The following is a 54,435-nucleotide window of genomic DNA, read 5'->3' on the forward strand; positions in this document are numbered from 1 at the left end:
CGTCTACGGGACCACCGCCGAGGCGGAGGCTGCCGGCTCCCGGCTGCGCCGGCTGCACGACCGGCTGCGGGCCACCGACTCCCTCACCGGCGAGGAGTTCCGGATCGACGAGCCGGACCTGCTGCGCTGGGTGCACGTCACCGAGGTCGAGTCGTTCCTCAGCACGGCCCGGCGGGCGGGGCTGCCGCTCACCGACGACGAGGTGGACGCCTACTACACCGAGCAGCGCCGGTCCGCCGAGCTGGTCGGCCTGGACCCGGCCACCGTTCCGGGCACCGCGGCGGAGGTCGCGGAGTACTACCGCGCCGTGCGGCCGGAGCTGCGGATGACGCGGGAGGCCGCCGAGACGGCGATCTTCCTGACCGCGCCGCCCCTGCCGTGGAAGCTCAGCCTGCCGGCCCGGTTGGGGCTCACCCTCGGCCCGCCGCGCTGGGCGTACCTGGGGATCGCCGGCACGGCGTTCGGGCTGCTGCCGGGCTGGGCGCATCGGATGTACGGCGGGCTCGGCCTACCCACCACCGCCCTGTCGGCGGATCTGACCGTGCGGGCCCTGCGGCTCGCGTTCGCTGCCGTGCCCCGTCGCTATCTGGAGGGGCCGTTGATCCAGGCCGCCAAGGAGCGGGCCGCCCGTCACGCTGCCGCCACGCCGGCCGGCTGACCCGGCGTCGGTCGGCGGACCCGGCGTCGGTCGGCGGACCCGGCGTCGGTCGGCGGACCCGGCGTCGGTCGGCGGACCCGGCGTCGGTCGGCGGACCCGGCGTTGGTCGGCGGAGGTCAGCTGTCGGTGTGCCGGTCCACGGCCGCCCACGGTTCCTTGCCCGGCACCTGCGCGCCCGTCGGGCAGTGTCGCCGGAAGTCACACCAGCCGCAGCGCGGGCCGGGTGCGACCGGGAACGCCTCGTCCGCGTCGGCGCCGTCCGCGACCGCCCGTTCGGCGGTCATGATGTCGTGGGCCGTCTCCTCCGCGCGGGTCAACTGCCGGGCCAGCGACTCGACGGTGTGGTCGTGGCCGGCGACCGTGCCGGTCGGCAGGTGGTGCAGCTCCACCCGACGGCACGGACGGCGGAACACCCGCTCGGCCGCGTACGCGTAGAGCGCCAGTGCCTGCGAACCCCGCGCGTCGTCGGAGTCCAGCCCGCTGCGACCGGTCTTGTAGTCGACGATGACCAGCTCCGGGCCCTCTGGCCCGGGCCGGGAGTCGATGCGGTCGGCGCGGCCGTTGAACGCCAGCACGGCGGTCTTGACCGCGACCACCCGCTCCACGCCGAGTGGATCGGAGTCGGCCTCCAACGTCTCGACGTACGCCTCCAACCAGCCCAACGCCCGCCGGTAGGCGGCCCGCTCCTGCTCGTCGTCGCGGTAGCCCTCGCGGACCCAGGTGCCCTTGAGCAGGGTGGCCAACGCCTCGGGGCGACGCCGGTCGGCGGGCAGCGCATACCAGTTCTTCAGGGCGGTGTGCACGCTGGCGCCGAGCGAGTTGTGGGCCCACGGCGCGCCCTTCGGCGGTGTGGGCCGGTCGACGTAGGAGTAGCGGTAACGGCGCGGGCAGTCCGCGAACGCGCCGAGTTTGCTCGGGGTGCAAACGAAGAGGCGCTCCGGCATGCCCTCGAAGCCGAGCTGCTCGGCACCACCGGCGCGTTGTCGGGAAGCCCGGCCACCGGCCGCCGGCCGTCCCGCTGAGGAGGATCGTCGCACGCCTGCGATCCTGCCATCCACCCCCGACACCGCGCGTGTGCCGGTCAGGTCATGTTGACGTACTGCGTGACGAAGGCGAACACCGCGTCGGCGATGAGCTGCACGGCGATCGCGGCCAGCAGCAGGCCGGCGATCCTGGTCAGCACCTCGATCCCGCCCGGACGCAGGATCTTCACGATGCCGCCGGAGAAGCGCAGGACGATCCAGACCGCGAGCATCACGGCGAGGATCGCCACGGCGATGGCGGTGAAGTCGGCCAGCCCGTCGGCCTGTTGGACGAAGAGCATGGTGGCCACGATGGCACCCGGGCCGGCCAGCAGCGGGGTGCCCAACGGCACCAGGGCGATGTTCGAGGTGGCGTCCGAGCTGGGGCCGTCGGTCTTGCCGGTCAGCAACTCCAGGGCGACGAGTACGAGCAGCAGCCCGCCGGCCGCCTGCAACGCCGGCAGGTCAACGTGCAGGTAGTCCAGCAGCGTCTGCCCCGCCACCGCGAAGACCACGATCACGCCCAACGCCAGCGTGACGGCCTGCCAGGCGGCCCGGTTGCGGTCGCGGGCGGGCAGCGGGCCGGTCAACGCCAGGAAGATCGGCATCATGCCCGGCGGGTCGGTGATCACCAGCAGGGTCACGAAAACCTCGCCGAACAGCTTCAGATCCACGTGATCAACCTAGCCGCGCCGAGATTCCCCGAAATGGGGATCAGCCGGAAGCGACCTCGGTCACGCCTTCGGCGACGATCCGCTCGTACGCCTCGACGCTGGTGCTGAACTCGCCGAGCTGGACGGTCTTGTGCGTGCCGTGGAAATCGGAGGAGCCGGTGACGAAGAGGCCCAGGTCGGCGGCGAGCGCCCGCACGTGCGCACGCTCGGCAGGGCTGTGGTCCTCGTGGTCGGCTTCCAGCCCGGCCAACCCGGCGGCGGCCAGCTCGGCGATCAACTCGTCGGGCACCACCCGGCCGCGCCGGGTTGCCCGGGGATGGGCGAAGACCGGCACGCCGCCGGCCGACCGCACCAGCCGGATCGCCCGGAACACGTCGATGTCGTCCTTGGGCAGCCGGTACCGCTCGCCCAGCCAGTCCGGGCCGAACGCCTCCCGGGTGCTGCCGACCAGGCCGACCCGGATCAGCGCCTGGGCGATGTGCGGCCGGCCCACCGTGCCGCCGGCCGCGCCGGCCAGGATGTCCGGCCAGCTCACGTCGATGCCGTCGGCGCGCAACAGCGCGACGATCCGTTCGCCGCGATCCTCCCGGGCGGCCCGCACCCGGGCCAGCTCGGTCACCAGTTCCGGGTGGTCCGGGTCGAACAGGTACGCCAGCAGGTGCAGCGGCACCGCCGGCTCGGTGCCGGACCAGCGGCAGGACAACTCCGCGCCGCGGACCAGGCATAGTCCCGGCGGCAGCGCGCCGAGTGCCGGCGCCCAGCCGGCGGTGGTGTCGTGGTCGGTGATCGCCAGCACGTCCAGCCCGGCCTGGGCGGCCGCGCGGACCAGCTCCGCCGGGGTGAGCGTGCCGTCGCTGGCCGTCGAGTGGGTGTGCAGGTCGATCCGCGGGGCGGCGCCGGTACGCGAGGTCACCGCCCGACGCTACCCAGAGATATCCGAGCCCGCCTCGCGAAGGTCATCCCGTCGGGTCAGAAGCTGTTCACCAGGACCGGCCGCTCCCCGGCGGGCAGGCCGGTCACCGGCTCGGGGATGGCGGGCTCTCCGGCCCGTACCCGGGCGGGGTCGACCCGGACCAGCGCGCCGGCCTGGTCGAGGTAGGAGGCGTGTGAGTCGTTGTTCCAGACGATCGTGCCGGTCATCGGCGGCCCGGCCGGAACGGCGGTCGCGCCCGGCCCGAGTTGCCGCAGGTCGATCAGCAGGGCCCGGTTGGCCTTGCCCATCCGTCCGTTCACCAGCAGCCATCGCCCGTCGGCGGAGGTTCCGCCGACGCCGTCCCGGCTGAGGTCCGGCCCGCAGCCGGAGGCCACCGGGGTCAGGTGGCGCGTCGGGTCGAGCACGGCCAGGCAGGTTCTGCCCGGGTTGGTCGCGGCGATCTGGCCGACGAGCCGGCCGTCGGGCAGCGCCCCAAAGACGTTGAGGGTCTGCCGGTCGACGGTCTCGGGCAGCGGCCCGGCGCCGGGCCGCCAGAGGGTGTGGCCGGCGCTGGCGGGGTCGAGCCGGACCAGCACGCTGTCGCCGACGAACCGGACGGGCTCCGCGTCGGCGGGTACCGGCGTGCGTACCGCGCCGATGAGCTGGGTGCCGACCACGCCCGCCACCAGCAGGTCGCCGCCGTCCCGCCAGGCGACCTGGCGGCTGTCCGGTGCCAGGACGATGGGGCCTGCCCCGGCCAACAGGACCTGCACCAGGCCGTCGTTCTGCACCACCCAGAGGGAACGGCCGGCGGTGGTCGTCGTGCCGACCACCAACCAACCGGTGCCGCCGGGCAGGGGCTGGGCGTGTTCGGCCGGCCCGACGTCGGGCAGCACCAGCCGCTTACCGTCGGCGCTGACCAGCGTTTCGCTCACCACCAGGGTCGCGGACGTCCCCGGCGAGGGACCGGGGCCCGGGGCACTGACTGTCGGGACCGGCCGGTTGGACGGGTCCGGATCACCGATCACCACGATGGGCGCGCCGTCCCGCCTGGTCTCGGCACCGAGCTGGGCCATTCCGGCGCTGAGCAGCACGGTGACAGCCGCCGCGAGGGCAAGGCCGGTTGCGGTGCGTCGGCGGCGGATCCGGTTCGCGCGGCGGATCGCCTGGCCCGCCGGGTCGGCAGCCAGGGGGCGGGCAAGGGCGACCTGGTGCGAGAGGGTCTCCCGCACCGCACCTTCCAGCTCGTCAGGCCGCACCTGGTTAGAACGCCGCGGGCCGTCCGTCAGGTTGTCGGACCGGCCCGGGATTCCGCTCACTGCTGCTCCCCGGAGCCCGTGCCGACGGGCACGGCCGCCGGGGCGGTGGGCAGCACGGTTGCCGGAGCGGTGGGCAGCACGACCGGCGGGCCGATCGGACGCGGAGCGGCCGGGCGGGGAACGGCTCGACCGTCCGTCTGCCGAGGTCGGCGTGTCGCGGCGGCGGCGGTGGTCGGGTGCTGACCGGCCGGGGCACCCTGGCCCGCACGTCGGGAGGCGCCGGCAGCGGCCGGACGACCCTCGGCAGTCGGTGGCGCTGGCCGGCCGGCGATGCCGGCAGCGGCGGCCAGCTCCGCTGCGTCGGCTCCCATCCGTCGGCGCAGCGTGGCCAGGGCCCGCGACGCCTGGCTCTTCACGGTGCCCGGTGAGATGTCCAGCATCGCGGCGGTCTGCGCCTCCGACATGTCCTCGTAGTAGCGCAGCACAAGCACCGCCCGCTGCCGGTTCGGCAACGCCCGGAGGTGCCGCCAGAGCAGGTCGCGGTCGAGCTGCTGCTCGATCTCGTCGACACCGGCGCGTTCGGGCAGCACCTCGGTCGGGCGTTCACCGTGCCAGCGCCGCCGCCACCAGCTCGTCGACGTGTTGACCATCACGCGCCGGGCGTACGGCTCGACGGCCTCGATCCCACCGAGCCGCTTCCACGCGAGGTAGGTCTTGGTCAGCGCCGTCTGGAGCAGGTCCTCGGCCGTGGCCCAGTCTCCGGTGAGGAGATAGGCGGTGCGAAGGAGCGCGGCGGAGCGGGCCGCGACGAACTCGCGGAACTGCTCCTCCAACGAGTCCCTGCTCGCCACCGCCCACCTCCACACCCCAGTCGTCCTGGCAGAGTGCCACGTCAGAGGCGTTCCGGTCCATGACGAAAGGTGCGCACTTACTCCGATGTTCGGTCGAAAACCTTCACGCCCCGTCGTCGGCCTTGGCCTCGTCGGCCTCCTTGCCGAGGCGCGCCTCGACCGCCTGCGGCTCGTACATCTCCTCGACGACGCGCAGGTAGAGCTCGTTCGGGTTGGGCAGGTTCTTGATCTCGCGGAGCGCCTGCTCCTGGCCGGCGGACTCCAGCACGAAGGTGCCGTAGTTGAGCGCTCGCCCGGTGGGAGTCTGCTCGTACTTCATGTCGGTGACCCGGACCAGCGGCATCATGGCCACCTTGCGGGTGACGATGCCGTTGACCACCATGACCCGCTTGTTGGTCAGGATGAAGCGGTCATACCACCAGTCCGCGACCTTCCACGCCACCCAGCCCATCACCGCGAACCAGAGCAGCACGGCGATGGTGGTCAGCGCCCCGACGTCCTGCCCGGCGAGGAAGCCGGAGAGGTAGCCGAGCACGAAGGTCGCCGCGACGCCGATCAACAGCGGGTTGGTGAGGTGGATCCAGTGTCGCTTCCACTCACCCCGGTAGCGCTCGGTGGGGAAGAGGTAGCGGGCCACCAGCGAACTGGGCTCGTCTTCCAGTGGCAGCACCCGCCGGGGAGTCGCACCGGTCGCGTCGGCGCGCAACCCGGCCAGCTCGTCCTCGGAGATCTGCGGCGGCTGGTAGCTGGCCTCCGGATCACGGATCCACCCTCGACCGGATCGCCCCTGACCGGCGTAGCCGGGCCCGTCGCCATAGCCGACGTCGTCCGAAAGGGACGGACCGTCGGACAGGCCGGGACCGGCCCCGTAGCCCGGGCCGTCATCGGGCCCGATCCTCGGGATCGGCTCGGTGTCGCGCTCGCGGCGTTCCCGGTCGGGGTCGTCCGGGTCGAAGGGTGGACCGGAGGGGCTACCCATCGGCGGCTAGGCGACGAGACTGGTGAAGAAGTCGCCGAAGCCCTGGGCGATGTCCATGACGCCGCCACCGAGAGACTTGAACACATCCGCCGCAGAGTTTGGCCGGTAGGCGACGAAGAAGATCAAGAATGCGATTCCGGCCCAGGTGAGGACCTTCTTGACCATGGCGGGCCATCCTCTCGCGCGGCGCCGGGTCCCATTACCGCAGCGGCACCCAGAGTATCAGTGTGGCGTCGTACAGTGAATATCTGCGTCCGTTCTCCGTCAAACCGGGAGACTTGTCAGGCTCTCCCAGGTAGGTACGGGGACGGTGCGCCATACACGAGCTCGGGGGGAGTCCACTCGGTCAGGTCGTGTAGCACGACATCTTCCGCGAGCAGGTGCCCCGCACTCGCCGGCCAGGCTATCGCATGGAGCCACATTCCCCGAGCTTCGCCGGCGTACGCGCTTCGATCCGTCGAAGAATTAACCAACCACAGTGGAGTCGGATGCCCGGCGACCCTGATCCTGGCCTGCCCGACGTGGTCGGGATGGCCCGGCCCCGGGTCGGTCAACGCGTCCTCCAGCTCCGGTCCCGGGTCCGGCCCGGCCAGCCCGGCGAGTCGCGTGCCCAGGCCGACACCCGGTTCCTCGGCAACGAAGACCAGGTCGGCCGGGCCACCACCAAGGGGTGCCGGCCCCGCGCAGGCCACCGCGGTCGCCCGCACTCCCGTCCGCTCGTCCCCGGCGTACGCCACGCCGGTGAGGGTCCAGCCGAGCGGTAACGGCCACGGGCACCACAACGGCGTTCCCGGCGGACCGGCGGTCGCGGTGATCCGTTCCACCACGCTCGCCACGATCTCCGCTCCGATGTGCTCGGGCACGTGCAGGGGCGGCACCGGGCCGCAGCGCAGACACCTCGAGTCGGTGTGCATCAGATCCGGCGCCCGTACCGGGCCCCCGCATCTCGGACAACTCACCGCGACACTCACATCCCCACCGTTCTCCGGTACCGCCGGCACGTCAAGCCGTAACGTCCGATTCGGCACCCGGGCGTGGGTCAGTCCGGCGGCGGGCCGGCGTGGGCACGGATCCAGGCGTGCATCGCGATACCGCTGGCCACGCCCGCGTTGATCGACCTGGTCGAGCCGTACTGGGCGATGGAGTAGAGCTGGTCGCACGCGGCGCGGGCCGGCGCGGAGAGCCCGGGTCCCTCCTGGCCGAACAGCAGCACGCAGTCCCGGGGAAGGGTGCCGGTCTCCAACGGGCGTGATCCCGGCAGGTTGTCGATGCCGAACACCGGCAGCCGGCGCTCGCCCGCCCAGGCCACGAACTCCTCGATCGTCTCGTGGTGCCGCACGTGCTGATAGCGATCGGTCACCATCGCACCGCGCCGGTTCCACCGTCGCCGTCCGACGATGTGCACCTCGGCGGCGTTGAAGGCGTTGGCGTTGCGGACCACCGTGCCGATGTTGAAGTCGTGCTGCCAGTTCTCGATCGCGACGTGGAAGCCGTGCCGGTGCCGGTCCAGGTCCGCGACGATCGCCTCGTGCCGCCAGTAGCGGTAGCGGTCGACGACGTTGCGCCGGTCCCCCTCCGCCAGCAGCTGCGGGTCGTAACGGGGGTCCTCCGGTGGGGTTCCCGGCCAGGGGCCCACACCCACCTCAAGCTGGTCGTCGGTCACGGTCATCAGAGGGTACGGACCACGTCTGCGCCCGGCGCGACGACCTGCCGATCAGCCCAGCCCGAGCGCGGCACCGAGCCGGTCCAGGAAGCGCCGGTCCGCCGGGCTGATCGGGTGCTCTGCCCGTCGTTCGCCGGGGCTGGGCACCGCGCGGCAGACGCGCGCCGCGACCGACTGCACCCACTGGCGGTACGCGGCCGAGTCGGCGGGGTCGGCGCGCCGCCCCAGCACCCGGCTCGCCGCTCGGCAGGCCGCCAGCAGGTCCACCAGGTCGGTGAGCCGCTCGACGGGATGCGGGGCACCGTCGTGACGGGCGTAGATCGCGGCGACCACCGCACGGACCAGATCGCTGTCGGAGGCTCGGCCCGCGGCTACGGCATCCAGGCCGGCCAGCCCCGCCATGACACCGCCTTCCGTGCGGCCCGGGCCCGGAGCCACCGCGGCCACGAGAACCCGACCGGGCAGGCTGGTGAGCAGGTCCCACTCGGCAGCGGAATAGACAGCCGTGGTCAAGGGTGCGGCTCGGCGGCCGGCAGAGGGCGGCTCTCCGGCGACGGAGTGGCTCATCGGAACCTCCGTCGCCAGCATATGCCCCGCGACGGAAACCGGGCCCCTTCCCTGGCAGAACGCTCTGCGGGGAAGGGGCCCGAAGTCTGGCGGCAGCCGACTGAGCGGCGATGCTCAGCGCGGCTCGGGGAAGCTGGGCCGCTCCGGGTCCACTCCCTCGGGCACGGCGCTGGCCGCGTACTCCCGTTTGGGGACCATGACCTTGCGCCGGAAGACGCAGACCATCGTGCCGTCCTGGTTGTAGCCCCGGGTCTCCACCGACACCACGCCCCGGTCGGGCTTGGAACCGGACTCACGCTTGTCCAACACCGTGGTCTCGCCGTAGATGGTGTCGCCGTGGAAGGTCGGTGCGACGTGCCGCAGCGACTCGACCTCCAGGTTGGCGATCGCCTTCCCACTCACGTCGGGCACCGACATGCCGAGCAGCAGCGAGTAGATGTAGTTGCCGACCACCACGTTGCGCTTGAACTGGCTGGCCGTCTCGGCGTAGTGCGCGTCCATGTGCAGCGGGTGGTGGTTCATGGTGAGCAGGCAGAAGAGGTGGTCGTCGTACTCGGTGACGGTCTTGCCCGGCCAGTGCCGGTAGACCGCGCCGACCTCGAACTCCTCGTAGTAGCGGCCGAACTGCATCCTGGTCCCTTCGACGGGCGGCGATGGAGTTCGGCACAGCATGCCTTACCGGTGGTTAAGGCGATCCCCCGGACGCGACGGCGGCGGAAATGTCACACCGGTCACTCGAAACGGGGGGAGACGCAATGAGCGGCGGGGCCCTCCCCGGCACCCGCCGCCCACGCTCTGATGCCGTGAAGTCTGCCCTACGACAGCGTAGGTTCAACAGAGATCGGCGTCACATTTATCTTTTTGTAACACTACTCTCCGTGACGATCCGGAGGTTGATCAGCGATCTCTGCAGGCCGGATACCTGCTTGTCAAGGCTCAAGTTACCGATTCGTACTGCTCAATCGGGTGGATCTCCCTGGAAACGCTCCCATCACCGCTGGTCACGCAAGTGCGTCATGCATTTGCGTTCCGCAGGTCGGGACAGACAGACGCGGGTCGATGACCACCGGGCCCCCTGGCAGGACGGAGACGTTTCGTGCCGCACCGCCCGGGAATTCGATACGGTCAGCCCTGGTTCTACGGGACGTAGACAAACCGCGGTGATCGGAGAGTGCAATGGCAACCGTTGAGCTGACCTCGACGAACTTCGACGAGGTGACCGGCAACGACGGCATCGTCCTGGTCGACTTCTGGGCCGACTGGTGTGGTCCGTGCAAGCGGTTCGCCCCGGTCTACGAGCGCTCCTCGGAAAAGCACCAGAACATCGTGTTCGGCAAGGTCGACACGGAGGCCCAGCAGGAGCTGGGCGCCAAGTTCGACATCCGGTCGATCCCGACGATCATGGCGATCCGCGACGGCGTCATCGTCTTCGCCCAGCCGGGCGCCCTTCCCGAGTCCGCCCTGGAAAACCTGATCGAGCAGGTCGAGGCGCTGGACATGGACGACGTCCGCAAGCAGCTGGCCGAGCACAACCACTGAGTCGCCCGTAGGCGGCACGCGAGGCCGGGCCCGGTTCGGGCCCGGCCTTCGTCGTACCCGGGAGCGGGCGCATGATCCCCTTCCTGGGCAGGCCGAACTGACCGTCGGTGGGACCCAGGGCAGCCGGTACATCCCGTATCGTCACGACCCGATGGAGACCCTGACCACCCGCGGGCGCGTGACCCGGCTCGGCGCGACCGCACTCGGCCTCGCCCTGCTGCTCGTCGGCACCGTCTGGGGCAGCGACGACGACTTCCCGTTCGGCCCGTTCCGGATGTACTCCACCTCGAACCCGCCGAACGCGCCCGCCCCGGACACCCGCGTCGAGGGGGTGAACAGCTCCGGGGCCGTGATCGACCTCGACCAGGACGCGACCGGCATCCGCCGCGCCGAGATCGAGGGTCAGCAGGCCCGCTACGCCGCCGACCCGACGCTGCTCACCGAGGTCGCCGACGCGTACGCCGAACGCCACCCCGACGCCCCCGCGCTGGTCGAGGTCCGCATCGTCATCCGCTGGCACGGCATCCGCGCCGGTCGACCGACCGGGCAACACACCGACCAGACCGTCGTCCGTTGGCAGGCAACCCGATGACCCGCTGGTTGACCGAGGCCGTGCCCCGGGGCCGGGTGGCCGCGTTCCGGACCGTGATCTACCTCTTCGTCGCCGCCGACCTGGTGATCTTCACTCCCTGGGTGCGCACCCGGGTCAGCGTGCCCGGCGACCTCTACCGGCCCCTGCTGATCGGCCGCCTGCTCCCCCTGCCGACGCCGACCGAGACACTGGTGACGGTGATCTTCTGGGCGTTGCTGGCGCTCGCACTCCTCGCCGCGACCGGACGGGCACCCCGCCTGCTCGGCTGGGCGGTCTGCGCGCTGTACCTGGAGTGGATGATCATCGCGATGAGCTACGGAAAGGTCGACCACGACCGGTTCGGGCTGCTCGTCGCGCTGGCCGTGCTACCCACCGCCGGCCGCGCCCGGCACGGCGACACCACCCGCACCGAGGCCGGCGGCTGGGCCCTCCGAGTCACCCAGATCGCGGTCATCTGCACGTACTTCCTGGCCGCCTGGGCCAAGCTGCGCTTCGGCGGCCTGGACTGGCTGACCGGCTCGGTCCTCGCCCGCGCGATCATCCGGCGCGGCACCGACCTCGCGGACCTGATCGCCCAGGTGCCGTACCTGCTGATCGTCGCCCAGTTCGGCATCGTGGCCTTCGAGCTGCTGAGCCCGGTGGTCTTCTTCCTGCCGGCCCGCTGGCGACACGCCATGGTCGGCTTCTTCTACTCGTTCCACGTGGTCACCATCGCGACCATCACGATCTCGTTCGCGCCGCACCTGGCCGCGATGACCAGCTTCCTGCCGCTGGAGCGGGTACGCCCGTTGGTCTGGGCCCGCCGGGTCATCGGCCGTGGCACGCCCGCGCCGACCTCGGTGGACGTCGACACACTGCCCGAGCAGGACCGCGCCCGCGCCGGCGCGGAACCAGCGCCGCGCGGCGATCAGGCCCCGGTCGTCGGGCGTCCCGCCGGGCCGTAGAGCCGCTCACGGGCCTCCTGCGGTAGTGCGCAGGCCGCCGTGCCGCCCGGCAGGCGGTGCCGGTTGCGCGCCACCCAGCGGTACACCGGCCAGGCCCCGGCGCGCACCGGCGGAAAGCGCAGGCCCGCACCGGCGACCCGCCAGACCGGCCCACTGTCGCTGAGCAGCTTCGCGATGGCATCCGGGCCGGCGGCACGTGCCCCGTCCGCCCCGACCCACTGCACGGCCTCCTCGCACTCGGCCACGGTCAGGCCGAGCACGTCCAGGTCGGTGAACTGCCAGGGCACCACCCGCGCACCCGTGGGGATCCGGCGCGCGATGAACTCGGCACACTGCGTGCAGAACGCGCAGTCCCCGTCGTAGACGAAGGTCGACGTCTCCATGGTGTCCATCCTCCCCTCTCCGACCACCCGAACGACCACCGGTGTACGGCGGGTCACTTGCACTCCACTCGTACGCGTGTTCGAATAGTGCCCATGCGCTGGGACAACCTCACCGCTCCCCCGGTCGAGGGAGACCCCGAGCGGGCAGCGCCAGCGACGCCACCCCTGCCGCTGGCGCTGCCCGGCGCCGTCGCCCGCACCTTCGACACTCCCGAGTTCGCCGGGATGACCTTCTACGAGGTGCAGGCCAAATCCATCCTCAACCGCGTGCCCGGGCAGTCCCGCGTCCCCTTCGAGTGGACCATCAACCCGTACCGTGGCTGTTCTCATGCTTGCGTTTACTGTTTCGCGAGAAATACTCACACCTACCTGGATCTCGACGCCGGTGCGGACTTCGACCGGAAGGTGATCGTCAAGGTCAACGCCGGTGAGCTGGTCCGGCGCGAGTTGGCCGCGCCGAAGTGGCGGGGCGCGCACGTGGCGATGGGCACCAACGTCGACTGCTACCAGCGGGCCGAGGGGCGCTACCGGCTCATGCCACAGATCATCGCGGCCCTGCGGGACTTCGCCAACCCGTTCTCGATCCTCACCAAGGGCACGCTGATCCTGCGCGACCTGCCCCTGCTGCGGCAGGCCGCCGAGGTCACCACCGTGGGCATCTCCTTCTCGGTGGGGTTCGTCGACGAGCAGCTCTGGCGTTCCGTCGAGCCGGGCACGCCGCATCCACACCGCCGACTGGACGCGGTCCGGGCGCTCACCGACGCCGGTTTCTCCGTCGGGGTGCTGATGGCCCCGATCCTGCCCGGCCTCAGCGACAGCGACGAGTCGATCGACGCCACCGTGTCGGCCATCGCCGCAGCGGGCGCGACCAGCGTGACCGCACTGCCCCTGCACCTGCGCTCCGGCGCGCGGGAGTGGTACGCGCACTGGCTCGCCCGGGAGCACCCGCACCTCGTGCCCCGCTATCGCGAGCTTTACCGGGCCGGTGCGTACGCCCCGCAGGCGTACCAGCGGGAGTTGACCGCCCGGGTGCGGATCGCGGCACGCCGGCACGGGCTGCACCGCGGCGAGCGGGGCGACAACCGCAACCTGCCCGAGCCCCCGCCACCGTCGACGGCGGAGCAGTTGACTCTGCTCTAGTGCCCGTTCCACAAAGCCTGGCCGGCCTGCGGCGGGCCCGAACGACGACCGGCGGCGTTGCGGGATCGCCGCCGGGACTCCGCCTCGGCTCGACCGCCCTGATGAAACAGGCCCTGGTCGGGCTCGGAGCTACAGTCGGCGGGTGCGTACCGCTTCGAAGATCCTCGCTGACTCCGCCGTGATCGCCGTCGTGGGCGCGTCCCGCGACCCGTTGAAGGCCGCGCACGGCGTGCCGTTGCAGATGCAGCGGTACGGCTGGCGCATCATCCCGGTCAACCCGACCGTCGACGAACTGTTCGGGGAACGGGCGTACAAGTCGCTGGCCGACATCCCGCACCCGGTCGATCTCGTGGACGTGTTCCGGCCGGCGGCCGACGCCGTGCAGGTGGTCCGGGACGCGGCGGCGATCGGTGCCCCGGCGGTCTGGCTGCAACTGGGCATCGTCTCGGCCGAGGCGCGGCGGATCGCCGAAGAAGCCGGCATGGACTACGTCGAAGACCGGTGCCTCATCGTCGAACGCGCCGCCGCCAACCTGACCCGCCTCCCCTAACCCCTCACCCCCACCCCACGCCCGCCCCACCCCCGCTCCGTCGATCATGGAGTTGTGGTGCCGGCTTCGTAGTAATTTGCCGCTTACATCCCCCACCACAACTCCTTGATCGGTCCGGGCGAGCGGGGCGAGCGGGGCGAGCCGGGGGCTGGATTTGGCGGCTTGGGGTCGTACCGTGAGGTTGTGTCTTCTTCGCTGCGCCGCGTGCCTTTGCGGTACGACGGGCTCTGGCCTCGCCGGTTCCTTGCGTTGACGGTCGCGGCGCTGGTCGCGGGGTTGATGGCCGGTGGGTTGCTCCGGGTGCCGCAGGTGGACTCCGCCGCGGTGAGCGTGGCTGTCTGGCTGAGCATCGGCGTTCGCTGGCTGACCGGACGGTGGTGGCCACGGCGGGACGGCCAGTTGCACTGGCGGGAGCGGGTCAGCGGCCTGGGCACTGTCGAACCCGGCCTGGTGGCACGCCGGTCGCTCGCCGGCTGGGTCGATCTGGCGGCAGAGTGGGTCACCCTGACCGTGATCGGCGCGGCCCTGCTGGCCACCTTGCCCGAGCAGGGCCTCTGGGTCGACATCGCCCGCCCGGTGGTCGCCGTCGGCGTCGCGGCGTGGCTGGGCCGGAGGGCGTACGCGCAGGTGCGGTTCACGGGTCAGCTCGCACTGACCCCCAGCGCCATCCGGCACGGCCGGCACGTCCTCGACTGGACGAACATCGACCAGGTCAGCCCGCACCGGCGCGACGGCCGGCTCAACGGGGTACGGCTGCGGCCCGCGGTCTGGCGGTCGCTGCAACCCGCCCCGGTGGTCGGCGGCAGGGACACGGCGGTGCCGGAGGATCGGCTGGTCGCCGCGATCGAGGAGTATCGGTTCCGGCCGCAGGACCTGGCCAAAAAGCCGGCGAGCACCAGAGACGAGGCGTGCGTCGGCGCGGGCGACATCGGTGGGGAGCGTGATGCCTCTGAGTCATCGTGATGCCGCACCGTCATCACGCTCTTGACCGACGACGCGGACGGACCGACCGACCGGGCGACAGGCGACGGGCGACGGGCGACGGGGCACAGACGACAGACGGCCGATCAGCAGACGCGGATCAGAGCTTGTACTCCTTGAGTAGACCCCGGGAGATGATGGTCTTCTGGATCTCCGAGGTGCCCTCGCCGATGAGCAGGAACGGGGCCTCCCGCATCAGCCGCTCGATCTCGTACTCCTTGGAGTAGCCGTAGCCGCCGTGGATGCGGAACGCCTCCTGGACGACCTCGGCGCAGTATTCGGAGGCCAGCAGCTTGGCCATCCCGGCCTCGACGTCGTTGCGCTGGCCAGCGTCCTTGAGGCGGGCGGCGTTGACCATGAGGGCGTGCGCGGCCTCGATCTTCGTACCCATCTCGGCGAGCTTGAAGGCGATGGCCTGGTGCTTGGCGAGCGGCTGGCCGAACGTCTTGCGCTGCTGGGCGTAGCTGACCGCCAGCTCGAAGGCGCGGATGGAGATGCCGCAGGCGCGGGCGGCCACGTTGACCCGGCCCACCTCGATGCCGTCCATCATCTGGTAGAAGCCGCGGCCCACCTTGTCGGCGCCACCGAGGATCGCGGAGTCGGGCACGGTCACCCCGTCGAGGACCATCTCGGTGGTCTCGACGCCCTTGTAGCCCATCTTTTCGATCTTGCCGGGGATGGTGAGGCCGGGGGCGGTCTCGCCGAAGCCCGGTTCCTTCTCCAGCAGGAAGGTGCTCATGTTGCCGTACACCGACTCGGCGCCGGTGTCGGTCTTCACCAGGGTGGCCACCACGGAGGAGTACGCCCCGTTGGTCAGCCACATCTTCTGTCCGTTGAGCACGTAGTTGTCGCCGTCGCGGACGGCTCGGGACTTGATCGCCGAGACGTCGGAGCCGGTCTCGGGCTCGGACATGGAGAACGCGCCGCGCACCTCGCCGGTGGCCATCCTCGGCAGGAGGCGGGCCTTCTGCTCGGCGGAGCCGTGCTGGGAGATCAGGTACGCCACGATGAAGTGGGTGTTGACGATGCCGGAGATCGACATCCAACCCCGGGACAGTTGCTCGACCACCAGCGCGTAGGTCAGCAGCGACTCACCCAGACCGCCGAACTCCTCGTCGATGGTGAGGCCGAACAGGCCCATCTCGCGCATCCCGTCGAGGATGTCGGTGGGGTACTCGTCGGCGTGCTCCAGCCGCTGGGCGTGCGGAATGATCTCCTTGTCGGCGAAGTCCCGAACGGTCTCCAGGATCGACTGTTGCACATCGGTCAGGCCGGGCGTCTGGGCGAGTCGAGCCATCTCAGCCTCCGGGGATCCGCGCACTACTCGTGGGTAACTGAACGCTGGGTCAGTATCGGTCTCCGGGGCCAGCGAGGCCAAGGTGACCAGTCCACACAACCGCTGTGAAAAGGTTCACCGCTGCGGGTAGCGTCCGGCAAGAGGGACTTTTCCGGCACCGGCAGGAGGAGGACAGCTTGAGCTACCCACCGCCGTCGGGGCCACCATCAGACGAGCAACCACCGTCACCCTACGAGCCACCCCGGGACCAGTCGCCGTACGCGCCGCCGCCGGCCGGCCAGCCGCCGTACGCGCCACAGCCGGACCAGCCAGCGTTCGAGCTGCCGGCGGAACGCTCACCGTACGGGCCACCTGCCGACGATCCGTCGCCGTACACGCAGCAGGGGCCGCACCAGTCGGGGCAGTGGAGTCAGCAGCCGCCGTACCCCCCGCAGGGTCCCTACGGTCAGTACGGCCCGCCGCCCTCCGGCCCGGGTCGGGGCACCAACGTGCTCGCGATCCTGTCGCTGGTGTTCGCCTTCGCCTTTCCGCCGGCCGGTGCCGTCCTCGGACACGTCGCCAAGCGGCAGATCCGGACCAGCGGCGAGGAGGGCGACCAGCTCGCCACCTGGGGGCTGATCCTCGGCTACGTCTTCACCGGGCTCGCCCTGCTGGCGTGCTGCGGCTGGCTGGCCCTCGTGGCCCTGGGCAACACCGGCGACAACAGCGGCTACTGACCGCCGGCCACAGTCAGGTCGCCGGTCAACGGAACCGGGCCTCGCGGACGCTGTTGCCGCCGTCCACCACCAGCATCTGGCCGGTGATGTACGAGGCGGCCGGCGAGCAGAGGAAGCTGATCGCCGCGGCGACCTCGTCCGGGGTGCCCGGTCGACCCACCGGCGTGCCCAGCCCCTGCTTGATCTCGGCCATGGTGGACGCGGCGGTGTAGATGGTGCCGGGAGCCACCGCGTTGACGGTCACGCCGTCGGCGATCATCTCCATGGCCAGCGCCCGGGTGAGCCCGACGACGCCGGCCTTCGCCGCGGCGTAGGCGGCCTCGGTGGGCAGGGCGTTGACCGGGCCGGCGGTGGCCGACAGGTTGACGATCCGGCCCCAGCCCCGCTCGGCCATCCCGCCGATGAACGCGCGACTGCACAGGAACGCGGTGGACAGGTTGCGGTCGATCTCGCCGCGCCACTCGTCATAGGTCAGCTGGGCGACCGGGCGCAGCACGCCCTGGCTGGCCCGGCTGGCCAGGCCGGCGTTGTTGACCAGCACCTCGACGTCGCCCAACTGCTCGGCGACCGCGTCGGCCAGCGCGCCGACCTCCGACTCGTCGGTCAGGTCCGCGACGAAGCCGGTCACGCCCAGCTCACCAGCGCGTTCGTGGATGCGCCGGGTGGTGGAGACGATGGCCACCCGGGCGCCCAGGTCGGCGAGTCGTCGAGCGGTGGCGTACCCGATGCCGTCCGGGCTGCCCGCACCCGTCACCAGGGCGACCCGCCCGTCGAGGCGCATGGTCACCGGGTCGGCCAGCGCGACGGGCTCGTCGGGGCCGGGGCTGCCGGCCGGCGTGGCCGCGCGGGCACGTCGGCCCCCGCCCGGGCGGCTGACGTCCCGTCTGGGTCGGCTGCCGGAGCGGTCCGCGGCGCGCGCGTCGAATGCCATGCCAGGATCCTGCCCGGTACGACGGGCCCGAAGCAACGCGGCACCCGGGAGCGGGGGCAACGGTTTTGGTCACCCCTGGCTACCCTGACGGCGCACCCGACCTGACGGAGAGATCGCATGACCAACCCCCCGCCCTCTGGCGGCTGGCACGACCCGGCGTGGTCGGGACAGCAACCCGTTGACCCCACCCTCCCGGTGAGCAGTCAACCGGCGCCCACCCAGCCGATCGCCACGAACCCGTACGCGCCGACCGACCCGTACGCGCCGACCAGTCCGTACGCGGGCGGCGCGCCGCAGATCCCGGCCCAGCCCGGCCCGTACGCGGCCACGCCCGGTTACCCTCCGCCGCCCGGTTACCCGGGTTACGGATACCCGCCCGCCCAGAAGCAGAACGGGCTGGCCATCGCCGCGATGGTCGTCTCGATCATCGGCGCCCTCGGTCTCTGCGGCTACGGCCTCGGTGGCTACATCGGCGCGATCGGCGCGATCCTCGGCCACGTGTCCCGCAAGCAGATCAGGCAGCGCGGCGAGAGCGGCGAGGGCTTCGCCACCGCCGGCATCATCGTCGGCTGGATCGCCACGGCACTGGCCGTGCTGGCCACCATCGTCATCGTGATCGCCATCGTCTGGGCGGCGAACCAGGACACGTCCGCCTACGAGAGCGGCACCTACTGAGTGCGGCGAGCCGCCCCCGGATCCGACCCGGGGGCGGCTCGGCCGGTCACTCCGCCGGTGGGGTGAACGACGACGTACGGCTCATCCCGGCGGCCCGGCCCTTCGCGGCGACCACGAGCGCCATCTTGCGGGACGCCTCGTCGATCATCTCGTCGCCGAGCATCACCGCGCCCAGCTTGCCGCCGGCCTCCGAGGTGTAGTGCTCGTACGCGTCGAGGATCAGCTCGGCGTGGTCGTAGTCGGCCTGCGCCGGCTGGTAGACCTCGTTGGCGGCGTCGATCTGGCCGGGGTGCAGCACCCACTTGCCGTCGAAGCCCAGCGCCGCCGAGCGCTTGGCCACCTCGCGGAACGCGTCGACGTCGCGGATCTGCAGGAACGGGCCGTCGATGGCCTGCTTGTCGTGCATCCGGGCGGCCATCAGGATCCGCATGAGGATGTAGTGATACGGGTCGCCCGGGTAGTCCGGGATCAGGCCGCCCACCACCATCGACTTCATGTTGATCGACGCCATGAAGTCGGCCGGGCCGAAGATGATGGTCTCCACGCGCGGTGAGGCTGCGGCGATCGCGTCCACGTTGACCAGACCGGCGGCGTTCTCGATCTGCGCCTCGATGCCGATCCGACCGACCTCCAGGCCGAGCGTCTTCTCGATCTGGGTGAGCGTCAGGTCCAGCCACTGCACCTGGGCGGCGGTCTGCACCTTCGGCAGCATGATGCAGTCCAGGTTGGCGCCGGCGCCCTCCACGACCTCGATGACGTCCCGGTAGGTCCACGGGGTGGTCAGGTCGTTGACGCGGACCACCCGGGTCTTGCCGGCCCAGTCCCCCTCGTTGAGGGCGGCCACGATGTTCTTGCGCGCGTCCGGCTTGGCCAGCGGCGCGACGGCGTCCTCCAGGTCGAGGAAGACCTGGTCGGCCGGAAGGCCCTGCGCCTTGCCGAGCATCTTGACGCTGGAACCCGGCACGGCGAGGCAGGACCTGCGGGGGCGACCGACTGCGGCCATGGATGCGCTCCTTCCAGCGTCCGGCGGGCACGCCGACGCCACCTGACGACAGATCCGTGAACTTAACGATCCCAAAGGGCGTTGTGACGCCACGGTAACCTCGCGCCATGACCGGGGTGAATGGACCTGTGGAAGATCTCACTGGGCGTCGACGACTGGTGGTGGTGACCGGGGCCAGCTCCGGCATCGGGTTGGCCGCCGCCGTACATCTGGCCTGCCGCGGCGACCAGGTTGCGCTGGTCGGGCGGGACCCGGCGCGCCTCCAGGCCGCCGCCGAGCGGGTCCGGGAGAACTCGGGCGAGCGTCCCGAGTTGTTCCGAGCCGACTTCGCGGTCCTGGACGACGTGCGCCGGCTCGCCGAGCAGTTACGGTCCGCGTACGACCGGATCGACGTGCTGGCCAACAACGCCGGTGCCATCGCGCTGCAACCGCTCACCACCGTCGACGGCTTCGAGATGTCGATCCAGGCCAACCACCTGGCCCCGTTCCTGCTGACCAACCTGCTGGCCGACCGGGTGGAACGGATCGTGGTGACCGCCTCCGGTGCGCACCGCTTCGGCGCGCTCGATCCGGACGACCTGAACGCGCCGCTGCGCGGCTACCGGTCGACCGGCGCGTACGGCACGAGCAAGCAGGCGAACATCCTGTTCACCGCCGAGGCGGCCCGACGCTGGCCGGAGATGTCCGCGTACAGCTTCCACCCGGGGGTGGTGCGCACCCGGTTCGGCAACGACAGCAGGCTGGTCGCATTCGGCATGCGGATCCTGCCGTTCCGCAGCCCGGAGAAGGGCGCCGAGACCCTGGTGTGGCTGGCCAACCAGGACCACTCCCGGTTGGCCAACGGCGGTTACTACGCCGACCGTCGCCCGCGTCGGCCGTACCGCAAGGCCAGCGACCCGCGGCTCGCCGCCCGACTCTGGGAGGCGAGCGCGAAGGCCGTCGGCATCGCTGGGTAGCGTGGCCACCATGCTCACCCTCGTCGCGCTGGTCGAGTACGCATCCGGGGCCGAGGCCGCCGGGCAACGCTACGAGGACGCCGTGCTGGCCTTTCTCGGCCGACACGGCGGCCAGCTGGAACGGCGGCTGCGGGGCACCGACGGGCAGACCGAGGTGCACGTGATCCGGTTCGACGCCCGAGCCGGATACGAGTCGTTCCTCGTCGACCCGGAACGGGCCGCGCTGCGCGCCGCTCTCGGCGAGACCGCACCAACCACCCGGGTCATCGAGGTCCACGAGGTCTAGCCATCCCGCGGTCGCCGGTACAGCCATCGACCTCGCCAGCGTCGCAGCAGCGACACCACCGGCAGGGCGACCAGCACCGCCAGGACGAACCCCACCGCGAGCGCCCAGAACGGCAGCGGCCCGTAGTCCGGGCGGCCGGACTCGCGTACCGCCCCGTCGATCGCGAGGTCGGCGGCGACCGACAACTCGGTGATGCCCTGCGGGGTGCGGAAGAGCACCTCCGGCGCGGGGGCGCCCCGGCGCAGCACCACGAGTTCCACCGCCTCCGTGCCCGGCTCGTGGTAGGGCCCCCAGGAGACGTCGTGGTCCTCGGGCTGGTCCACCGCCGCCGGGCCCGGCACGCCGACCAACGCGACCGCCTCGTCCGCCGAACGCCAGCCGAGCAGTTGCACGTACGAACGGGAGGGCACCGGTGGGAACGCCGCCCCGGCCAGCGTTCCACCGTCGACGGTGGAACGCAGAGCCAGCGTCCAGGTGCGCCGATAGTCGGGCACCGGGCAGTCGGTGCAGGTGGACCGGTCCAACACGGCCACCGAACGCCCGTCGGGCAGCCAGGACCCGGCGCCGGCGAGGCGTCCGCCGGCCAGCGGCAGCTTCCGGTACGGCTCGCCGACACGATCGGCGCCCGCGTCGGCCACCCGGGTCAGCCAGACCTCGTCCCGGACCTGGAGGGCGAGGTCGCCGCCGTCCGGCGACAGCGCGGCCGTTCGTCCCGGCGGGATCCAGGCGGTGCCGACCCGTACCCGCAGCACGTCCGCCCCGCGTTCCCGGTCGTAGACCCCGACGTACGGGGTGCTGTAGGTGTTCGGCGGCGTGAACGTGGTCTCGTCGTCGGCGTAGACGAGACGTTTCCCGTTCGGCGCGAAGGCGAGCGGGTAGCCGCCCGGGCGATCCGGGGTGAACCTCCCGGTCCTCAGGTCGAGCAGTGCCGAGCCGGCCCACACGTACCGGCCGTCCGGGGACAGCGACGCCTCGAACCCCGCGACGACGTGGCCGCCGTCGAGCACCCGGTAACGGTCACCGTCGGCGGCCACCACGCCCATCCGGGTCTCGAACCAGTCGGTGCGCACGGCGGGACCACCGAAGAGCATCGCCGCAGCGCCAGGTGCGGAGTCCCGTACCGAAGCGGTCCGCAGTGGTGGCTCGACGAGGCGGGTGGGCAGGCCGGGACCATCCTGCCGCGGGCCCGCGGGCGGTGGCAGGGTCACCGGGTGCAGCGCGTACCCCGTTCCGAGGAGCAGGACCAGGACGGCGAGCGCGCCGGCGACGGCGGCCCGGCGACGACGGTGCCGGGCCCGCGCCGCGTCGAAGAGCCCATCCGGTACGCGTGCCGGTGGCACGTCGTCGGCGAGGCGACGCAGCGCCTCGGAGAGTCGGGCGGTCACCGGGTCACCTCCTGCGGGCTACGGCCGACGAGTTCGGCCAACTCGGGCGCGAGCACCCGCAGCCGGCCGAGGGCGTGGCGGGTCTGACTCTTCACCGTGCCGACCCGGCAGCCGAGCAGCGCGGCCGTCTCGGTCTCGGTGCGGTCCTCGTAGTAGCGCAGCACGAGAACCGCGCGCTGCCGCACGGTCAGCCGGGCCAGCGCCGCCCACAGCACCAGCCGCACATCGGTGTCGTCACCCGGGCCGGCTCGTTCCGGCAGCGCCCCGCCGAGGCGCTCCGGCGGGCGGGCCCGTCGCCACCGCCACCAACTGGCCGCCTGGGTGCAGAGCACCCGACGCATGTAGGCGTGGGGGTCGGCGACCCCCTCCCAGCGCACCGCGACCCGTGCCAGCGCCACCTGCACCAGGTCCTCGGCGTGGTGCCGATCGCCGGTCAACAGGTAGGCGAACCGGGTCAGCCCGGCGGCCTCGGCCCGGACGAAGTCGGCGAAGCCGTCCCGGGTGCGGTCCTCAGTCGTCAACGATCGCCCTCCTCACCCGGAAAGACGCCGGACGGGCCCGCCGTGGAGGGAACCCGCGCACGGGTTTCTCAGGTCGCCCCGCCGCCGTCGTGTCGTCAGTCGTCCAACGGGGTGGGGTCGGCCGGCAGTGCGGTCGGTGCGGCCCGACGCCCGCCGAGCACCACCACCGCCACCCCGGCCAGCAGCAGCGCCATCCCCAGCAGCGCGTACGGGCGGGGAACCTGACCCAGCCAGGCCCAACCGAGCAGCGCCGCGCCGGGCGCCTCCAGCAGGATCAGCACGCTCACCGTGGTCGCCGGGATCTTCTTGAGGGCGTAGTTGAACATCGAGTGCCCGAGCAGTTGTGCGCCCACCACCAGGGCGAGGATGGCCAGCCAGGTGTTCCCGTCGAACCCGGTCAGCCGTACCCCGCCGATCAGGCACATGACCAGCAGGAGCAGCGCGCAGATCCCGTAGCAGATGGTGGTGTAGGTGGTGGTGCTGATGCTGGTCCGGGCCCGCTCACCGAAGGCGGTGTAGACGGCGGCGAACATGCCGCCGGTCAACGCCAGCACGTCGCCGAGGACGGCCCTGCCGGAGACGCCCACGTCCACACCGGTGGCGATCGCTGCGCCGCCGACCGCCACCGCGATGCCGATCCACACGATCCGGGGCAGCCCACGCCCCTGGGCGCGCGCGATCAGCCCCTGCCAGACCGGCTGGGTGGCGACCAGGGCGGTGGACGTGGCGACCGAGGTGAGCTGGGCGCTCGGCACCCAGGTGGCGAAGTGACCGGCCAGCGCGACCCCGGACAGGATGCAGAACAGTCCCTCCCGCCGACCCACGCCGGTGGTCAGCCTGCGGAACTCGGCCCGACGCCGGGCCAGCGCGAAGGGGCTCAGCACGGCCACCGCCAGCAGGTTGCGCCAGAACGCGATGGCCAGCGCGGGTGCGGCGGCGTACGCGATCAGTGGCGCGGACGACGACACGGCGACGACGGCCAGGCCGACCGCGCCGGTGGTCAGCGGATCGAGGGACGGCCGAGGTGAAGGTGGGGACACGGGACGTAATCCTCACACGTATGACGGACAGCACGGAGGGTCATCACTCCGTTACGATCACGCACGTCCGCGCCGCCGACCCCGACCGCCCGGAGGCGCTCCCCCATGCCCACCTACCAGGCGGTGCTGTTCGACTTCTTCGGCACCCTGACCCGTTCGGTGCAGCGCGGTGTCGCGCACGCCGGCACCGCCGAACTGCTCGGGTGTGACACCGCAACGTTGACCGAGGTGCTGGATCGCACGTACTACGAGCGGGCCACCGGTCGACTCGGCAACGCGGAGGCGACCCTTCGGTGGGTGTGCGCCCAGGCCGGCGTACACCCCAGCGACACCGCGGTGCGAGCGGCCGTGGCGTCCCGGCACCGCGCGGTCCGCGCGGACACCTGGCTCCGGGCCGACGCCGTCCCGGTGCTGGCGGCCCTGCGCCAGCGCGGCCTGCGCACCGGCGTGATCAGCGACTGTACGCACGAGCTGCCGGCCTTCCTGCCACAGCTCGCGGTCGCCCGGCTGCTCGACGTGCAGGTCTTCTCGGTGCAGGTCGGACGCTGCAAGCCGGACCCGGCGCTCTACCTGACCGCCTGTCAGCGGCTCGGGCTCGCCCCGCGCGACTGCCTGTACGTCGGTGACGGCGGCAGCCAGGAGTTGACCGGTGCCGAGCGGGCCGGGATGACCGCCGTCCGGCTCGCCGCGCCGGACCTGGCCACGCACATGGTGTTCAACGCCGACCTGGACTGGCGCGGCCCCACACTGAGCACCCTGCGCGAGGTGCTCGCCCTCGTCGACGTCGACGCCGAGGTGGTGGGTGCCGGCGGCCGGGCGGGTTGACGCGCCGATCAGCGGCGACGCACCCGGTGCAGGCGGAACGGCTTGCGGGTGGCCCGGACGGCCGGCGTGGGCCGAGGCGGCTCGGCCTGCGCGTCGGCCGGCAGGTCCGCGCCCGCCAACGGCGTTCCGGCCGGGGCGAGCCTGTTCACCGCGCATCCGTCGGCAGCCCAGCGGGCCACCAGGTCGGCGGTCGGGCCGGGCGCGTTGAGACGCTTCGCCGCCACCAGCGGGGCGGTGGTGTCCCACGCCTCGGTGCCCGGCTGCACCCGGCTCACCTGCGCCGACCAGGTGACGATCCGACCACCGTGGTCGCCGCGCAGGGAGACCTGCGCCTCGGTGGCGTCCGCCAGACCCGGCGCTGCCTGCTCACCCGGCCCGCTGACCACCAGCAGCGCGCCCTCCAGCGGGGCGCACCAGAGCGCGAGCGCCGGCCCGCCGGCAACGCTGACCCAGGCCACGGCGGCCTTCTTCATCGCCTCGTCGACCAGCGGCGTCGACCCACGCGCGTCGTCAGTCACCCTCGCATCCTGCCGCACCTCGGGCGCTGACGCGTAGGCCGCCGGTCAAGAAGGGGCGCTTTTCCAGCGCAGCCTTCCGTCGGTCAGCCCACGAACGGCGGCACGGCGATCTCGCCGCGCGCCACCGGCATCACCTGACCGGCGACGGTCGCGCCGACCGCCACGCCGTTCGCCGCGGTGACCGTGCAGGTCAGGGCGGACGGGCGGTTCATCTCCACACCCTGACGAACCGCGTAACGGGACAGCCCCTCGGCCGGCAGCAGACCGCTCGCCACCAGCCAGACACCGAGGCCGAGGGCCGCCGATCCGGTCGCCGGATCCTCCGGGACACCGATCCCCGGCACGAAGACCCGGGCGTGCGCGGTTTGCGTGGTGGCGTCCCAGGAGAAGACGCTGACGTGCGACACCCCATACCGCTGCGCCGCCGCCACGTTCACCCCCGCGCGGGCCACCGACTCCGGACGCACCGGCAGGTACGGGAACTCCAACCCACAGCCGGCGACGCGGGGGGCGGGCCCGATGTGGTCGTCCGCGACCAGCCCGGCGATCTCCAGCAACGGCTCCGGGTCCAACTCCGGCCCGAGAGTCGGTGTGCCCCCGGTCAACGTCGCCCCGGACGCGGTCACCTCGATCGGCAGCACCCCGGCCTGGCATTCCTGGGTGACCTGCCCCACACCGAACATGCCCCGCCGGCTGGCGGTGACCGCCGCGCCGACACTCGGGTGCCCGGCGAACGGCAACTCCTCCACCGGGGTGAAGATCCTGGCCCGGTAGGTGACGCCGACCTGGGTCGGTGGCAGCACGAACACCGTCTCGGACAGGTTGAACTCCAGCGCGAGCGCCTGCATCTGCTCGGTGGCCAGCGCCTCCGCGCCGAACACCACGGCCAGCGGGTTGCCGGCGAAGGGGCGGTCGGTGAAGACGTCCACGATCTCGTAGGCCAAGGTCGACATGTTGATAAACACTAGGCGCTTAGGCTGGTGCCCGTGAGCACGCCGACCCGGGTCTACATCGCCCGTCTCGCCGGAGTCGCCGTCTTCGATCCGAACGGTGACCAGGTGGGACGGGTCCGTGACGCCGTGGCACGGCTGCGGGCGACCAAACGTCCCCCGGAGGTCGTGGGCCTCGTCGCCGAGATGCCGATGCGCCGCCGGATCTTCCTGTCCATCAACCGGATCACCTCCATCGACGCGGACGCCGTCGTGCTGGGCTCCGGCACCCTCAACCTGCGCCGGTTCGAGAAGCGCGCGAACGAGCTGCTGGTGCTCCAGGAACTGCTGGACCGGCGGGTACAGCTCGACCCCGGCGGCCAGCCCGGCGCCGTCGTGGACGTCGCGATGGAGTGCACCCGGGGTGGCGAGTGGTCGCTGACCCGCGTCGCCGTACGGGAGCAGACCGGGCGGCTCAGCCGCCGCGGCCACCTGCACCAGGTCGAGTGGGACCGGGTGCGCGGGCTCAGCGGCATCGCCGACAACCGGGGTACGGCCAACCTGCTCGCCGTCCTGGAGGACATGCGCCCGGCCGACCTGGCCAACGCGCTACAGGACCTGCCCGACGCCCGGCGCAACGAGGTCGCGGCCGCGCTGGACGACGAGCGGCTGGCCGACGTGCTCAGCGAGCTGCCCGAGCACGACCAGGTGGAGATCCTCGCCGCCCTCGACCGGGAGCGGGCCGCCGACGTCCTCGAGGAGATGGACCCGGACGACGCCGCGGACCTGCTCAACGAGCTGCCCCCACCGGAGCAGGACGTGCTGCTGGACCTGATGGAGCCGGACGAGGCCGACCCGGTACGTCAGCTTCTGAAGTACACGCCCGGCACCGCGGGCAGTGTGATGACCTCGGAGCCGGTCATCCTGCCGCCGGACGCCACCGTCGCCGAGGCGCTGGCCCGGATCCGGGAGCCACAGCTCTCCCCCGCCGTCGCCGCGCAGGTCTTCGTGACCCGGGCGCCGCAGAACACCCCGACCGGCCGCTACCTGGGCATGGTGCACTTCCAGGCGCTGCTGCGTGAACCACCGGCCGACCTGCTGGGCAAGGTGGTGGTCAACGACATCGACCCGCTGCGCCCGACCACCCCGTTGCCGGAGATCACCCGTCGGATGGCCACCTACGACCTGGTCGCCATGCCGGTGATCGACCGGAGCAACCGCCTGGTCGGCGCCGTGACCGTGGACGACGTGCTGGACCACTCACTACCCCGGGACTGGCGGGACCGCGACGCCCTGGCCGCCTCGGGCACCACCGACGCGCTGGACGGCGCGGATGGCTGAGCAACGGCGTAACGAGCGACTCGACCAGCCGCGCGAGCCCCGGGGCATCAAGCTGCCCCGGTTCGACGCGGAGGCGTTCGGCCGGTGGTCGGAGGGCATCGCCCGGGGCATGGGCACCGCCAACTTCATCGTCGTCATGACGGTGGTGATCGCCATCTGGTTCGTCTGGAACACGTTGGCCCCGGCGGACCTGCGCTTCGACCCGTACACCTTCACGTTCCTGACCCTGGTGCTGTCGTTGCAGGCCAGCTACGCGGCGCCGCTGATCCTGCTGGCCCAGAACCGGCAGGCCGACCGGGACCGGGTGGCCCTGGAGGAGGACCGGCGGCGAGCCACCGCGCAGAAGGCGGACACCGAGTACCTGGCGCGGGAGATCGCCGCACTGCGGATCGCCCTGGGTGAGGTGGCGACCCGCGACTTCCTCCGCTCCGAGCTGACCCGGCTGGCCGAGGAGCTGGACGAGGCGGGGCAGCGCCGGCAACGGCTGGAGCGCCGCCAGCAGGACAAGGACATCCGGCAGGAGAAGCGCGGCAGGCGCCCGACCGACGGCGTCGGCCTGGAAGAACCACGCGACGACCTGGACGGCGACTTCGCCCGGGACGCCCGGCCCGACGGCACCGGGCCGCGCCTGCCGGACAGCTGATCAGCGGCTCATCGATTGGCTCACACCGCCCCGGCCAACGGCGGCAGCGGATGCCCCGCGACGTAGCATTGCGGGCATGTCAGCACCCGTGAGCACCGTCGAGGACGCGATCCAGGCCGCCCTGGCCACCGTCAACGACCCGGAGATCCGCCGGCCCATCACCGAGCTGGGCATGGTCCGCTCCGCCACGATCGCTGCCAGCGGCGTCGTACGCGTCGAGCTCCTGCTCACCGTCGCCGGCTGCCCGCTCAAGGACAAACTGCGTACGGACATCACCACCGCGCTCGTCGCGGTGCCCGGCGTCACCGGCGTCGAGATCGACTTCGGTGTGATGAGCCCCGAGCAGCGGCAGTCGTTGCAGTCGCAGCTGCGCGGCGGAGGCGCCACCGAGGAGCCCGTCATCCCGTTCGCCCAGCCCGGCTCGCGCACCCGGGTGTACGCGGTCGCCAGCGGAAAGGGTGGCGTCGGCAAGTCCAGCGTGACGGTCAACCTCGCGGCGGCCCTCGCCGCCCGCGGGCTCTCCGTCGGCGTGGTCGACGCCGACATCTACGGCCACTCGGTGCCCCGGATGCTCGGCACGGAGGCCCGGCCCACCCGCGTCGAGGACATGATCATGCCGCCGCAGGCGCACGGCGTGAAGGTGATCTCCATCGGCATGTTCACCTCCGGCAACGCCGCAGTGGTGTGGCGCGGCCCGATGCTGCACCGCGCGTTGCAGCAGTTCCTGGCCGACGTCTACTGGGGCGACCTGGACGTGCTCCTGCTCGACCTGCCCCCGGGCACGGGTGACGTGGCCATCTCGCTGGCCCAGTTGCTCCCCAACTCGGAGATCCTGATCGTCACCACCCCACAGACCGCCGCCGCCGAGGTGGCCGAACGGGCCGGTGCGATCGCCCTGCAGACCCACCAGCGGGTCGTCGGCGTCATCGAGAACATGTCCTGGCTGGAGCTTCCGGACGGCTCCCGGATGGAGATCTTCGGTGCCGGGGGTGGCACTGCCGTCGCCGAGTCGCTGAGCCGCACCATCGGCGCCCAGGTGCCGCTGCTCGGGCAGATCCCGCTGGACACCCGGGTCCGCGAGGCCGGTGACGCGGGCAACCCGATCGTGCTGGCCGAGCCAGAGTCCCCGGCCGCGCAGGCACTCGGCACGATCGCCGACCGGCTCGCGCTGCGCCGTGAGTCGCTGCTCGGCAAGCCGCTCGGCCTCAAGCCCGCCGGGCGCTGACCACCACGACACCCGCCAGCCCGTCGGCCACCGTTGGCCGGCGGGCTGAGTCGTGTCCACGGGTGAGTTGCCCAGCCCAGGCACGGCGGCGCGACCGGCGCGACCGGCGCGACCGGCATGGTCAACTCTGGTTCCCAGAAGTCGGGGCATCCCGGGCCGGTTGAAAGGCCGACTTCCTGAAACCCGAGTCGATCAAAGCGGGCGCAGGCCGCGCCGGCTCAGAGCGGGCAGACTCAGGCCGGGCAGACGCAAGCCGCGCGAGCACCGAGCCGGAGAGCGCCCAGGCCGCGCGCCCGACACGGCCGCACGGACATGGTCAACTCGGGTTTCCAGAAGCCGGGGCATCCCGCGCCGGTTAAAGGCCGACTTCCTGAAACCCGAGTCGATCAAAGCGAGCGCAGGCCGCGCCGGCTCAGAGCGGGCAGGCTCAGGCCGGGCAGACGCAAGCCGCGCGCGCACCGAGCCGGAGAGCGTCCGGGCCGCGCGCCCGACACTGCCGCTCGGTCATGGTCAACTCGGGTTCCCAGAAGCCGGGGCATCCCACGCCGATTAAAGGCCGACTTCCTGAAACCCGAGTCGATCAAAGCGAGCACCGAGCCCGGCGGGCACAGGCAGCGGCAGGCGGCGCGAGCGACGAACCGGAGAGCGCCGAGCCGGGCCTGAGCAGGCCGGGCGGGCACAGACCGGGCCGGGCACAGACCGGGCCGGGCGCGGGCCGGGCGAAACGAGCCGACCAAGGCCAGGCCAACCGAGGCCGAGCGGACCTAGCGGACCGAGCGCGGGTCGGTCAGGTGGCGTCGTCGTAGCTGACGCGGGGGGCCGGCGCCGAGGGGCTGCTGGTGGCTGTGCCGGACCGAGGGCCGTCCGACCGCAGGTCCGCGGAGCTGGCCACGTCCTTCAGGTCGTCGTGCACGCTGCTGACGTCCGCGCGCAGGTTGTCGTAGACGCCCTGCAACGGCTTACGGATCGCCGCCTCGTCCTCCTCGCTCAGGAGGTGCTTCCGGATGAACGCCTTCGGGTGCAGGTCTTCCAGCTGGATGTCGGTGCCCAGCTCGCGACTCAGGTCGCCGGTGGCGTTGCGGGCCATGTTGCGCAGGTTGCGCACCAGCCGCAGGCCGTCGGTGATGACTGCGGGCAGCCGGTCACCGAAGATCAGCAGCGCCAGGAGCAGCAGCGCTCCGATTTCCCACCAGTTCAGGTTGTCGAGCATCCCGCTGGCCTCCTCTCGGCGTCAGCAGCAAGACTACGCACGCCGGAAGGCGTTCGGGCAAGGGGTGAGCCGGTGTTCACTTCGCGTCCGCGGCGAGAGTTACCGAGGTGTTCTGCCGGGCGGAGCCCCGCCGGAACTCGATGGTCACCACCGAGCCCGGCGCGTACTTGCGTACCAGCGCGGTCAGGTCTGTCGGCTCGGTCATCGGCCGGCCGTTGATCTTGAGGATCACGTCGCCGACCTTCAGCCCGGCACTGTCCGCGGGGCCGGACGGCTCCACCTCCGCCAGCCGCAGGCCACCCCCGAGAACTCCGGTCGGGCCGTCCACGCGGGCGCCGATCACGGTACGCCGGGCCTTGCCGGTGCCGATGATGTCCTGGGTCACCCGCTTGGCCTGGTTGATCGGGATGGCGAAGGCGAGGCCGATGTTGCCCGCCTCCTGCCCTTCAGCGACCAGTGACTTGATGGTGGAGTTGACCCCGACCACCCGCCCGGCGCCGTCGACCAACGGCCCGCCCGAGTTGCCGTGGTTGACCGCGGCGTCAGTCTGGATCGCCGCGTAGTAGCGCACCGGCCCACCCGGCTCACCGGCCTGCATCGTCCGGTCCAGGGCACTCACGATGCCGGCGGTGACCGTGTTGGCCAGCGACAGCGGCGAGCCCATGGCGAGCACCGGGTCGCCGACGGCCAGCGCGTCGGAGTCCCCGAACTCCACGGCCCGCAGGCCGGGACGACTCACCTTGATCACGGCGATGTCCGACTCCGGGTCCTGACCGACGATGGTCGCCGGCGCGGTGCTGCCGTCGTTGAAGACCACCGAGGCCTTGCCGGTGCCGCCGGCCACCACATGGTCGTTGGTGATCACGTGCCCGTCGGCGGTGGCGATGAAGCCGGAGCCCTCGCTGGTGCCGCCCAGGCTGCTCACCCGCACGGTGACCACGCTGGGCAGGACCCGTTCGGCGACACCGGCAAGGGACTCCGGCTTGCGCTGGGCCAGCGCCGGGACCTCCGCTGGCGCACCGCCGAGCACCGCCCCACCGGCCCCGCCGCGCACCGCGAACGCATAGCCGAGCGCGCCGCCGAGGGTGCCGGCCAGCAGAGCGGTGAGTACGGGGATGAGCAACAGGTGACGCAGCGTCGGTCGGCCCGGCGCGTCCGGGTTGGTGACCGCCTCGGGTTCGGTGCCGGCCGCCACCACGCCGGGCACCACCACCGCGGCCGGCGCAGCCGGGTCCCGCCAAGGGTCGGCAAGGGCGTCCGACCACCAGGGCGACGCCGCGGCCGAGCCGGACGCGCCAGATCCGGGCCAGCTCGATGACACCCCGGCCGAACCGGGGGCAACAGATCCGGGCCAACCCGGCGACACCCCGGCCGTACCGGGCGCGCCAGATCCGGGCCAACCCGGCGACACCCCGGCCGTCCCGGGCGCGCCAGATCCGGGCCAACCCGGCGACACCCCGGCCGTACCGGGCGCGCCAGATCCGGGCCAACCCGGCGACGGCCCGACGGTCGGCACACCGGCCCCGGGTGTCGCCGGCGGGTGCCCTGGTGCCGGCCCGCCACCTGACGGCACGACGGGCACGTTGCCAGCCCCCGGCGTGGTCGGCGATCCCGCCGGAGGGGTCCCTGCCCCGGGCGGTTGCGCCGGGGTCTCACCGCCCCGGCGCCAGTCCCAGCCGTCGGTCACGTCGGTGCCTCCCAGTCCGTCCCCGGATCCCGCGCCGCGTCGCCCGGCCACGGGCCGGTTCGGTCGCGGCTGACGGGATACCGCCTCCAGGATTGCACGGATGCCCGCGGTGGAGTCACCGCTTGCCCCGGCGATCGCAACAGGCGGAGGCGCGGCAGCGCCTCACGACGGTCGCCTCTACGCTCACAGTGCCAACCCGCCCCCGCACCACGCACCGCCCCCGGAGGTGCCCCATCGCCACGGTCGCCGGTTCCGGCAGTTCGACGGCACAGGCTCAGCAGTTCGCCGAGTCGTACGTCACCGAGGATCTCGTTCTGCGCACCGCCCGCAGCCTGGCCCGGGAGGTGGGCCTCGACGCGGTCACCCCCGGCGCGGGAGCGGCGCTGCGGCTGCTGGCCGCTGCCGGCAACGCCCGCGCCGTGGTGGAGATCGGCACCGGCACCGGGGTGAGCGGCGTCTGGCTGCTCCGCGGGATGCGCGCCGACGGTGTGCTCACCACCATCGACGTGGAGGTGGAGCACCAGCGGATCGCCCGACGGATCTTCGCCGAGGCGGGCTTCGCCGCCGGCCGTACGCGGATCATCACCGGCCGCGCGCTGGACGTGCTGCCCCGGCTCGCCGACGGCGCGTACGACCTGGTCTTCGTGGACGCGGAGGCGACCGGCTTCCATGCCTGCGTGGAGGCGGCGCTGCGGCTGTTGCGCCCGGGGGGCGTGCTCGCGCTCAACGGTGTGCTGGCTGGCGGCCGGATCGGTGACCCGGCCGCCCGGGACGCGGAGACGGTGACCGTCCGCGAGACGATCAAGGCGGTCCGGGAGTCGGAGCACTGGATACCCGCCCTGCTTCCGGTCGGGCACGGGGTGCTCGCCGCGGTGAAGTGCTGAGCCGGTCAGTCGACGCTGGCGAGCCAGCGCAGCAACCAGCGCACGCCCCAGCCGGTGGCACCACGGCTGACCTCGGCCTGGTCGCCGTCGGCCCAGGACGGGGCCGACATGTCCAGGTGCAGCCAGCGGTCCCGTAGGTCGCCGGTGAACTCACGCAGGTAGAGGGCGGCCAGCACGGAGCCGGCACCCTGCGCCGGCGCGCTGTAGAGGTCGGCGATCTCGCTGCCCAGGTATTCGACGTAGTCGCCGTGCAGCGGCATCCGCCACACCGACTCGCCGGCCGCTTCGGCCGCTTCCCGTACGTCGGCGGCCAGTTGGTCGTTCTCGCTGTACAGGGCGGCGGTGCGCTTGCCCAGGGCGACGGCGTTGGCCCCGGTGAGGGTGGCCAGGTCGAGCAGCAGGTCCGGCTTGAGCTGCTGCACCGCGTACGCGAGCGCGTCGGCGAGGACCAGTCGGCCCTCGGCGTCGGAGTTGGTCGTCTCGCTGGTCGTGCCGCCGTAGTGCCGGACGACGTCGCCGGGGCGGAACGCCGAGCCGCTGACCATGTTCTCGGCGAGCGGGGCCAGCGTGGTGACCCGGACCGGCAGCCGCAGCGTGGCGGCGCCCAGGGTGGCGGCGACGACCGCAGCCGCGCCGGCCATGTCCTTGCGCATCAGCTTCATTGCCGGCACCGGCTTGATCGAGATGCCGCCGGTGTCGAAGGTGATGCCCTTGCCGATCAGCACCACGTGCGTACGTGCGTCGGCGGGGTGCCAGTCCAGTTCGACGAGTCGGGGCCCGCTGGCCGAGCCGCCGCCGACGGCGAGGATGCCGCCGAAGCCCTCGGCGGCCAGGTCGTCCGGGCCACGGACCCGCAGCCGCAGGTCGGGCAGGTCGGCTGCGGCGGTGGCCACCTGCTCGGCGAACCACTGCGGGTTCTTCAGCGAGCTGGGGGTGTTGGTCAGGTCGCGGGCGAGGTGGGTCATCGCCGCGGTGGTCCGGGCCGTGCTGACGATGGTCTCGAACGAGCCCGGGTCGGCGAGGAGCAGATCGACGCTGCTGAGAGCGGGTGTGGTGCCGGCCTCGGTCATCCTGAACCGGTACGGGGCGAGCAGCAGCCCCTCGGTGAGCCCTCGGACGGCGGCCGGAGCCACGTCGGCCGGTAGCGCGATGGTGATATGCATCTCATCCGCGGAGGAGCGGGCCAGGGCCGCGCCGGCCGTCCGCCAGGCCGCCTCGTCGCCGCCACCGATGCCGAGCAGCAGCAGCCTGCCGGGAGTGCGCCCGGGGCGGAGCTGGGTGTGGATCTCGCCAGCCCGTCCGTTCAGTCGGGCCGCCGGAACCAGCGCGGCGGCCTCGTCGGCAGTGCCGTCCGGGGGCGCCACGGCGGTCGACACGGGCTCGGCCGTGGTGTCGTTACCCGCTGCCGGATCGGCGGCGCGGACAGGCAGGACGAGCACGTCGAGCCGGTCGGGCTCGGCGATCAGACGGATGGCGAGCACGCGGGACCGTACCTCCAGAAAAGTGTCGCGGAGCGGAACCGAGCCCGCCTGCCCGCGCTGATGAAGACCCTGAGCCACCGGTGATACCGGTGGCTCAGGGTCGAAAGAACGCTCCGGGCGGCGTGAGCCGCCCGGACCACTCCTTACTCAGCCGGCCGCTGCCTTCAACGCGTCACCGAGCGCGTTGGCCTCGTCGGGAGTCATCTCGACGACGAGCCGGCCACCGCCCTCCAGCGGGACCCGCATGACGATGCCCCGCCCCTCCTTGGTGACTTCCAGCGGACCGTCGCCCGTCCGCGGCTTCATCGCCGCCATGTTGTCTCCCCTCAGACCTACACCAGGGTCGGTGGGTTGCCCCACAGCCACTTCGTCACGACCACCCGCAACGGTCACGGGGGTGTCGACCAACGATTTTCCCTGATGAACACCGCCGGACCCAAACCGGAGCAGCATTGATGTAACAGCATCTAGCTTATCTTGAGAAGGCCTGTCACAATGTGCGGTCATGCAGGCACGGTCGGCACTCTTCGACCTGTACGGCGACCATCTCCGTCCGAGGGGTGGCCGTGCACCGGTTGCTGCCCTGGTCAAGCTGCTGGCGCCGCTGGGAATCGCACCGCCAGCCGTTCGCACCGCAGTGTCTCGGATGGTGCGCCAGGGCTGGCTGGAGCCACTCCGGTTGGTCTCCGGACCGGGATATTCGATCACACCGAAAGCAGCCCGACGACTCGACGAGGCAGCGGCCCGGATCTACCGGACCGGCCGGGTCACCTGGGACGGCCGGTTCGATCTGCTGGTGCTGGAGGCCCCCGGCTCCCGACGGGACCGGCAGCGTCTCGCCTCCAACCTGAGCTTCCTCGGCTACGGCACGCTCGACGAGCAGACCTGGGTGGCCACCCGCCCCGCCGAGGACGTGGACCTGCTCCTCGCCGAGGCGGGCATCCGGTTCGAGCGGTTCACCGCCTCGCACTTCGCCGGCACCCCGGGCGCGATGGGCGTGGTCCGGCGGGCGTGGAACCTCACCGAGATCGGCCACGCCTACGAGCGGTTCGTCGCGGACCAGCGCCCGCTGCTCGCGGCGGTCACCGTGCGCAGCACCGACGAGGAGGCGTACGCCACCCGGTTCCGGCTCGTGCACGCGTGGCGTACGTTCCTCTTCCAGGACCCGCAGCTGCCCCCGGCGCTGCTGCCCGAGCGCTGGCCCGGCACCGCCGCGGCCAGTTTCTTCGACCGGCACGCGGCACGTCTGCGTCCGGCCGCCGACCGGTACGTCGAACAGTGCCTCGACGCCGGCAACCGCCTCGTCCGACAGAAGGGTCGTTAGACACGTGACCGAGCCGCTGCTGGTCGACCGGACCGACGCCGTCGTCACCCTCACGCTGAACCGGCCGAACGCGATGAACGCGCTCGACGTGGCGCTCAAGGAGGCGCTGCGGGACGCCCTGGCGGAGCTGGAGACCGACCGTTCCTGCCGGGCGGTCGTGCTGGCCGGGGCTGGCGGGTCGTTCAGCGCCGGGCAGGACCTGCGCGAGCACGTGTCGACCCTGGAGAACTCCGCCAGTGACCCGCTGGGCACCGTGCGGGCGCACTACAACCCGATCGCCGCCCGGCTGGCCAACCTGCCCAAGCCGGTGATCGCCGCGGTCCGGGGAATGGCCGCCGGGGCCGGCGCGTCGCTGGCGTTTCTCGCCGACATCCGCATCGGCGGCCCGACGACCAGTTTCCTGATGGCCTTCGCCAAGGTCGGCCTCGCCGCCGACACCGGCGCCTCCTGGACGCTGCCCCGACTGGTCGGCCACGCCAAGGCGGTGGAGCTGCTGCTGCTGGCCGAGCCGGTCCGCGCCGAGGAGGCCTGCCGGCTGGGGCTGCTCAACCGCCTCACCGACGACGACGAGCAGGTGCTGCCGGCAGCACAGGAGTTGGCCGCCCGCCTCGCCGCCGGTCCCACCGTCGCGTACGGGGCGATCAAGCGGCAACTCTCCATCGCCGACGCCGGCACCCTCGCCGACGCCCTCGCGGCCGAGGCGCAGGCCCAGTCGATCTGCGGTGCCACCGCGGACCACCGGGCGGCCACGTTCGCCTTCGTCGGCAAGCAGAAACCGGTCTTCGAGGGACGCTGAACGCGATTCGCACGCCGCCCTTACCGTCCTCGAACACTCACCACCTAGCGTCGGCCGGTATGAGCGATCGTGAAGCGGTGGCGCACCTGCTGCGCCGGGCCACCTTCGGGCCGACCGCCGACGAGGTGGACGCGGCCGAGCGGGCCGGGCCGGCGGCGACGGTGGACCGGCTGCTCGCCCCGGGTCGGGCCGACCGTGGTGCGGCGGCCACGCCGGTGCCGGCGCTGGCCGCGGACCCGTACGCCCGGCTCACCGGCGAATCCACCCGGGAGCAGCGTCAGCAGGCCAACGCGGAGCGCCGGGAGCAGCTCCAGCAGGTCACCGGGTGGTGGCTGGACCGGATGGTGGCCGCCGAGGACGGGCTGACCGAGAAACTGCTCTTCTTCTGGCACGGGCACTGGGCGACCAGCGCCCAGAAGGTCAAGTCCGCGCGGACGATGCTGGCCCAGTTGGAGACGCTGCGCCGCCACGGGCGGGGGCCGCTGGGCCCGCTGGTCGCGGCGATGGTGCGCGATCCCGCCCTGATCGTCTGGCTGGACGGGCAGAAGAACACCCGCAAGGCACCGAACGAGAACCTGGCCCGCGAGCTGATGGAGCTGTTCACCCTCGGCATCGGCAACTACACCGAGGCGGACGTGAAGGCCGGCGCGCGTGCCCTGACGGGCTGGGTGGTCGACCGGCGTACCGGTGTCGCCCGTTTCGAGGCCAAGAGGCACGACCCCGGCGAGAAGACCATCCTCGGGCAGAGCGGCCGGTTCGACGCCGAGGCGTACGCCGCACTGCTGGCCGCCCAACCCGCGGCGGCGACCTTCGTGGCCGGGCGGCTCTGGTTCCGCTACGCCGGCACCGAGGTCCCGGCACCGGACGGCCTGGCCGGCGCGGACACCGTCGCGACCCTGCGCACGCTCTTCTCCTCGCCGGCCTTCGCCCAGTCCCGGGGCACGCTGGTCAAGCAGCCGGTGGAGTGGCTGGTCGGCGCGCTGCGACAGCTCGGCGTCCGGCCCTCCGCCCTGCCCGAGCAGCAACGTAAACAACTGCTGGCCGGTCTGAACGCGCTGGATCAGGTGCCGCTGCGACCGCCCAGCGTGGGCGGCTGGCCGGCCGGGGCGGCCTGGCTGACCACGTCGTCGTTGCAGGCCCGGCTGCGCACAGCCGGGATGCTCGCCGCCGCCACGGCCCCAGCGGTGCTGGCCCGGCTGACCGCCGCGCCCACCGCCGGCCGACCCGACGCGCTGGCCCGGCTGCTGGTGGTCGACGGCTGGAGCGCGCGCACCCGTGCCGCCCTCACGCCGCTGGCCGGCGAGCCCCGCAAGTTGCTGGCCGCCGGTCTGGTCAGCCCCGAATACACCGTCAGCTGAGCGGAGGAGTCGACATGGACACCCTGACCCGACGCAGGTTCCTGCTGACCAGCGGGGTGGTCGGCGCGGGAGCGCTGGCCGCCGGAGCCGGCGCGTACAGCCTGCGGGACCTGTTGGACACCAGCGGGGACCGCGACCCGCAGGCCCGCACCCTCGTGCTGGTGACCCTCTACGGCGGCAACGACGGGCTCAACACGGTCATCCCGTACGGCGACCCGGCCTACCGGGCGGCCCGCCCCGAGCTGGCGTACCCGGACGGGGAGGTGCTGCGGTTGGACGACGACTTCGGCCTCAACCCGGCGCTGGCCGGCCTGCACCAGCGCTGGTCCGGCGGTGGGCTGGCGATCGTGCGCGGGGTCGGCTACCCGAAGCCGGACCGCAGCCACTTCCGGTCGATGGACATCTGGCACACCGCACAGCCGGACCGGCCGGGCAACACCGGTTGGCTGGGCCGTTGGCTGGACTCCGCCGGCGGCGACCCCCGGCTGGCGGTCTCCTTCGAGCCGGCGCTGCCCCCGCTGCTGGCCGGGGCGACCAGTGCCGGCGCCGCCGTGCCGGTGAGCGACCGCAAGGCCGCCAAAGGGCTGTCGGCGGAGACGTTGAAGGCCTTCGAAGCGGCCGAGCCGGGTGAATCCGCCTCGCGGGCCCGGGCCGCCGCCTGCTTCGCCGACCTGCGGTCGGTGGACGAGATGATCCGCCAGGTACGCGACGCCGCCGACCCGGACACGCCGGACCCGGACGGCGAGCAGGCACCCGCGACGGCGACCGGCGGCGCACGCACCCCGCTGGACGCGCAGCTGGACCTGGTCGCGCAGTGCGTCGAGGCGGGAGTGTCCACCCGGGCGTTCTCGGTGTCGCTCGGTGGCTTCGACACGCACGCGGACGAGAAGCAGTTGCAGGCCGTCCTGCTGGGTCAGGTGGACCGGGCGTTGACCGGGTTCGCCGACCGGATGAGTCGCACCGAGGCGGGTCGGAAGGTGGTGGTGGCGGTCTACTCCGAGTTCGGCCGGCGCGTACGGGCGAACGCCTCGGACGGCACCGACCACGGCACCGCCTCGGACGTGCTGCTGCTCGGCGCGGGCGTCCGCGGCGGTTGGCACGGGGCGGCGCCGAGCCTCACCGACCTCGACGACGGCGACCTGAAGTTCACCACCGACTTCCGGGACGTCTACGCCACGCTGCTGGAGCGGGTGCTGGACACCGACCCGGGCCCGGTCCTCGCCGACTGGCGGGGCCGCCTGGACAAGCTGTTCTAGTCGTCCTCTTCCGGGTCCTGGTTGGCCTCGGCGCCCAGCACGAACGCCTGCATGGCCAGCTCGTCGCCGGCCGGCGACACGAAGGCGGGCAGCTCGCGGGGGCCCAACTCCTGCACGTAGGACCAGAACAGCCGGACCGCCTCGGCCGGTGTGCCGGCCTCGATCGGCAGGTCGAGGCTGACCAGCCAGGTGCGCCGCGCCGGGGGCGGGCCGAGCTGGTCGGCCAGCGCCCGGAAGGCCGCCGGCTCCAGTGCGGTGACCGGCCCGTCGAGCGTCAGCAGGTCGGCCGGCACCGGCTCGTCGAAGGCTCTGCGGGTGTACGCCACGACGAGCGTCCCCGGCTCGACGTCGGACTGCGGGTCGTCCGGGTCTTCCCGGTGGCGTTGACCCGTCGCGGCGACCCGGCCGAGGGCAACCAGCCGGGCCGGCGCGTCGACCAGCACGGCCACCTGGTCTCCCGGCCCTGGCCGGGAGACGTCTGTCAGACCGGTCAGCTCCAGCGTGTCGTGGTGCACGAGCCGCTCGGCTTCGTATCGTTCGGCTGGCAGAAGCACGGCCCAGGTGCCCACCCCGTCGGCACGGCCGGGTCCACCGGGCCGGTGCGCGGTCTCGGTCGTCATGCCTGCCATCCCATCATGTCGCCGATCAGAGGGTGACGTGACAGCCGACGATGTGATCGTCGACCATGCCGGTGGCCTGCATCAGCGCGTACGCCGTGGTCGGGCCCACGAACCGGAAGCCGCGCTTCTTGAGCGCCTTGGCCATCGCCGTGGACTCTGCGGTGATCGGCGCCAGCTCGGCGAACGAGGCGGGGCGGGCCGGCCGGCGTTCCGGCGCGAAGGACCAGAGCAGCTCGGACAACCCCTCCGGCAGCTCCAGTGCGGCGCGGGCGTTGGCGATCGCCGCCTCGATCTTGGCCCGGTTACGGACGATGCCCGCGTCGGCCAGCAACCGGATCACGTCGGCGTCGCCGTATCCGGCGACGGTCGGGATGTGGAACTCGTCGAAGGCCAGCCGGAACGCCGGGCGTTTGCGCAGGATGGTCAACCAGGACAAGCCGGACTGGAACGCCTCGAGCGTCATCCGCTCGTAGAGCGCGTCGTCGCCGCGCAGCGGACGCCCCCACTCGGTGTCGTGGTAGACGGCGTAGTCGGGGGTGCTCGACCCCCATGCGCAGCGCGCCAGCCCGTCGGGGCCGATCACCAGGTCTGTCACCTCGTACACGCTAGGGCATCGCACCGACACCCCATTGCCACCGGCCGCTCGGCTGCCTATGGTGCTTGTTACCGGCCGGTAGGGCGGGGTCACCCAGCGGTGCGCCCCGACCGGCGACGGCGAGCGGAGGCCGCGCGATGAAGGAATTCCCGGACGTCATCGCCTGGTCGATCCCCGCCTTCGTGCTCCTCATCGTGCTGGAACGGGTCTCCTACCTGCTGCACCGCGACGACGACGAGGTCGGCTACGGCGGTGCCGACACCGCCACCAGCCTGGCGATGGGCCTGGGCAGCATCTTCACCGACCTGCTCTGGAAGGTGCCGATCGCCGCCGCGTACGCGCTGCTCTACGCGCTGACCCCGCTGCGGGTGGCCGAGGTCTGGTGGACCTGGCCGCTGATCCTGCTCGCGCAGGACTTCTTCTACTACTGGTCCCACCGTGGCCACCACGTGATCCGGATCCTCTGGGCCTCGCACGTGGTGCACCACTCGTCGCAGCGGTTCAACCTCTCCACCGCGCTGCGCCAACCGTGGACCGGGCTGACCAGTTGGGTCTTCTACATCCCGCTGATCCTCGTCGGCGTACACCCGGCGGTGGTCGCGTTCTGCGGCTCGGTCAACCTGCTCTACCAGTTCTGGATCCACACCGAACGCATCGACCGTATGCCTCGCTGGTACGAGGCGGTGTTCAACACCCCGTCGCACCACCGGGTGCACCACGCCTCCCAGGGCGGCTACCTGGACCGCAACTTCGGCGGCATCCTGATCGTCTGGGACCGGCTCTTCGGCTCGTTCGCCGCCGAGCGGGAGCGCTGCGTGTACGGCCTCACCACGAACGTCGGCAGCTACAACCCGGTCCGGGTGGCCTTCCACGAGTACGCCTCGATCGCCCGCGACCTCCGCGCCGCGGCGACCTGGCGGCATCGGATCGGGCACCTCTTCCGCGCGCCGGGCTGGCAGCCGGCACCGGGCGCGGTCAGGGCAGCCGGCCCTGCTCGACCAGACGGGCGAACCTCTTCAGCGCCTGGGTGAGGCCGAGCTTGGAGCCGGGCCAGAGCAGCGGCCAGGCCAGTCGGCCGGCCCGGCCGCCCGGCAGGTGGAACCACTCGTGCCAGACGACCTGGGTGCGGGCCCGGCCCAACTGGGTGCAGCGCAGCACGCCCGGGCCGCGCAGCAACTGACCGTGGTGCACCACGCCGATCTCGTACGGTTCGTCGACCCGGACCACGCGCATCTCGTCGCGCAGCGTGGCCCGGCCGAGCGCGGTCACCGCCTCGATCCGGCTACCCTCGCGGCCGTCACCCTCGACCACCCGGACGCGGGTGAACGGGATCCAGTCGGACTGGCGCTCCCAGGCGAGCAGCGCGGCGAAGACCTGCTCCGCCGGGGCGTCGACGATCACCGTGGCGGTCACCTCACCGGCACCGGGTTGGGCTGCCTCCCGAAGGTCGTCAGCACTTCCCGGCTCGGTCACGCGGACTCCGACCGGGCCACCGCGTCGCGCTGCCCGGCGCCGTCGGGGGACGCGCCGTCGGTCTGCTCACGATCGCCGTCGGTCTGCTCACGATCGGCGGGCTCGCCGTCAGCCGGCGCCACGCCGTCGGAATCCGCCGGGGAGGACGTGGCGGCGGGCAGCGGACCCCCGCCGGGACCCACGACGTCGGTCGATGACACGTGCTCGGCAGGTTCGGCCGTGTCTGCGGTCGTCACCTTGCTGGCGGACTGCTCACGGGCCTGGCGCAGCGCCTCCGCGTCGTCGGTGCGGCCTTCACGCAACGCGGTGACCTCCGCCTCGAGTACGCCGATCAGCTCGGACTTGTAGCCGATGTCGTAGGCGGCGCGGCGCATCGCCTGATCGACCTGGGCCATCCGGTACCCGCGCAACCCGGTGTCGAAACGGACCGCCGCCACGTCGGATTCGCGCAGCGGGCGGGTGCCCGGCAACGCCACGGCCTGGGAATCCGGTTCGGTGGCCACCAGGCCGGGATCACGGCCGCTGACCAGCACCGTAACGCCGAATATCACCGCCGCGACAGTCAATGCCACGATCAGGAGGAGCAGAAGCTGACCCATGTACTGATCGTGGCATGGCAGCCGGCCAGGAGCGACCCCGCCACCCGTCCCGATCATGATCGGTACGGACTCCCGCCCACGGTTCTGCTCCGTCGACCGACTAGCGTCGGGACCGGCCGACGCGGCGGCGACGGCGCGGACTCTCAGGAGGCGGCATGGCCGGGGCGCTTCGGCTGGGTGGGCGCACGTTCGCCCCCGGCGAGCTGGTGGTGATGGCGATCGTCAACCGCACGCCGGACTCGTTCTTCGACCGGGGGGCCACCTTCGCCGCCGACAGCGCCCTGCGCGCGGTGGAGCGGGCGGTGGTCGAGGGCGCGGCCATCATCGACATCGGCGGGGTGAAGGCCGGCCCCGGCGCGGACGTGGGCGCCGCCGAGGAGATCCGGCGCACGGTGGACACCATCGCCGCCGTCCGGGCCGCGTTCCCGGAGGTGGTCATCTCCATCGACACCTGGCGCGCCGAGGTGGCGACGGAGGCCGTGGCGGCCGGCGCCGACCTGCTCAACGACACCTGGTCGGGTGCCGACCCGGCGCTGGCCCGGGTGGCCGCGCAGACCGGCGCGGGTCTGGTCTGCTCACACGCCGGCGGCCTGGTCCCCCGGACCAGACCGCATCGGGCCGCCTTCGACGACGTGGTCGCCGACGTGGTCGCGACGGTGACCGGGCTCGCCGAGCGCGCGGTGGCCGCAGGGGTACGCCCCGACGGCATCCTCATCGACCCGGCCCACGACTTCGGCAAGAACACCCGGCACTCCCTGGAGATCACCCGCCGGCTGGGCGAGCTGACCTCGACCGGCTGGCCGGTGTTGGTGGCGCTCTCCAACAAGGACTTCGTCGGCGAGACGCTGGACCTGCCGGTGGCCGAACGGTTGGAGGGGACGCTGGCCGCGACGGCGGTGTCGGCCTGGCTGGGCGCCCAGGTATTCCGGGCCCACCAGGTCGGCCCGACCCGCCGCGTGCTGGACATGGTGGCCTCGATCCGGGGTGACCGCCCGCCGGCGGCGACCCGCCGGGGCCTGGCCTGACCGGTCGTCGCCGTAACCGACCGCGAACGGTCGGGCAGGCCGGCACGATCGCCGGAGGTCGCGGCGCTCAGGTCCAGCGGAGGATGTTCCTGCGCCAGGCATAGAGGATGCCGAGGGCGAGCACCGCCACGAACACCGCCATCTCCACCACCGTCACCAGGCCGAAGCCCGGCCGGTCGAAGACCACCGCCCAGGGGAAGAGGAACACCGCCTCGACCGCGAACAGCACGTACAGGTACGCGTAGACGTAGTAGCGGATCTGCATCTGCGCCCAGTCCGCACCGACCGGGTCGAGCCCGCACTCGTAGCTGGCCCGCTTGCCGGGCGGGTCGGCCGGACGCGCGGGACGTAACACCCTGTTGGCCGAGAACGCCGTAACGAAGAACAGGACGCTGGCGAGCAGCAAGAGCCCGAGCGTCGCGTACGAGCCCAGGTATCCGGTCACAGTTCGGGAGCCTACCGTCCGCCCGGAAGTGTCGTCCCAAACACGTTACGGATTTGTTTCCAGACGGGACTAGTGCACCGGGGCAACTGTTACCGAATACTGGACCCCCACCCACCGCACCGGAGGACAGATGGCCCGCGTGAAGGCACCGCCCGGTCTCCGGGCGGAGGTGCGGCGTTCCGCGCCCTCGCTGGCGGCCGCGCTCGCGCTCGGTCTGCTCGCGGCGCTCGCCGTGGGACCGGCCTGGGCCAACGCGGCGGAGCCGGGGCCGGGGCCGGTCGTGGCGGTGACCGACCCGGTCAGCGAACCGGAGGCCACCGAGACGCAGGATCCCACCCCGACCGAGGAACCGACGGACCCGCTGCCGACCGACCCGGCACCGGAGACCACCGCGCCCGCGCCGGAGACGACGCCACCGCCACCGGTGACCACCGCCCCGGAGGTGCCGCCGGCACCGACCACCGGCGCGCCCGCGCCGGGCGGACCACCGACGGCCGTGCCCCCGGTCGCGCCGCCGCCCCCGGTCCCGCCGGTCCGCCCGCCTCCCCCAGGTTCGGCGGCGCCGCCGAACCCGTTGGGCGTCCAGGTCACCACCCAGGACGTCACCCTCCCCGAGGCCTACTGGAACACCGCCAGCACGGCCACCACGTTGCAGGTCACCGTCCACAACACCGGCACGACCGCACAGCGGATCCGGCTCTCGTACCGGCTGCCGGCCGGGCTGACCGACGTCGGAACGAAGGGCTGCACCGCCGCCGGTGACGGGACGTACCGCTGCGGGGCCTGGACAGCCGAGGCGGGCGTGCGGTTCAGCGCCCTGCTCCGCCTGCGGGTCGACGGCGCCGCGTGGAAGCAGATGCCGCTCGCCGGCTCCGTCCAGGTCGTGGCGGACGCGCCGGGAGTGCCGGGGGAGGCGACCGACGACCAGGGCTTCGCGGTGCTCTTCCCGCCCGGCCCGCCGGTGCCCGGGATCGATCTCGCCGCCGACGAGGTGGCCTTCGACATCAGCGGCGCTGCCAGCACCCTCGCGCTCCGGCTGGGCAACACCGGCGCGGTGGACGCCACCGGCCGGGTCGAGGTCGTGCTGCCGCCGGGGGTGACCGTTCCGACTCCACCGCCCGGCTGCGTGGCGGTCGACCCGACCCGCACCCGCTGCGACGCGGGCCTGCTGGCGGCGGGCAAGACCGCCGAGTTGCGGCTGCCGGTGGAGGCGACGCCGGAGGCCCAGCGGGAGGCGCCGCTGTCCGGGGCCGTGATCGGTCAACTCGATCCGCGTAGCGGCGCGACAAAGCAGGTCCAGATGAGCTTCCGGATCACCGCGGCGGCCGCGCTGGCCACGCCGGTGGTCTCACCGCCCGCGCCGACCGGCTCCCAGGGCGTACTCCCGGGGGGTGCCGCCGACGACGAGGGCGGAATGAGCTCGGTCCAGGGCACCGCGATCATCCTGATCGTGGTCTCCGCGCTGCTGGTGGTGCTCGCCCTCACCCTGGCCACGACCTCGCTGCGCCGCCGGCTCAACGGCCCGGCGCCCGGTCCCGCGCCCAACCCGGTCGACTGATCGCTCGGCGACCCCGGCCGCAGCCGGCCGGGGTCGCCGAAGTGATCCGGTGGTGATCTGAATTACGGCGGGCGCGGCGTAAGACCGCAAACCGGGGCAATCGTCGGGTAGTAGGGGTCCCAGTCGGCGGACCTCCGGGGATGGTTAGGGCTCCCTTAGACGTAGGCTCTCAAGTGAGGTACGACAGCGGCCGGACCAGCCTGGGGCGGTGCGGTGACACGTTGCGTCAAGGAGGTTCCGTGGGCGGGCAAGGCGAGGTTTTGCGAGCCCCGCAGTCGCGAACGAAGGTGGCACAGTGACCAAGCAGATCCGTCAACTCGACCGGGTGGTCATCCGATTCGCCGGTGACTCCGGCGACGGCATGCAGCTGACCGGCGACCGGTTCACCTCGGAGACGGCGCAGCTCGGCAACGACATCTCCACGCTGCCAAACTTCCCCGCCGAGATCCGGGCTCCCGCCGGCACCCTGCCCGGTGTGTCGAGCTTCCAGGTGCACTTCGCCGACTACGACATCCTCACTCCGGGCGACGCGCCCAACGTGCTGGTGGCGATGAACCCGGCGGCCCTCAAGGCCAACCTGGCCGACCTGCCGCGCGGCGCGGACATCATCGTCAACACCGACGAGTTCACCAAGCGCAACCTCGCCAAGGTCGGCTACCAGGCCAGCCCCCTGGACGACGACTCGCTGGCCGGCTACGTCGTGCACCCGGTGGCGCTGACCTCGATGACGGTCGGTGCGCTCGCCGCTCACCAGGTGTCCAAGAAGGACGCCGAGCGGTCGAAGAACATGTTCGCCCTCGGCCTGCTCTCCTGGATGTACTCCCGGCCCTTCGAGTCGACGCTGCGCTTCCTGGAGCGCAAGTTCGCGGCCCGTCCGGAGCTGGTCGCGGCGAACGTCGCCGCCTTCAAGGCCGGCTGGAACTTCGGCGAGACGACCGAGGACTTCGCGGTCCGCTACGAGGTCAAGCCAGCGAAGATGAAGCCGGGCACCTACCGCAACATCACCGGCAACGCGGCGCTCTCGCTGGGGCTGGTCGCCGCCGGGGTCCGGTCCGGGCTGCCGGTCTTCCTCGGCGCGTACCCGATCACGCCCGCCTCCGACATCCTGCACGAGCTGAGCAAGCACAAGCGCTTCGGCGTTCTCACCGTGCAGGCCGAGGACGAGATCGCCGCGGTCGGCGCAGCGCTGGGCGCGTCGTACGGCGGCTCGCTCGGCGTGACCACCACCAGTGGCCCCGGTGTGGCGCTCAAGAGCGAGACGATCTCGCTCGCGGTGGCGCTGGAGCTGCCGCTGGTGATCGTGGACGTGCAGCGCGCCGGCCCTTCGACCGGAATGCCGACCAAGACCGAGCAGGCCGACCTCAACATGGCGCTGTACGGCCGGCACGGCGAGGCTCCCGTCGCGGTGATCGCGCCCCGGTCACCGTCGGACTGCTTCTTCGCGGCGCTGGAGGCGGCCCGGATCGCGCTGACCTACCGCACGCCGGTGATCCTGCTGTCCGACAACTACGTCGCCAACGGTTCGGAGCCGTGGCTGCTGCCCGACGTGGAGTCGCTGCCCGACCTGCGGGTCGAGTTCGCCACCAAGCCCAACGGTGACGACGGCACCACCTTCCTGCCCTACCTGCGCGACCCGGAGACCCTGGCCCGCCCGTGGGCGATCCCCGGCACCGCCGGGCTGGAGCACCGGATCGGCGGCCTGGAAAAGGCGGACAAGACCGGCGACATCTCCTACGACCCGGCCAACCACGACTTCATGGTGCGGACCCGGGCGGCCCGGATCGAGACGATTCCGGTGCCGGACATCGAGGTGGAGGACCCGGACGGCGACGCCCGGGTGCTGGTCCTCGGCTGGGGCTCGACGTACGGGCCGATCGGCGCGGCCTGCCGCGGGGTGCGCCAGCGTGGGCTGTCCATCGCCCAGGCACACCTGCGGCACCTCGCCCCGATGCCGGCCAACCTCGGTGAGGTGCTGCGCTCGTACGACAAGGTGGTCATCCCGGAGATGAACCTGGGTCAGCTCGCCCACGTCATCCGGGCCCGCTACCTGGTCGACGCGATCAGCTACAACCAGGTCCGCGGCCTGCCGTTCACGGCCGCCGAGCTGGAGACGACGCTGGAAGAGGTTCTGAAGAATGTCTGAGCCCATCGCCCTCAAGCTCACCGCGAAGGACTTCAAGTCCGACCAGGAGGTGCGCTGGTGCCCCGGTTGCGGTGACTACGCGATCCTGGCGGCCATCCAGCAGTTCATGCCGGAGCTGAACATTCCGCGGGAGCGCACCGTCTTCGTCTCCGGGATCGGCTGCTCGTCGCGCTTCCCGTACTACATGAACACGTACGGGATGCACTCGATCCACGGCCGCGCCCCGGCGATCGCGACCGGCCTGTCGGTGTCGCGGCCGGACCTGTCGGTCTGGGTGGTCACCGGCGACGGTGACGCGCTCTCCATCGGTGGCAACCACCTGATCCACGCGTTGCGGCGCAACGTCAACCTCAAGATCCTGCTGTTCAACAACCGGATCTACGGTCTGACCAAGGGTCAGTACTCGCCCACCTCCGAGGTCGGCAAGGTCACCAAGTCGACCCCGGCCGGCTCGGCGGACGCCCCGTTCAACCCGCTCTCGCTCGCGCTCGGCGCGGAGGCCAGCTTCGTCGGCCGGACCATCGACTCCGACCGGAAGCACCTCCAGTCGGTGCTGCGGGCCGCGGCCGAGCACGAGGGCTCGGCATTCGTGGAGATCTACCAGAACTGCAACATCTTCAACGATGGGGCGTTCGAGCAGCTCAAGGACCCGTCCACGCGGGACGACTACCTGATCCGCCTGGAGCACGGGCAGCCGATCACCTTCGGGGCCGACGGGCAGTTCTGCGTGGTGCACCCGCCGGGCGGCTTCGGCCTGGAGGTCCGGGAGACCAGCTCGGTCCGCCCGGAGGAGATCGTCGTGCACGACGCGACGGTGGCCGACCCGGCGTACGCCTTCGCGCTGTCCCGGCTGCCCGGCCTCGACCTGCGCAACACCCCGATCGGGGTGTTCCGCTCGGTGGACCGGCCGTCCTACGACAGCGTGGTGCAGAGTCAGCTCGCGGCCGCCAAGGCGACGGTCACCGAGACCCCCGAGCAGCAGCTCGCCGGCCTGCTGGGCAGCGGCGACACCTGGACGATCATCTGATCCGTCCGACCTGACGAGAGCGGCCGTCCCCGGTTCCGGGGGCGGCCGCTCTCGTCGTTCCGGCGCTGCCTCAGCGCTGGGCGGAAGCCGGCAGCCAGAGGTTGTCGATCTCCTTCTCGGTCGCCGCGAGGCTCGCCTCGTGCAGCGGGATCAGCTCGGCCATCGCCGGCACCGAGGGCGCGAGGGTCAGCTCGGTGCTGATGAAGCGCGGCTCCAGGCCGGTCATCGACAGGCCGTGCGGGAGCCACTGCTCCGCGTGGTCCCAGCCGTGACGCGGGGTGCCCTCGCCGTAGCCGCCACCCCGGGTGGCCAGCACCACGAACTCGCGGCCGGTGAGCAGGCCCTCCTGCGTCGTCGGGTCGTAGGTGAGGCCGGCGACGATCAGGTGGTCGACCCAGGCCTTGACGCTGCTGGGTGCGCCGTAGTTGTACAGCGGGAGGCCGAGCAGCACTACGTTGGCCTGCTTCACCTCATCGACCAGCCGCTCGCTGAGCTCCCAGGACTCGCGCTGGGCCGGCGTGTGCTGGTCCGGCGGCGTCATGCGGGCCAGGCCGCCCTCCGAGTCCAGGTGCGGCAGCGGTTCGGCGCCCAGGTCCCGGTAGGCGACGGTGCCGTCCGGGTGGGCCGCACGCCATGCGTCGACCGCGCGGGCGGTGAGCCGCCGGCTGACCGACCAGTCACCGCGGATGCTCGAGTCAATATGCAGAAGATGCATCATTCCTCCTTCAGGAATCGTTCGTGAGGCACCAACTATTTATAGCAGGCCGATGTTCCGTGAAGTCGGTAGACTGGGTCACATGTCCGCGCAGCCGCTCGACACCTCGGAGCACCGCTCGGGCGCGCTGCTGGACCATCTGGCCCGGCGGATGCGGCTGCGGTCGGAGTCGGTGCTGGCACCACTGGGGCTACGCCCCCGGCATCTGGTCGCTCTCACCGTGCTGCGCGCCGGCGGTGGCACTGGTCAACAGGCCCTCGCCACCATCCTGGAAATGGACAGCACCAACATCGTCGGGCTGCTCAACGACCTCGAAGCGAAGCAACTGATCGAGCGTCGGCGCTCACCCGAGGACCGTCGCCGACATGTCGTCGAACTCACCGAAGATGGGGCAAAACGCCTCAGCGAGGCCGAATGCGCCCTCGCCAGCGCCGAGAACGAGGTGCTTGGCGCACTGGATGCCACCGAGCGGGAGACGCTCTACGACCTGCTCCGGCGGGCCTCCACGACGCCGGTCAGCTGCACCGAGACGATCTGCGCCGCCGACGACGCCTGCTGACACCTCAGCCCGGCCGCCGTCCCATCGCGCCATCCGTTCGCCGCCTCTGCGCGGCAGGACGGTCCGGCGGTCGCCTCCGGCAGGACGGTCAGGCGGTCGTCGCCGACTGGGGGCGGTCGTCGCGCACGTGCACCAGCATGTCGCCGGTCTCGATCACCGCACCGGCCCGGTCGGCCAGGGTGACGACCTTGCCCCGCCGTACCAGGGCGATCACCAGTGACTCCAGCTCGCGTGGCGAGCGACCCACCTCGCTGCGCTCGGCTGAGCGCATGGCCAACGCCATGCCCTGACCGGGGGTGAGCAGATCCTCCACCACGTCGATCAGCGGCGGGGCCGAGGTGGACAGACCGAGGAGCCGGCCCGCGGTGGCCGAGGAGACGATCACGTGGTGCGCACCGCTCTGCTTGAGCAGCGGAGCGTTCTCCGCCTCCCGCGCCGCCGCGATGATCCGGACCTGCCCGGCGGTGAGCTGCCGTACCGTCAGCGCGACCAGCACCGAGGCGTCGTCACTGTCGGTCGCGATGATCACGGCCTTGGCGTTCTTGACGTGCGCCTCGTTCAGCACCGACGAGCGGGTCGCCGAGCCCTCGATCGCCACCAACCCGGCGGAGGTGGCCTGCCGCAGGGCGGCGGCGCTGCGCTCCACCACCACGATCCGCGAGCGGTCCAGACCGTTCTCCATCAGGGCGGAGACAGCGCTGCGCCCCTTGGTGCCGTAGCCGCAGATGATGACGTGGTCCTTCACGGCTCTCCTCCACCGCGACAGGCGACGGCCGGTCCGGTACTGCTCGGTCAGAACTTCCAGGGTGGTGCCAACCAGGATGATAAGGAAGATCACCCGGGCCGGGGTGATGAAGAGGACGTTGACCAGCCGGGCCGACGGCGCGGCCGGGGTGATGTCCCCGTAGCCGGTGGTCGAGAGCGACACGACCGCGTAGTAGAAGCAGTCGAGCAGGGTGAGGCCGTCCTCGTTGACGTCGCGGTAGCCGTCGCGGCCCAGGTAGACGGCGGCGACCACGGCGAAGACCAGGCCCAGGGCGGCGGCGAGCCGTAGGCTCAGCGCGCTCAGCGGGCCCCGGCGCTGCGCGGGGAAATGGATCACCGTCGAACCTGCCCCGCCACCGTCGCCTGCACGCCCACAACATAGCGGTTACGGCCCGCTTCGCACGTCCGGGTCGCTCGCGGACAACCGACACCGGTCTCGCACTCGACTACTGGACGACAACGACGAACCGGTGCAGGCCGGCAGACGGAGGGGGCGCGACCCTCGTGACGACCAGCGGCGGACGGCGAGCCGAGGCCGACGACGAATACACCGAGTACGTCCGGTCCCGAATGGTCCAGTGGCGACGCACCGCCTATCTGATGTGCGGGGACTGGGACCGGGGCGACGACATCCTGCAACGCGTGCTCACCGAGCTGTACCGCAACTGGGCGCGGGTCCGGCAGGCCGACCACCCCGACGCGTTGGTGCGCACCATGCTGCTGCGGCGGCTGATCGACGAGCGACGGTTGCGCTGGGCCCGGGTGCGGCTCGGCACCGCCCTGCCCGACGTGGCGGCCGCCGCCACCGACCCGACCGACCGGATCACCCTGGTCGGCGCGCTGCGGCAGGTGCCGCCGCGACAACGCGCGGCGCTGGTCCTGCGGTACTTCCAGGATCTCAGCGTCGAGGAGACCGCCCGGGCCATGGGCTGCACGACGGGGACCGTCAAGAGCCAGACCGCCAAGGGCCTGGCGACCCTGCGCACCCTGCTCACCCCCACCCTGACCGGCAACTGAGAGGAGCGACGATGCTGGACGAACGCCAGATTGGCGACCTGATGCTGACCGAGGTCGAATCGGCCGAGCGGCCCTCCGCCGTGCTGGACCTGCACCGGGCGATGACCACCGCACGGCGGCAACGCCGCCTCGCCCGGGGAACAGGTGCCGCGCTGCTGGCGGCGGCGCTGACCGTCGGCGGCCTCGTCGTCCCCGACCTGCTCACCCGGGACCGACCGCCGGCCCCCGTCCCGTTCGGCACGGCGCCCGCCGGTGCCCAGACGGGCCTGCCGGTAGCGCTCACCACGGTCGACCCACAGCGGGTGTACGTCCGGTTCGGCTGGCTGCCGGACGGACTGCGAGATCTCCAGTACCAGGCCGGACTGCTCCTCTCCGGCCCGGGTGTCTACCTCGGCGCGTCCAACGGCCGCAGCGACGACCAGCGGCAGTTCGTGGCCGTCTGGCTCCTCCCGAAGGGCGTGCAGCCGTCGGCACCCCAGCGGGACAGCGCTGAGCCAGCCGTGGCCGGCGACACCGCTGCCGGCCCGGAACTCAACGGCGGGCCCAGTGTCTTCGCCAGCTATTCCGGCGCCGAGAAGCCGGAGGCGATCCTGCGCTGGCGGTACGCCCCGGACGGATGGGCACAGGTCCGCGTGGTCGGGACCGGGTCGGACGTGCGGGGCACGGCGACGCAGGTCGCCAGGTCACTGCGCTTCGGCACCGACCCCGTCCCGATGCCGGCGACCGTGGCTGGCATTCCGGGGAACCTGCGGATGATCACGCTCGGCGTGAACGAGTCGCTGGACGAGCCCCGGTCCTGGTACGCGGGGTGGACCTGGACCTCGGAACCGGCCACCGTCGAGCCCAAGTGGCAGCGGGCCCGGACGCTGACCGTCGGCGTCTCCCGCTACCGCAACGTCACCGATCCGACCGACAAGGCGTACGTCGACCCGAACACCACCCTGGACGGGCACCGGGCACGGTTCGGTGGCGAGAACGGCAACGAGTCGCTGACCGTTTACGACGTGAACGGGGCGAACGTCAGCATCGACGACAGCGCTCTGCTTCCCACCGGCGGCACTCGGGCGCTCTACCCGGCGGTGACGCTGGTGGCGGAGCCGGCCAACTGGCACACCCACCTGCACCAATGAGAGCCCCGGGGCCCGCGCCGTCGGAGCGGCGCGGGCCCCGACGGGTCCGCCTGGACGGCCAGGGACGGGCATGATGAGGGTGAACGGAACGACGACCGCGAAAGTGAGGCCGGCATGTCGTTGCTGCGACGAGTCATCGGCGGAGTGCTCCGCCGCCACCGGCAGCGTCAGGGCCGCACGTTGCGCGAGGTGGCTGCGTCGGCCGACGTCTCGGTGCCCTACCTCTCGGAGGTCGAGCGGGGCCGGAAGGAGGCCTCGTCGGAGGTGCTGGCGGCGATCTGCCGAGCGCTCGGCATCAGCCTCGCCGACCTGCTCGGTGAGGCCCGCGACGATATGCGCCGGGTCGAGCCCCGCCTCCCGGCCGCGCCGCGCGCCGCGCTCACCCACCTGGAGCGGGTCGATGCGACTCGGCGCGAAATCGGCAACGCCACCCTGCTGGTGAGTCCACGTATCGGCGGCTTCGTCCTGCACCACGCGCCGGTGGCGAGCGAGCCGACCCTCAGCGTCGCCGGCAAAGCCTCCGTTGGTGGCTCGCGCCCCGGTCCGCGTACCGCCGCCCTGGCTGACAGCGCACAGACCCGGCTGGGCCCGCGGCGGCTGACCGCCGCGTAGGCCGCGTGGGTTCTGCCGTCGGCGGATCTGCCGGCGGCAGAATCACTGGGCCCGCCACCACCGCCGCGCGCACGCTGAAGGCGCCGGTCCCCCGGGCGGTCCCATCGCCCGCCGGCACGGTGGAAGGCGGCGGCACATGATCGAGTACGGCGTACGGATGCTGGACGGCGCACAGCCCTTTGGTGACCAGGTGTTCGAGCGGCTGCTGCGGGAGCGCATCGTCTTCCTCGGCACCGAGGTGACGGAGGAGTCGGCCAACCAGATCTGCGCGCAGATCCTGCTGCTCGCCGCCGAGGACGCCAACTCGGACATCTACCTCTACATCAACTCACCGGGCGGGTCGGTCAGCGCGGGCATGGCGGTCTACGACACGATGCGCTACGTCCGCAACGACGTGGCCACCCTGGCGCTCGGCTTCGCCGGCTCGATGGGGCAGTTCCTGCTCTGCGCGGGGGCGGCCGGCAAGCGGTACGCGTTGCCGCACTCGCGGATCATGATGCACCAGCCCTCCGGTGGAATGGGCGGAACGGCCTCGGACATCACCATCCAGGCGGAGAACATGCTGCACGTGAAGCGGACGATGCAGGAGTTGACCGCCCAGCACAGTGGACGAACGTTGAACGAGATCCAGCGTGACTGGGATCGGGACCGCTGGTTCACCGCCGAGCAGGCCCGCGAGTACGGCCTCATCGACCAGGTGCTCAGCCGAGCCGAGCAGCTGACGACGGCCTGAACCTCCGGATGCGGCACCGTCTGTGCGCCAGGTCACCGCGTCACCGGTAACAATCCGTCGGGCCAGCCCGTCCTTGAGGCAGAACAACCACAAGGGGGGCACATGTACGCCGCTTATGTCACGGTCACCATCCTCGCCTCGGTCTTCACCGGGATCGCGGCCGTCACCTACCTGATCGGCCACAGCTACCCGAAGGCCCAGATGGAGATGAAGCGCCTGCCGCTGTCCTGGATGCCACGGTTGGGCATTGTGTTGGCGGCCGGTTCACTGGGGCTGCTGGCCGGGTTCGCCGTGCCACCACTGGGGACACTCGCCGCAGCCGGCTTGGTGTTGTACTTCTTCGGCGCGCTCATCGCGCACCTGCGGGTGGGTTCCCGCCAGCTCGTGGGAGGGGTGGTGTTCCTCTCCACCGTGGTA

General features: G+C 72.1%; 62 protein-coding genes (2 of these 62 cut by a window edge). 31 read left to right on the plus strand and 31 right to left on the minus strand.

Translation table 11 applies throughout. From position 1 onward, the window contains the following. On the plus strand, positions 1-658 hold the 3' portion of the coding sequence (locus tag LADH09A_RS17645; protein WP_238646460.1) for an oxygenase MpaB family protein. It extends 206 nt beyond the left edge of the window; only the last 658 of its 864 coding nucleotides appear in the window; its start codon lies beyond the left edge, outside the window; its stop codon occupies positions 656-658. 116 nt (positions 659-774) lie between these two features. On the opposite strand, the gene LADH09A_RS17650 is transcribed toward LADH09A_RS17645, so the two are convergent. The 11 genes from LADH09A_RS17650 to LADH09A_RS17700 form a co-directional block, all read right to left on the minus strand. Continuing rightward, positions 775-1,602: a RecB family exonuclease gene (locus LADH09A_RS17650; RefSeq protein ID WP_238646650.1), complete on the minus strand. Its 828-nt coding sequence runs from the start codon at positions 1,600-1,602 to the stop codon at positions 775-777. Positions 1,603-1,739: 137 nt separating this feature from the next. Beyond that, a complete protein-coding gene (locus LADH09A_RS17655; RefSeq protein ID WP_238646462.1) occupies positions 1,740-2,354 on the minus strand; it encodes a MarC family protein in 615 nt (204 codons plus the stop codon). 40 nt (positions 2,355-2,394) lie between these two features. After that, positions 2,395-3,267, minus strand: coding sequence for a PHP domain-containing protein (locus tag LADH09A_RS17660; RefSeq protein ID WP_238646464.1), 873 nt, complete (start codon positions 3,265-3,267; stop codon positions 2,395-2,397). Between the two features lie 56 nt (positions 3,268-3,323). Then, positions 3,324-4,499: a hypothetical protein gene (locus LADH09A_RS17665; protein WP_238646466.1), complete on the minus strand. Its 1,176-nt coding sequence runs from the start codon at positions 4,497-4,499 to the stop codon at positions 3,324-3,326. 83 nt (positions 4,500-4,582) lie between these two features. Continuing rightward, a complete protein-coding gene (locus tag LADH09A_RS17670; protein WP_238646468.1) occupies positions 4,583-5,377 on the minus strand; it encodes a SigE family RNA polymerase sigma factor in 795 nt (264 codons plus the stop codon). Positions 5,378-5,480: 103 nt separating this feature from the next. After that, on the minus strand, positions 5,481-6,356 hold the full coding sequence (locus LADH09A_RS17675) for a PH domain-containing protein (protein WP_238646470.1): 876 nt from the start codon (positions 6,354-6,356) through the stop codon (positions 5,481-5,483). A gap of 6 nt (positions 6,357-6,362) precedes the next feature. Beyond that, positions 6,363-6,521, minus strand: a complete 159-nt coding sequence (locus LADH09A_RS17680) for a hypothetical protein (RefSeq protein WP_172862153.1) — start codon at positions 6,519-6,521, stop codon at positions 6,363-6,365. A gap of 116 nt (positions 6,522-6,637) precedes the next feature. Beyond that, positions 6,638-7,384: a DUF6758 family protein gene (locus tag LADH09A_RS17685; RefSeq protein ID WP_372492302.1), complete on the minus strand. Its 747-nt coding sequence runs from the start codon at positions 7,382-7,384 to the stop codon at positions 6,638-6,640. Positions 7,385-7,395: 11 nt separating this feature from the next. Beyond that, positions 7,396-8,019, minus strand: coding sequence for a TrmH family RNA methyltransferase (locus LADH09A_RS17690; RefSeq protein WP_238646474.1), 624 nt, complete (start codon positions 8,017-8,019; stop codon positions 7,396-7,398). A gap of 51 nt (positions 8,020-8,070) precedes the next feature. Continuing rightward, a complete protein-coding gene (locus LADH09A_RS17695; protein ID WP_238646475.1) occupies positions 8,071-8,607 on the minus strand; it encodes a hypothetical protein in 537 nt (178 codons plus the stop codon). A gap of 93 nt (positions 8,608-8,700) precedes the next feature. After that, positions 8,701-9,216 carry a MaoC family dehydratase gene (locus tag LADH09A_RS17700; protein WP_088951384.1) on the minus strand — a complete coding sequence of 172 codons (516 nt, stop codon included), beginning with the start codon at positions 9,214-9,216 and terminating at the stop codon, positions 8,701-8,703. Positions 9,217-9,762: 546 nt separating this feature from the next. Between LADH09A_RS17700 and trxA the strand changes: the two genes are divergently transcribed. The 3 genes from trxA (at position 9,763) to LADH09A_RS17715 (ending at position 11,661) form a co-directional block, all read left to right on the plus strand. Then, positions 9,763-10,125: a thioredoxin gene (gene trxA, locus LADH09A_RS17705; RefSeq protein ID WP_007455291.1), complete on the plus strand. Its 363-nt coding sequence runs from the start codon at positions 9,763-9,765 to the stop codon at positions 10,123-10,125. Positions 10,126-10,276: 151 nt separating this feature from the next. After that, positions 10,277-10,717, plus strand: a complete 441-nt coding sequence (locus tag LADH09A_RS17710) for a hypothetical protein (RefSeq protein ID WP_238646477.1) — start codon at positions 10,277-10,279, stop codon at positions 10,715-10,717. Beyond that, entirely contained in the window at positions 10,714-11,661 is a 948-nt protein-coding gene (locus LADH09A_RS17715; protein ID WP_238646652.1) for an HTTM domain-containing protein, read from the plus strand. Before LADH09A_RS17710 ends, LADH09A_RS17715 begins: the two co-directional genes overlap by 4 nt. Here LADH09A_RS17715 and LADH09A_RS17720 read toward each other — a convergent pair. Beyond that, positions 11,625-12,044 carry a thiol-disulfide oxidoreductase DCC family protein gene (locus LADH09A_RS17720; RefSeq protein ID WP_238646478.1) on the minus strand — a complete coding sequence of 140 codons (420 nt, stop codon included), beginning with the start codon at positions 12,042-12,044 and terminating at the stop codon, positions 11,625-11,627. The two genes, LADH09A_RS17715 and LADH09A_RS17720, sit on opposite strands and share 37 nt — an antisense overlap. 93 nt (positions 12,045-12,137) lie before the next feature. Between LADH09A_RS17720 and LADH09A_RS17725 the strand changes: the two genes are divergently transcribed. From LADH09A_RS17725 to LADH09A_RS17735, 3 genes are all read left to right on the plus strand, one after another. After that, entirely contained in the window at positions 12,138-13,184 is a 1,047-nt protein-coding gene (locus LADH09A_RS17725; RefSeq protein ID WP_238646480.1) for an Rv2578c family radical SAM protein, read from the plus strand. 142 nt (positions 13,185-13,326) lie between these two features. After that, a complete protein-coding gene (locus LADH09A_RS17730) occupies positions 13,327-13,734 on the plus strand; it encodes a CoA-binding protein (protein WP_238646482.1) in 408 nt (135 codons plus the stop codon). Positions 13,735-13,938: 204 nt separating this feature from the next. Further along, positions 13,939-14,697 (plus strand): hypothetical protein, encoded by a 759-nt coding sequence (locus LADH09A_RS17735; protein ID WP_238646485.1) that lies wholly within the window; start codon positions 13,939-13,941, stop codon positions 14,695-14,697. Between the two features lie 118 nt (positions 14,698-14,815). Here LADH09A_RS17735 and LADH09A_RS17740 read toward each other — a convergent pair whose 3' ends face one another. Beyond that, positions 14,816-16,012 carry an acyl-CoA dehydrogenase family protein gene (locus tag LADH09A_RS17740; RefSeq protein ID WP_179782031.1) on the minus strand — a complete coding sequence of 399 codons (1,197 nt, stop codon included), beginning with the start codon at positions 16,010-16,012 and terminating at the stop codon, positions 14,816-14,818. 176 nt (positions 16,013-16,188) lie between these two features. Here LADH09A_RS17740 and LADH09A_RS17745 point away from each other — a divergent pair, with 176 nt between their 5' ends. Then, a complete protein-coding gene (locus LADH09A_RS17745; RefSeq protein WP_238646487.1) occupies positions 16,189-16,728 on the plus strand; it encodes a DUF4190 domain-containing protein in 540 nt (179 codons plus the stop codon). Positions 16,729-16,753: 25 nt separating this feature from the next. Here LADH09A_RS17745 and LADH09A_RS17750 read toward each other — a convergent pair whose 3' ends face one another. Continuing rightward, positions 16,754-17,659 (minus strand): SDR family NAD(P)-dependent oxidoreductase, encoded by a 906-nt coding sequence (locus tag LADH09A_RS17750; RefSeq protein ID WP_238646488.1) that lies wholly within the window; start codon positions 17,657-17,659, stop codon positions 16,754-16,756. Between the two features lie 117 nt (positions 17,660-17,776). On the opposite strand from LADH09A_RS17750, the gene LADH09A_RS17755 reads away from it, so the two are divergent. Continuing rightward, positions 17,777-18,334 carry a DUF4190 domain-containing protein gene (locus LADH09A_RS17755; protein WP_238646490.1) on the plus strand — a complete coding sequence of 186 codons (558 nt, stop codon included), beginning with the start codon at positions 17,777-17,779 and terminating at the stop codon, positions 18,332-18,334. Between the two features lie 46 nt (positions 18,335-18,380). Here the strand turns inward: LADH09A_RS17755 and LADH09A_RS17760 are convergent, their stop codons facing one another. Then, the gene (locus LADH09A_RS17760; protein ID WP_238646492.1) at positions 18,381-19,337 is read right to left on the minus strand and encodes an HpcH/HpaI aldolase/citrate lyase family protein; all 957 of its coding nucleotides are present in this window, start codon (positions 19,335-19,337) and stop codon (positions 18,381-18,383) included. A 128-nt stretch (positions 19,338-19,465) separates the two neighbouring features. On the opposite strand from LADH09A_RS17760, the gene LADH09A_RS17765 reads away from it, so the two are divergent. Together LADH09A_RS17765 and LADH09A_RS17770 are read left to right on the plus strand one after the other, a co-directional pair. Then, positions 19,466-20,293, plus strand: a complete 828-nt coding sequence (locus tag LADH09A_RS17765; RefSeq protein ID WP_238646493.1) for an SDR family NAD(P)-dependent oxidoreductase — start codon at positions 19,466-19,468, stop codon at positions 20,291-20,293. A gap of 10 nt (positions 20,294-20,303) precedes the next feature. Beyond that, on the plus strand, positions 20,304-20,579 hold the full coding sequence (locus LADH09A_RS17770) for a hypothetical protein (protein ID WP_238646495.1): 276 nt from the start codon (positions 20,304-20,306) through the stop codon (positions 20,577-20,579). On the opposite strand, the gene LADH09A_RS17775 is transcribed toward LADH09A_RS17770, so the two are convergent. From LADH09A_RS17775 to LADH09A_RS17785, 3 genes are all read right to left on the minus strand, one after another. Then, on the minus strand, positions 20,576-21,964 hold the full coding sequence (locus LADH09A_RS17775) for a hypothetical protein (RefSeq protein ID WP_238646496.1): 1,389 nt from the start codon (positions 21,962-21,964) through the stop codon (positions 20,576-20,578). The two genes, LADH09A_RS17770 and LADH09A_RS17775, sit on opposite strands and share 4 nt — an antisense overlap. Continuing rightward, complete coding sequence (locus tag LADH09A_RS17780) at positions 21,961-22,485, minus strand: SigE family RNA polymerase sigma factor (RefSeq protein ID WP_238646498.1); 525 nt, start codon at positions 22,483-22,485, stop codon at positions 21,961-21,963. Before LADH09A_RS17780 ends, LADH09A_RS17775 begins: the two co-directional genes overlap by 4 nt. A gap of 95 nt (positions 22,486-22,580) precedes the next feature. After that, the gene (locus tag LADH09A_RS17785) at positions 22,581-23,525 is read right to left on the minus strand and encodes a DMT family transporter (RefSeq protein WP_238646500.1); all 945 of its coding nucleotides are present in this window, start codon (positions 23,523-23,525) and stop codon (positions 22,581-22,583) included. A 105-nt stretch (positions 23,526-23,630) separates the two neighbouring features. Between LADH09A_RS17785 and LADH09A_RS17790 the strand changes: the two genes are divergently transcribed. Then, positions 23,631-24,350, plus strand: coding sequence for an HAD family hydrolase (locus LADH09A_RS17790; protein ID WP_238646502.1), 720 nt, complete (start codon positions 23,631-23,633; stop codon positions 24,348-24,350). 8 nt (positions 24,351-24,358) lie between these two features. Here LADH09A_RS17790 and LADH09A_RS17795 read toward each other — a convergent pair whose 3' ends face one another. Beyond that, positions 24,359-24,868 carry a hypothetical protein gene (locus LADH09A_RS17795; protein ID WP_238646504.1) on the minus strand — a complete coding sequence of 170 codons (510 nt, stop codon included), beginning with the start codon at positions 24,866-24,868 and terminating at the stop codon, positions 24,359-24,361. Between the two features lie 83 nt (positions 24,869-24,951). Beyond that, positions 24,952-25,821, minus strand: coding sequence for a PhzF family phenazine biosynthesis protein (locus LADH09A_RS17800; protein ID WP_238646506.1), 870 nt, complete (start codon positions 25,819-25,821; stop codon positions 24,952-24,954). Positions 25,822-25,854: 33 nt separating this feature from the next. Here LADH09A_RS17800 and LADH09A_RS17805 point away from each other — a divergent pair, with 33 nt between their 5' ends. The 3 genes from LADH09A_RS17805 (at position 25,855) to LADH09A_RS17815 (ending at position 29,006) form a co-directional block, all read left to right on the plus strand. Continuing rightward, positions 25,855-27,138: a magnesium transporter MgtE N-terminal domain-containing protein gene (locus LADH09A_RS17805; protein WP_238646508.1), complete on the plus strand. Its 1,284-nt coding sequence runs from the start codon at positions 25,855-25,857 to the stop codon at positions 27,136-27,138. Further along, positions 27,131-27,781, plus strand: a complete 651-nt coding sequence (locus LADH09A_RS17810; protein ID WP_238646510.1) for a DUF1003 domain-containing protein — start codon at positions 27,131-27,133, stop codon at positions 27,779-27,781. Before LADH09A_RS17805 ends, LADH09A_RS17810 begins: the two co-directional genes overlap by 8 nt. Before the next feature lie 76 nt (positions 27,782-27,857). Further along, complete coding sequence (locus LADH09A_RS17815) at positions 27,858-29,006, plus strand: Mrp/NBP35 family ATP-binding protein (RefSeq protein WP_238646512.1); 1,149 nt, start codon at positions 27,858-27,860, stop codon at positions 29,004-29,006. Positions 29,007-29,793: 787 nt separating this feature from the next. Here LADH09A_RS17815 and LADH09A_RS17820 read toward each other — a convergent pair. Both LADH09A_RS17820 and LADH09A_RS17825 read right to left on the minus strand, forming a co-directional pair. Next, positions 29,794-30,216, minus strand: a complete 423-nt coding sequence (locus tag LADH09A_RS17820) for a twin-arginine translocase TatA/TatE family subunit (RefSeq protein ID WP_238646514.1) — start codon at positions 30,214-30,216, stop codon at positions 29,794-29,796. A gap of 76 nt (positions 30,217-30,292) precedes the next feature. Further along, a complete protein-coding gene (locus LADH09A_RS17825; RefSeq protein ID WP_372492303.1) occupies positions 30,293-31,627 on the minus strand; it encodes a S1C family serine protease in 1,335 nt (444 codons plus the stop codon). 590 nt (positions 31,628-32,217) lie between these two features. Between LADH09A_RS17825 and LADH09A_RS17830 the strand changes: the two genes are divergently transcribed. Continuing rightward, positions 32,218-32,787 carry an O-methyltransferase gene (locus tag LADH09A_RS17830; protein WP_088952177.1) on the plus strand — a complete coding sequence of 190 codons (570 nt, stop codon included), beginning with the start codon at positions 32,218-32,220 and terminating at the stop codon, positions 32,785-32,787. A 5-nt stretch (positions 32,788-32,792) separates the two neighbouring features. On the opposite strand, the gene LADH09A_RS17835 is transcribed toward LADH09A_RS17830, so the two are convergent. Together LADH09A_RS17835 and LADH09A_RS17840 are read right to left on the minus strand one after the other, a co-directional pair. Then, positions 32,793-34,268: a leucyl aminopeptidase family protein gene (locus LADH09A_RS17835; protein WP_238646518.1), complete on the minus strand. Its 1,476-nt coding sequence runs from the start codon at positions 34,266-34,268 to the stop codon at positions 32,793-32,795. Positions 34,269-34,415: 147 nt separating this feature from the next. Then, positions 34,416-34,583 carry a DUF3117 domain-containing protein gene (locus LADH09A_RS17840; protein ID WP_007455245.1) on the minus strand — a complete coding sequence of 56 codons (168 nt, stop codon included), beginning with the start codon at positions 34,581-34,583 and terminating at the stop codon, positions 34,416-34,418. Between the two features lie 190 nt (positions 34,584-34,773). On the opposite strand from LADH09A_RS17840, the gene LADH09A_RS17845 reads away from it, so the two are divergent. From LADH09A_RS17845 to LADH09A_RS17860, 4 genes are read left to right on the plus strand one after another with little or no spacing between them, the layout of a single operon-like run. Continuing rightward, positions 34,774-35,592, plus strand: coding sequence for a PaaX family transcriptional regulator (locus LADH09A_RS17845; RefSeq protein ID WP_238646520.1), 819 nt, complete (start codon positions 34,774-34,776; stop codon positions 35,590-35,592). 4 nt (positions 35,593-35,596) lie between these two features. Then, positions 35,597-36,388 (plus strand): enoyl-CoA hydratase-related protein, encoded by a 792-nt coding sequence (locus LADH09A_RS17850; protein WP_238646522.1) that lies wholly within the window; start codon positions 35,597-35,599, stop codon positions 36,386-36,388. A gap of 59 nt (positions 36,389-36,447) precedes the next feature. Further along, a complete protein-coding gene (locus tag LADH09A_RS17855; RefSeq protein WP_238646524.1) occupies positions 36,448-37,746 on the plus strand; it encodes a DUF1800 domain-containing protein in 1,299 nt (432 codons plus the stop codon). Between the two features lie 14 nt (positions 37,747-37,760). Then, complete coding sequence (locus tag LADH09A_RS17860; protein WP_238646526.1) at positions 37,761-39,002, plus strand: DUF1501 domain-containing protein; 1,242 nt, start codon at positions 37,761-37,763, stop codon at positions 39,000-39,002. On the opposite strand, the gene LADH09A_RS17865 is transcribed toward LADH09A_RS17860, so the two are convergent. Together LADH09A_RS17865 and LADH09A_RS17870 are read right to left on the minus strand one after the other, a co-directional pair. Then, complete coding sequence (locus LADH09A_RS17865; protein WP_238646528.1) at positions 38,999-39,622, minus strand: hypothetical protein; 624 nt, start codon at positions 39,620-39,622, stop codon at positions 38,999-39,001. The genes LADH09A_RS17860 and LADH09A_RS17865 overlap by 4 nt on opposite strands. A 25-nt stretch (positions 39,623-39,647) precedes the next feature. After that, positions 39,648-40,217: a DNA-3-methyladenine glycosylase I gene (locus LADH09A_RS17870; protein ID WP_308194606.1), complete on the minus strand. Its 570-nt coding sequence runs from the start codon at positions 40,215-40,217 to the stop codon at positions 39,648-39,650. Positions 40,218-40,354: 137 nt separating this feature from the next. Between LADH09A_RS17870 and LADH09A_RS17875 the strand changes: the two genes are divergently transcribed. Continuing rightward, positions 40,355-41,248 carry a sterol desaturase family protein gene (locus tag LADH09A_RS17875; RefSeq protein WP_238646530.1) on the plus strand — a complete coding sequence of 298 codons (894 nt, stop codon included), beginning with the start codon at positions 40,355-40,357 and terminating at the stop codon, positions 41,246-41,248. Here the strand turns inward: LADH09A_RS17875 and LADH09A_RS17880 are convergent. Continuing rightward, positions 41,193-41,690, minus strand: coding sequence for an SRPBCC family protein (locus tag LADH09A_RS17880; RefSeq protein ID WP_238646532.1), 498 nt, complete (start codon positions 41,688-41,690; stop codon positions 41,193-41,195). The two genes, LADH09A_RS17875 and LADH09A_RS17880, sit on opposite strands and share 56 nt — an antisense overlap. Further along, positions 41,687-42,289: a DivIVA domain-containing protein gene (locus tag LADH09A_RS17885; protein WP_238646534.1), complete on the minus strand. Its 603-nt coding sequence runs from the start codon at positions 42,287-42,289 to the stop codon at positions 41,687-41,689. Before LADH09A_RS17885 ends, LADH09A_RS17880 begins: the two co-directional genes overlap by 4 nt. Positions 42,290-42,444: 155 nt before the next feature. Between LADH09A_RS17885 and folP the strand changes: the two genes are divergently transcribed. Beyond that, positions 42,445-43,314 (plus strand): dihydropteroate synthase, encoded by an 870-nt coding sequence (gene folP / locus LADH09A_RS17890; RefSeq protein WP_238646536.1) that lies wholly within the window; start codon positions 42,445-42,447, stop codon positions 43,312-43,314. Positions 43,315-43,381: 67 nt separating this feature from the next. On the opposite strand, the gene ndhC is transcribed toward folP, so the two are convergent. Then, complete coding sequence (gene ndhC / locus LADH09A_RS17895; RefSeq protein WP_088986508.1) at positions 43,382-43,759, minus strand: NADH-quinone oxidoreductase subunit A; 378 nt, start codon at positions 43,757-43,759, stop codon at positions 43,382-43,384. Positions 43,760-43,889: 130 nt separating this feature from the next. Between ndhC and LADH09A_RS17900 the strand changes: the two genes are divergently transcribed. The 3 genes from LADH09A_RS17900 (at position 43,890) to LADH09A_RS17910 (ending at position 48,487) form a co-directional block, all read left to right on the plus strand. Next, on the plus strand, positions 43,890-45,317 hold the full coding sequence (locus LADH09A_RS17900; protein ID WP_238646538.1) for a hypothetical protein: 1,428 nt from the start codon (positions 43,890-43,892) through the stop codon (positions 45,315-45,317). A gap of 295 nt (positions 45,318-45,612) precedes the next feature. Then, positions 45,613-47,460 (plus strand): 2-oxoacid:acceptor oxidoreductase subunit alpha, encoded by a 1,848-nt coding sequence (locus LADH09A_RS17905; RefSeq protein WP_238646540.1) that lies wholly within the window; start codon positions 45,613-45,615, stop codon positions 47,458-47,460. Beyond that, positions 47,453-48,487 carry a 2-oxoacid:ferredoxin oxidoreductase subunit beta gene (locus LADH09A_RS17910; RefSeq protein WP_238646542.1) on the plus strand — a complete coding sequence of 345 codons (1,035 nt, stop codon included), beginning with the start codon at positions 47,453-47,455 and terminating at the stop codon, positions 48,485-48,487. Before LADH09A_RS17905 ends, LADH09A_RS17910 begins: the two co-directional genes overlap by 8 nt. A 70-nt stretch (positions 48,488-48,557) precedes the next feature. Here LADH09A_RS17910 and LADH09A_RS17915 read toward each other — a convergent pair whose 3' ends face one another. Further along, positions 48,558-49,202: an FMN-dependent NADH-azoreductase gene (locus tag LADH09A_RS17915; protein ID WP_238646544.1), complete on the minus strand. Its 645-nt coding sequence runs from the start codon at positions 49,200-49,202 to the stop codon at positions 48,558-48,560. An 82-nt stretch (positions 49,203-49,284) separates the two neighbouring features. Between LADH09A_RS17915 and LADH09A_RS17920 the strand changes: the two genes are divergently transcribed. Continuing rightward, a complete protein-coding gene (locus LADH09A_RS17920) occupies positions 49,285-49,761 on the plus strand; it encodes a MarR family winged helix-turn-helix transcriptional regulator (protein ID WP_238646546.1) in 477 nt (158 codons plus the stop codon). An 88-nt stretch (positions 49,762-49,849) separates the two neighbouring features. On the opposite strand, the gene LADH09A_RS17925 is transcribed toward LADH09A_RS17920, so the two are convergent. Then, positions 49,850-50,863 (minus strand): potassium channel family protein, encoded by a 1,014-nt coding sequence (locus LADH09A_RS17925; protein ID WP_238646549.1) that lies wholly within the window; start codon positions 50,861-50,863, stop codon positions 49,850-49,852. A gap of 167 nt (positions 50,864-51,030) precedes the next feature. Between LADH09A_RS17925 and LADH09A_RS17930 the strand changes: the two genes are divergently transcribed. From LADH09A_RS17930 to LADH09A_RS17950, 5 genes are all read left to right on the plus strand, one after another. Then, complete coding sequence (locus LADH09A_RS17930) at positions 51,031-51,543, plus strand: SigE family RNA polymerase sigma factor (RefSeq protein ID WP_238646551.1); 513 nt, start codon at positions 51,031-51,033, stop codon at positions 51,541-51,543. An 11-nt stretch (positions 51,544-51,554) separates the two neighbouring features. Then, on the plus strand, positions 51,555-52,673 hold the full coding sequence (locus LADH09A_RS17935) for a hypothetical protein (protein WP_238646553.1): 1,119 nt from the start codon (positions 51,555-51,557) through the stop codon (positions 52,671-52,673). 114 nt (positions 52,674-52,787) lie between these two features. Beyond that, positions 52,788-53,285, plus strand: a complete 498-nt coding sequence (locus LADH09A_RS31955; protein ID WP_308194607.1) for a helix-turn-helix domain-containing protein — start codon at positions 52,788-52,790, stop codon at positions 53,283-53,285. Positions 53,286-53,421: 136 nt separating this feature from the next. Then, complete coding sequence (locus LADH09A_RS17945; RefSeq protein ID WP_238646555.1) at positions 53,422-54,018, plus strand: ATP-dependent Clp protease proteolytic subunit; 597 nt, start codon at positions 53,422-53,424, stop codon at positions 54,016-54,018. Positions 54,019-54,120: 102 nt separating this feature from the next. Next, positions 54,121-54,435, plus strand: the 5' portion of a protein-coding gene (locus tag LADH09A_RS17950; RefSeq protein ID WP_238646557.1) for a DoxX family protein. It continues 36 nt past the right edge of the window; only the first 315 of its 351 coding nucleotides appear in the window; its start codon is at positions 54,121-54,123; its stop codon lies off the right edge, out of view.

This window comes from Micromonospora cabrerizensis, assembly GCF_022230955.1.
Taxonomy (GTDB): Bacteria; Actinomycetota; Actinomycetes; order Mycobacteriales; family Micromonosporaceae; genus Micromonospora; species Micromonospora cabrerizensis.

Coding starts and splice junctions, on each gene's coding strand:
- LADH09A_RS17915 (WP_238646544.1), bottom strand. CDS start 49,202: ATGCATCTTCTGCATATTGACTCGAGCATCCGCGGTGACTGGTCGGTC.
- LADH09A_RS17860 (WP_238646526.1), top strand. CDS start 37,761: ATGGACACCCTGACCCGACGCAGGTTCCTGCTGACCAGCGGGGTGGTC.
- LADH09A_RS17800 (WP_238646506.1), bottom strand. CDS start 25,821: ATGTCGACCTTGGCCTACGAGATCGTGGACGTCTTCACCGACCGCCCC.
- LADH09A_RS17700 (WP_088951384.1), bottom strand. CDS start 9,216: ATGCAGTTCGGCCGCTACTACGAGGAGTTCGAGGTCGGCGCGGTCTAC.
- LADH09A_RS17675 (WP_238646470.1), bottom strand. CDS start 6,356: ATGGGTAGCCCCTCCGGTCCACCCTTCGACCCGGACGACCCCGACCGG.
- LADH09A_RS17755 (WP_238646490.1), top strand. CDS start 17,777: ATGACCAACCCCCCGCCCTCTGGCGGCTGGCACGACCCGGCGTGGTCG.
- LADH09A_RS17865 (WP_238646528.1), bottom strand. CDS start 39,622: ATGACGACCGAGACCGCGCACCGGCCCGGTGGACCCGGCCGTGCCGAC.
- LADH09A_RS17720 (WP_238646478.1), bottom strand. CDS start 12,044: ATGGAGACGTCGACCTTCGTCTACGACGGGGACTGCGCGTTCTGCACG.
- LADH09A_RS17910 (WP_238646542.1), top strand. CDS start 47,453: ATGTCTGAGCCCATCGCCCTCAAGCTCACCGCGAAGGACTTCAAGTCC.
- LADH09A_RS17855 (WP_238646524.1), top strand. CDS start 36,448: ATGAGCGATCGTGAAGCGGTGGCGCACCTGCTGCGCCGGGCCACCTTC.
- LADH09A_RS17900 (WP_238646538.1), top strand. CDS start 43,890: ATGGCCCGCGTGAAGGCACCGCCCGGTCTCCGGGCGGAGGTGCGGCGT.
- LADH09A_RS17695 (WP_238646475.1), bottom strand. CDS start 8,607: ATGCTGGCGACGGAGGTTCCGATGAGCCACTCCGTCGCCGGAGAGCCG.
- LADH09A_RS17650 (WP_238646650.1), bottom strand. CDS start 1,602: ATGCCGGAGCGCCTCTTCGTTTGCACCCCGAGCAAACTCGGCGCGTTC.
- LADH09A_RS17740 (WP_179782031.1), bottom strand. CDS start 16,012: ATGGCTCGACTCGCCCAGACGCCCGGCCTGACCGATGTGCAACAGTCG.
- LADH09A_RS17885 (WP_238646534.1), bottom strand. CDS start 42,289: ATGGGTCAGCTTCTGCTCCTCCTGATCGTGGCATTGACTGTCGCGGCG.
- LADH09A_RS17680 (WP_172862153.1), bottom strand. CDS start 6,521: ATGGTCAAGAAGGTCCTCACCTGGGCCGGAATCGCATTCTTGATCTTC.
- LADH09A_RS31955 (WP_308194607.1), top strand. CDS start 52,788: ATGTCGTTGCTGCGACGAGTCATCGGCGGAGTGCTCCGCCGCCACCGG.
- LADH09A_RS17845 (WP_238646520.1), top strand. CDS start 34,774: ATGCAGGCACGGTCGGCACTCTTCGACCTGTACGGCGACCATCTCCGT.
- LADH09A_RS17750 (WP_238646488.1), bottom strand. CDS start 17,659: ATGGCATTCGACGCGCGCGCCGCGGACCGCTCCGGCAGCCGACCCAGA.
- LADH09A_RS17760 (WP_238646492.1), bottom strand. CDS start 19,337: ATGGCCGCAGTCGGTCGCCCCCGCAGGTCCTGCCTCGCCGTGCCGGGT.
- LADH09A_RS17920 (WP_238646546.1), top strand. CDS start 49,285: ATGTCCGCGCAGCCGCTCGACACCTCGGAGCACCGCTCGGGCGCGCTG.
- LADH09A_RS17935 (WP_238646553.1), top strand. CDS start 51,555: ATGCTGGACGAACGCCAGATTGGCGACCTGATGCTGACCGAGGTCGAA.
- LADH09A_RS17815 (WP_238646512.1), top strand. CDS start 27,858: ATGTCAGCACCCGTGAGCACCGTCGAGGACGCGATCCAGGCCGCCCTG.
- LADH09A_RS17725 (WP_238646480.1), top strand. CDS start 12,138: ATGCGCTGGGACAACCTCACCGCTCCCCCGGTCGAGGGAGACCCCGAG.
- LADH09A_RS17715 (WP_238646652.1), top strand. CDS start 10,714: ATGACCCGCTGGTTGACCGAGGCCGTGCCCCGGGGCCGGGTGGCCGCG.
- LADH09A_RS17770 (WP_238646495.1), top strand. CDS start 20,304: ATGCTCACCCTCGTCGCGCTGGTCGAGTACGCATCCGGGGCCGAGGCC.
- LADH09A_RS17810 (WP_238646510.1), top strand. CDS start 27,131: ATGGCTGAGCAACGGCGTAACGAGCGACTCGACCAGCCGCGCGAGCCC.
- LADH09A_RS17875 (WP_238646530.1), top strand. CDS start 40,355: ATGAAGGAATTCCCGGACGTCATCGCCTGGTCGATCCCCGCCTTCGTG.
- LADH09A_RS17790 (WP_238646502.1), top strand. CDS start 23,631: ATGCCCACCTACCAGGCGGTGCTGTTCGACTTCTTCGGCACCCTGACC.
- LADH09A_RS17710 (WP_238646477.1), top strand. CDS start 10,277: ATGGAGACCCTGACCACCCGCGGGCGCGTGACCCGGCTCGGCGCGACC.
- LADH09A_RS17840 (WP_007455245.1), bottom strand. CDS start 34,583: ATGGCGGCGATGAAGCCGCGGACGGGCGACGGTCCGCTGGAAGTCACC.
- trxA (WP_007455291.1), top strand. CDS start 9,763: ATGGCAACCGTTGAGCTGACCTCGACGAACTTCGACGAGGTGACCGGC.
- folP (WP_238646536.1), top strand. CDS start 42,445: ATGGCCGGGGCGCTTCGGCTGGGTGGGCGCACGTTCGCCCCCGGCGAG.
- LADH09A_RS17945 (WP_238646555.1), top strand. CDS start 53,422: ATGATCGAGTACGGCGTACGGATGCTGGACGGCGCACAGCCCTTTGGT.
- LADH09A_RS17820 (WP_238646514.1), bottom strand. CDS start 30,216: ATGCTCGACAACCTGAACTGGTGGGAAATCGGAGCGCTGCTGCTCCTG.